Annotated in this window: 48 protein-coding genes, 3 pseudogenes and 1 riboswitch (1 of these 52 cut by a window edge); of the genes and pseudogenes, 38 read left to right on the top strand and 13 right to left on the bottom strand. The window is 51.6% G+C overall.

The features are described from left to right. Positions 1–142 precede the first annotated feature (142 nt). Complete coding sequence (locus K1V27_RS19775) at positions 143–1,507, bottom strand: ISNCY family transposase (RefSeq protein ID WP_258931785.1); 1,365 nt, start codon at positions 1,505–1,507, stop codon at positions 143–145. Between the two features lie 291 nt (positions 1,508–1,798). After that, positions 1,799–1,999, bottom strand: coding sequence for a hypothetical protein (locus tag K1V27_RS19770; protein ID WP_258930666.1), 201 nt, complete (start codon positions 1,997–1,999; stop codon positions 1,799–1,801). A gap of 3 nt (positions 2,000–2,002) precedes the next feature. On the opposite strand from K1V27_RS19770, the gene K1V27_RS19765 reads away from it, so the two are divergent. From K1V27_RS19765 to K1V27_RS19700, 14 genes and pseudogenes are all read left to right on the top strand, one after another. Then, positions 2,003–2,278: a helix-turn-helix domain-containing protein gene (locus tag K1V27_RS19765; protein ID WP_258930665.1), complete on the top strand. Its 276-nt coding sequence runs from the start codon at positions 2,003–2,005 to the stop codon at positions 2,276–2,278. Positions 2,279–2,369: 91 nt separating this feature from the next. Next, positions 2,370–3,023, top strand: coding sequence for a transposase (locus tag K1V27_RS19760; protein WP_353740584.1), 654 nt, complete (start codon positions 2,370–2,372; stop codon positions 3,021–3,023). A 53-nt stretch (positions 3,024–3,076) separates the two neighbouring features. After that, positions 3,077–3,502, top strand: a pseudogene (locus K1V27_RS22985) (UDP-N-acetylglucosamine 2-epimerase); the annotation flags it as partial. Positions 3,503–3,567: 65 nt separating this feature from the next. Further along, the gene (locus K1V27_RS19750; protein ID WP_258931784.1) at positions 3,568–4,866 is read left to right on the top strand and encodes an oligosaccharide flippase family protein; all 1,299 of its coding nucleotides are present in this window, start codon (positions 3,568–3,570) and stop codon (positions 4,864–4,866) included. Positions 4,867–4,948: 82 nt separating this feature from the next. Next, positions 4,949–5,824 carry a carbohydrate deacetylase gene (locus K1V27_RS19745; protein WP_258931783.1) on the top strand — a complete coding sequence of 292 codons (876 nt, stop codon included), beginning with the start codon at positions 4,949–4,951 and terminating at the stop codon, positions 5,822–5,824. A gap of 141 nt (positions 5,825–5,965) precedes the next feature. After that, positions 5,966–7,015: a glycosyltransferase gene (locus K1V27_RS19740; RefSeq protein ID WP_258931782.1), complete on the top strand. Its 1,050-nt coding sequence runs from the start codon at positions 5,966–5,968 to the stop codon at positions 7,013–7,015. A 4-nt stretch (positions 7,016–7,019) separates the two neighbouring features. Beyond that, positions 7,020–8,405 carry a phenylacetate--CoA ligase family protein gene (locus K1V27_RS19735; protein ID WP_258931781.1) on the top strand — a complete coding sequence of 462 codons (1,386 nt, stop codon included), beginning with the start codon at positions 7,020–7,022 and terminating at the stop codon, positions 8,403–8,405. An 87-nt stretch (positions 8,406–8,492) separates the two neighbouring features. Continuing rightward, positions 8,493–9,782 (top strand): glycosyltransferase family 4 protein, encoded by a 1,290-nt coding sequence (locus K1V27_RS19730; RefSeq protein ID WP_258931780.1) that lies wholly within the window; start codon positions 8,493–8,495, stop codon positions 9,780–9,782. A gap of 193 nt (positions 9,783–9,975) precedes the next feature. Then, positions 9,976–11,340 carry an O-antigen ligase family protein gene (locus K1V27_RS19725; protein WP_258931779.1) on the top strand — a complete coding sequence of 455 codons (1,365 nt, stop codon included), beginning with the start codon at positions 9,976–9,978 and terminating at the stop codon, positions 11,338–11,340. 27 nt (positions 11,341–11,367) lie between these two features. Beyond that, on the top strand, positions 11,368–11,577 hold the full coding sequence (locus K1V27_RS19720; protein ID WP_258931778.1) for a hypothetical protein: 210 nt from the start codon (positions 11,368–11,370) through the stop codon (positions 11,575–11,577). A 344-nt stretch (positions 11,578–11,921) separates the two neighbouring features. Next, complete coding sequence (locus tag K1V27_RS19715) at positions 11,922–12,212, top strand: hypothetical protein (protein WP_258931777.1); 291 nt, start codon at positions 11,922–11,924, stop codon at positions 12,210–12,212. A 236-nt stretch (positions 12,213–12,448) separates the two neighbouring features. Continuing rightward, positions 12,449–12,973 carry a helix-turn-helix domain-containing protein gene (locus K1V27_RS19710; protein WP_258931399.1) on the top strand — a complete coding sequence of 175 codons (525 nt, stop codon included), beginning with the start codon at positions 12,449–12,451 and terminating at the stop codon, positions 12,971–12,973. Next, a complete protein-coding gene (locus tag K1V27_RS19705; protein WP_258931400.1) occupies positions 12,970–13,536 on the top strand; it encodes an IS630 family transposase in 567 nt (188 codons plus the stop codon). The genes K1V27_RS19710 and K1V27_RS19705 overlap by 4 nt, the downstream gene beginning before the upstream one ends. A gap of 372 nt (positions 13,537–13,908) precedes the next feature. Continuing rightward, a complete protein-coding gene (locus tag K1V27_RS19700; RefSeq protein ID WP_258931776.1) occupies positions 13,909–16,086 on the top strand; it encodes a bi-domain-containing oxidoreductase in 2,178 nt (725 codons plus the stop codon). Between the two features lie 107 nt (positions 16,087–16,193). Here the strand turns inward: K1V27_RS19700 and K1V27_RS19695 are convergent, their stop codons facing one another. Further along, the gene (locus tag K1V27_RS19695; RefSeq protein ID WP_258931400.1) at positions 16,194–16,760 is read right to left on the bottom strand and encodes an IS630 family transposase; all 567 of its coding nucleotides are present in this window, start codon (positions 16,758–16,760) and stop codon (positions 16,194–16,196) included. Further along, a complete protein-coding gene (locus K1V27_RS19690; protein WP_258931399.1) occupies positions 16,757–17,281 on the bottom strand; it encodes a helix-turn-helix domain-containing protein in 525 nt (174 codons plus the stop codon). Before K1V27_RS19690 ends, K1V27_RS19695 begins: the two co-directional genes overlap by 4 nt. A gap of 206 nt (positions 17,282–17,487) precedes the next feature. On the opposite strand from K1V27_RS19690, the gene K1V27_RS19685 reads away from it, so the two are divergent. The 4 genes from K1V27_RS19685 to K1V27_RS19670 all read left to right on the top strand — a co-directional run bounded on the left by K1V27_RS19685 (position 17,488) and on the right by K1V27_RS19670 (position 21,176). After that, entirely contained in the window at positions 17,488–17,781 is a 294-nt protein-coding gene (locus K1V27_RS19685; protein ID WP_258931775.1) for a type II toxin-antitoxin system Phd/YefM family antitoxin, read from the top strand. Next, on the top strand, positions 17,741–17,995 hold the full coding sequence (locus K1V27_RS22980; RefSeq protein ID WP_435051684.1) for a Txe/YoeB family addiction module toxin: 255 nt from the start codon (positions 17,741–17,743) through the stop codon (positions 17,993–17,995). Before K1V27_RS19685 ends, K1V27_RS22980 begins: the two co-directional genes overlap by 41 nt. A gap of 92 nt (positions 17,996–18,087) precedes the next feature. Beyond that, on the top strand, positions 18,088–19,836 hold the full coding sequence (locus K1V27_RS19675) for a heparinase II/III family protein (protein WP_258931773.1): 1,749 nt from the start codon (positions 18,088–18,090) through the stop codon (positions 19,834–19,836). 104 nt (positions 19,837–19,940) lie between these two features. Next, on the top strand, positions 19,941–21,176 hold the full coding sequence (locus tag K1V27_RS19670) for a glycosyltransferase family 4 protein (protein WP_258931772.1): 1,236 nt from the start codon (positions 19,941–19,943) through the stop codon (positions 21,174–21,176). Here K1V27_RS19670 and K1V27_RS19665 read toward each other — a convergent pair. Together K1V27_RS19665 and K1V27_RS19660 are read right to left on the bottom strand one after the other, a co-directional pair. Then, positions 21,173–21,898 (bottom strand): hypothetical protein, encoded by a 726-nt coding sequence (locus K1V27_RS19665; protein ID WP_258931771.1) that lies wholly within the window; start codon positions 21,896–21,898, stop codon positions 21,173–21,175. The two genes, K1V27_RS19670 and K1V27_RS19665, sit on opposite strands and share 4 nt — an antisense overlap. Before the next feature lie 138 nt (positions 21,899–22,036). After that, positions 22,037–22,276, bottom strand: coding sequence for a CopG family ribbon-helix-helix protein (locus K1V27_RS19660; protein ID WP_258931770.1), 240 nt, complete (start codon positions 22,274–22,276; stop codon positions 22,037–22,039). 281 nt (positions 22,277–22,557) lie between these two features. On the opposite strand from K1V27_RS19660, the gene K1V27_RS19655 reads away from it, so the two are divergent. From K1V27_RS19655 to K1V27_RS19635, 6 genes and pseudogenes are all read left to right on the top strand, one after another. Further along, complete coding sequence (locus tag K1V27_RS19655; protein ID WP_258931769.1) at positions 22,558–22,803, top strand: hypothetical protein; 246 nt, start codon at positions 22,558–22,560, stop codon at positions 22,801–22,803. Continuing rightward, a complete protein-coding gene (locus K1V27_RS19650; protein WP_258931768.1) occupies positions 22,796–23,146 on the top strand; it encodes a type II toxin-antitoxin system PemK/MazF family toxin in 351 nt (116 codons plus the stop codon). The genes K1V27_RS19655 and K1V27_RS19650 overlap by 8 nt, the downstream gene beginning before the upstream one ends. Positions 23,147–23,473: 327 nt before the next feature. Further along, the gene (locus K1V27_RS19645; RefSeq protein WP_258931767.1) at positions 23,474–23,761 is read left to right on the top strand and encodes a hypothetical protein; all 288 of its coding nucleotides are present in this window, start codon (positions 23,474–23,476) and stop codon (positions 23,759–23,761) included. 45 nt (positions 23,762–23,806) lie between these two features. Next, positions 23,807–23,953, top strand: a pseudogene (locus K1V27_RS22975) (Gfo/Idh/MocA family oxidoreductase); the annotation flags it as partial. A gap of 173 nt (positions 23,954–24,126) precedes the next feature. Continuing rightward, the gene (locus K1V27_RS19640) at positions 24,127–24,417 is read left to right on the top strand and encodes a hypothetical protein (protein ID WP_258931766.1); all 291 of its coding nucleotides are present in this window, start codon (positions 24,127–24,129) and stop codon (positions 24,415–24,417) included. Between the two features lie 200 nt (positions 24,418–24,617). Further along, positions 24,618–25,838: an ISAzo13 family transposase gene (locus tag K1V27_RS19635; protein ID WP_258931765.1), complete on the top strand. Its 1,221-nt coding sequence runs from the start codon at positions 24,618–24,620 to the stop codon at positions 25,836–25,838. A 170-nt stretch (positions 25,839–26,008) separates the two neighbouring features. Here K1V27_RS19635 and K1V27_RS19630 read toward each other — a convergent pair whose 3' ends face one another. Together K1V27_RS19630 and K1V27_RS19625 are read right to left on the bottom strand one after the other, a co-directional pair. Then, complete coding sequence (locus K1V27_RS19630) at positions 26,009–26,278, bottom strand: type II toxin-antitoxin system YafQ family toxin (protein ID WP_258931764.1); 270 nt, start codon at positions 26,276–26,278, stop codon at positions 26,009–26,011. A 4-nt stretch (positions 26,279–26,282) separates the two neighbouring features. Then, positions 26,283–26,546, bottom strand: a complete 264-nt coding sequence (locus K1V27_RS19625) for a type II toxin-antitoxin system RelB/DinJ family antitoxin (protein WP_258931763.1) — start codon at positions 26,544–26,546, stop codon at positions 26,283–26,285. Between the two features lie 831 nt (positions 26,547–27,377). Between K1V27_RS19625 and K1V27_RS19620 the strand changes: the two genes are divergently transcribed. From K1V27_RS19620 to K1V27_RS19610, 3 genes are all read left to right on the top strand, one after another. Further along, positions 27,378–27,611, top strand: a complete 234-nt coding sequence (locus K1V27_RS19620) for a hypothetical protein (RefSeq protein ID WP_258931762.1) — start codon at positions 27,378–27,380, stop codon at positions 27,609–27,611. After that, positions 27,608–27,964, top strand: a complete 357-nt coding sequence (locus K1V27_RS19615) for a type II toxin-antitoxin system PemK/MazF family toxin (RefSeq protein ID WP_258931761.1) — start codon at positions 27,608–27,610, stop codon at positions 27,962–27,964. Before K1V27_RS19620 ends, K1V27_RS19615 begins: the two co-directional genes overlap by 4 nt. Before the next feature lie 339 nt (positions 27,965–28,303). After that, the gene (locus K1V27_RS19610; RefSeq protein WP_258931760.1) at positions 28,304–28,504 is read left to right on the top strand and encodes a type II toxin-antitoxin system VapB family antitoxin; all 201 of its coding nucleotides are present in this window, start codon (positions 28,304–28,306) and stop codon (positions 28,502–28,504) included. Between the two features lie 398 nt (positions 28,505–28,902). On the opposite strand, the gene K1V27_RS19605 is transcribed toward K1V27_RS19610, so the two are convergent. Genes K1V27_RS19605 through K1V27_RS19595 form a run of 3 tightly spaced genes read right to left on the bottom strand, consistent with a single transcriptional unit; the run spans position 28,903 to position 29,800 of the window. After that, positions 28,903–29,169: a PIN domain-containing protein gene (locus K1V27_RS19605; protein ID WP_258931759.1), complete on the bottom strand. Its 267-nt coding sequence runs from the start codon at positions 29,167–29,169 to the stop codon at positions 28,903–28,905. Beyond that, positions 29,170–29,322 carry a PIN domain-containing protein gene (locus K1V27_RS19600; protein WP_258931758.1) on the bottom strand — a complete coding sequence of 51 codons (153 nt, stop codon included), beginning with the start codon at positions 29,320–29,322 and terminating at the stop codon, positions 29,170–29,172. After that, the gene (locus K1V27_RS19595; protein ID WP_258931757.1) at positions 29,312–29,800 is read right to left on the bottom strand and encodes a type II toxin-antitoxin system prevent-host-death family antitoxin; all 489 of its coding nucleotides are present in this window, start codon (positions 29,798–29,800) and stop codon (positions 29,312–29,314) included. Before K1V27_RS19595 ends, K1V27_RS19600 begins: the two co-directional genes overlap by 11 nt. 318 nt (positions 29,801–30,118) lie before the next feature. Here K1V27_RS19595 and wecB point away from each other — a divergent pair, with 318 nt between their 5' ends. From wecB to K1V27_RS19570, 5 genes and pseudogenes are all read left to right on the top strand, one after another. Continuing rightward, positions 30,119–31,222: a non-hydrolyzing UDP-N-acetylglucosamine 2-epimerase gene (wecB, locus tag K1V27_RS19590; RefSeq protein ID WP_258931756.1), complete on the top strand. Its 1,104-nt coding sequence runs from the start codon at positions 30,119–30,121 to the stop codon at positions 31,220–31,222. A 115-nt stretch (positions 31,223–31,337) separates the two neighbouring features. Next, complete coding sequence (locus tag K1V27_RS19585; RefSeq protein WP_258931755.1) at positions 31,338–32,984, top strand: glycosyltransferase family 4 protein; 1,647 nt, start codon at positions 31,338–31,340, stop codon at positions 32,982–32,984. Between the two features lie 96 nt (positions 32,985–33,080). Beyond that, positions 33,081–34,643 carry a VPLPA-CTERM-specific exosortase XrtD gene (gene xrtD / locus K1V27_RS19580; RefSeq protein WP_258931754.1) on the top strand — a complete coding sequence of 521 codons (1,563 nt, stop codon included), beginning with the start codon at positions 33,081–33,083 and terminating at the stop codon, positions 34,641–34,643. 317 nt (positions 34,644–34,960) lie between these two features. Next, positions 34,961–35,149: pseudogene (locus tag K1V27_RS22970) on the top strand (GxxExxY protein); the annotation flags it as partial. Positions 35,150–35,277: 128 nt separating this feature from the next. Next, positions 35,278–35,856: a polysaccharide biosynthesis/export family protein gene (locus tag K1V27_RS19570; protein ID WP_258931752.1), complete on the top strand. Its 579-nt coding sequence runs from the start codon at positions 35,278–35,280 to the stop codon at positions 35,854–35,856. Between the two features lie 192 nt (positions 35,857–36,048). Here K1V27_RS19570 and K1V27_RS19565 read toward each other — a convergent pair whose 3' ends face one another. Both K1V27_RS19565 and K1V27_RS19560 read right to left on the bottom strand, forming a co-directional pair. Beyond that, a complete protein-coding gene (locus tag K1V27_RS19565; RefSeq protein ID WP_258931751.1) occupies positions 36,049–36,729 on the bottom strand; it encodes a hypothetical protein in 681 nt (226 codons plus the stop codon). 154 nt (positions 36,730–36,883) lie between these two features. Next, positions 36,884–37,660 (bottom strand): hypothetical protein, encoded by a 777-nt coding sequence (locus K1V27_RS19560; protein WP_258931750.1) that lies wholly within the window; start codon positions 37,658–37,660, stop codon positions 36,884–36,886. Positions 37,661–37,776: 116 nt separating this feature from the next. Beyond that, positions 37,777–37,854: riboswitch (cyclic di-GMP riboswitch) on the bottom strand. A 322-nt stretch (positions 37,855–38,176) separates the two neighbouring features. On the opposite strand from K1V27_RS19560, the gene K1V27_RS19555 reads away from it, so the two are divergent. The 6 genes from K1V27_RS19555 to K1V27_RS19530 form a co-directional block, all read left to right on the top strand. Then, positions 38,177–39,400: a porin family protein gene (locus tag K1V27_RS19555; protein WP_258931749.1), complete on the top strand. Its 1,224-nt coding sequence runs from the start codon at positions 38,177–38,179 to the stop codon at positions 39,398–39,400. Between the two features lie 131 nt (positions 39,401–39,531). Then, positions 39,532–41,277 carry a GumC family protein gene (locus K1V27_RS19550; protein ID WP_258931748.1) on the top strand — a complete coding sequence of 582 codons (1,746 nt, stop codon included), beginning with the start codon at positions 39,532–39,534 and terminating at the stop codon, positions 41,275–41,277. A gap of 120 nt (positions 41,278–41,397) precedes the next feature. After that, positions 41,398–42,225 (top strand): nucleotide-binding protein, encoded by an 828-nt coding sequence (locus tag K1V27_RS19545; protein WP_258931746.1) that lies wholly within the window; start codon positions 41,398–41,400, stop codon positions 42,223–42,225. Positions 42,226–42,419: 194 nt separating this feature from the next. Then, on the top strand, positions 42,420–42,782 hold the full coding sequence (locus tag K1V27_RS19540) for a four helix bundle protein (RefSeq protein WP_258931745.1): 363 nt from the start codon (positions 42,420–42,422) through the stop codon (positions 42,780–42,782). A 70-nt stretch (positions 42,783–42,852) separates the two neighbouring features. After that, positions 42,853–44,019, top strand: a complete 1,167-nt coding sequence (locus K1V27_RS19535) for an ExeA family protein (protein ID WP_258931744.1) — start codon at positions 42,853–42,855, stop codon at positions 44,017–44,019. Beyond that, positions 44,016–45,056: the 5' end (the start) of a tetratricopeptide repeat protein gene (locus K1V27_RS19530; RefSeq protein WP_258931743.1), read on the top strand. Its footprint extends 1,347 nt past the window's final position; the window shows 1,041 of its 2,388 coding nt (coding positions 1–1,041); its start codon is at positions 44,016–44,018; its stop codon lies off the right edge, out of view. Before K1V27_RS19535 ends, K1V27_RS19530 begins: the two co-directional genes overlap by 4 nt.

Raw genomic sequence — 45,056 nt, 5'->3', positions numbered from 1 at the left:
AGATAGCTCCATGGAAGCAACTGGAGGCCGTTTTTAGGCAATAACTGCCCATTTAGGATTTTGAACATGTTTTTCGGGTGATTTTTATGGACTCAAAACGCACCTCTCCTGTCAGGCCTCGCGGTTCCTGTTGAGCAACCCTTTACGACTGGGCCAATTTGAGCCTGGCGAGCAGACTCAGATTGTAGGAGACAATGGAGCTCCATACGTACTGTTTGAAACCGGCCCAACCCCGCCAGGTACTCCTGGTAAGACCGAAGGCTCGCTTCAATGTGGAAATATTGGCTTCAATACCAGCACGAAAGTTTTTCAACCGCTTGTAGACCCAGTTGCTTTTGACCATCTCCAGAACCGAAAGCCCCTTGCGCTTGGAAAAGGACATGTCCCGTACCCCATTTTCCTTGGCCCATTTGAGGTTGGGGCGAGAAGCGAAGCCCCCATCTGCCGCTATTTGTCCGGGAATCTTTTTGTAAATGCCCCCGAGGCGCTCCAGCAAAGAGGTGAACCGCTCCGAGTCAGCAGGATTGCCGCGCTCGATCACACAATCCATGATCAAGCCCGAAACGCCGCCCGAAAGAAACACCTTGTGTCCATAAGTCGTGTCTCTGCCGCCCTTTTGAATAATGTCGGTATGGCATTCGAAAAAGGAAACGATCTTCTCGCTTGCCGGGACTTTCTCTTTGCAAATGACTCTGCGATGGGTTTGATCAATCACCCGATTCAGGATGTATACAGCTCTCTCCAGTTGATCTGCCAACCCGCGAGCCACCAGCATATCCTTAAGGTCTGCGCTCTCAAAATCATTCAGTACTGGAATCGCTTCCAAAGCATATCCCATTACCTGTTGCGCAATCTTAAGAAGCTTCCGATAGGTCTTCTCTCGGGCTTCCTCCTTTTTGGCATTCTGAATCTTGAGCACACACTTTTTGGTAACCCTTTTATGATCAGAAAACCGATACCCGGGAACCGGGCGCAACTTCTTTCCCTGAGCGAGACAGCGACTGATGATGCGAATCTCGTCCTGCAACAGGGTAGAGTCAAGGGGATAATGGATGTCGCTTTCAACGGCCGTGGCATCCATGCGAACCTTTCTCGCCTTCTCCAGCCCTTGCTGTTTGGCATAGCGTACAATAATCTGGTTGATCCCTTCCCAGCTCTCCTCACTCAACGACTTGATGTTCTCTTGCAGAGCCGAGCCCGACGGGCACTGACCCATCCTGAGCCTGGCGAAAGCCCGGAAGGCCCGCGAGTCGCTCAGATGAAAAGCCAACTCCTCATAGGACAAACTCCGGTATTGCTTCAACACGGCGCTGCGCACCACCTGTTCGGCTGTCATCCCAACTCGGCCGTTATCCGCCCGCTTGAGACCCACCAAGTCCCTCGCGGCCAGCTCCAAGATCTCAGGGTTGTCCTCAAGTATCTCAGAGATAGCGGCCAACTCCCGGCCAATGGTAGTGTTCGGTATGATGTGCGAAAAGCTCAACTGATCGCTTCTTTTTTGGCGCATTTTGACCCCATTGAAAATTCGGTTTGTAAATTAAAATCCATGGGTTAGCTTATCACAAGATGCCATAAGAGGAGCCAAAATGCAACCAAAAACAACCATGTTTGGCAATAAATTTAATCATTTAAGGTTTCCGGATGGAAACAAACTAGTACACTGCGGCGAAAGTAAGTACCTCATGTTTACGTAATCGCTAAACTTTTGGCTGGACGAATGATCGTCCTTCATGTAGGGTCAAATTCTCGAAGACCTTAACATGGAGGATATTTGCCCGTGCCAAGACTCAAACCCGACTCAATTGTACTGACTGATCAACAGCGTGCTCTGCTTGAGAGGATAGTTCGTCGAGAAAAGAGCACGCAGCAACAGATCCGACGAACTCAAGTCATCTTGGCGGCAGCCGATCAGTCGGAGAATCGGTCCATAGCCAAACGATTCAATTTGAATGTAAAAACTGTCCGCCTTTGGCGTCGACGTTGGATCGAGGTTAGCCAAGCCATGCACACTGCTGAAAAGAATGGTGACATAAAGCAATTGGAGCAACTCATTGTCGATGCCCTCACGGATGAAAAGCGTAGCGGCAGACCGGCTCTGTTTACCCCGGAGCAGATCTGTCAGATTGTTGCCATGGGCTGCGAAAAACCTGAAGATTCGCAGCGCCCCATCAGTCACTGGACGGCAAGGGAACTGGCTGATGAGGCCATCAAACGCGGCATAGTTGAAAACATCTCGCCCCGCAGTGCAGGGCGATTTTTTAAAAGAAGCAGACCTTAAACCCCATCTGTCCCGTTATTGGTTGAATGCCAAATATGATAATCCACAAACCTTCAACGAACAGGTCGTCGGCGTATGTGATGTCTATGCTATGGCACCCACCGCTCAAGAAGACGGACTGCATGTGATCAGCACGGACGAGATGACCGGCATCCAAGCACTCGAGCGCCTCCATCCTACGAAGCCCATGGAACGGGGTAAACCTGAACGACGCGAGTTTGAATATATTCGCCGCGGAACACAGACTCTGATTGCCAATTTTGATGTGTCTACCGGCAGAATGATTACGCCCACGGTGGGGGACACACGCACTGAAGAAGATTTTGCCGAACACATCAAACGTACCATCGAAACAGATCCTCAAGCGCGGTGGATATTCGTAATGGACCAACTCAATACCCACAAATCAGAAGCTCTGGTCCGCTTGGTTGCCGACCAATGTGCACTCAAGGAGGACCTCGGGATCAAGGGCAAATCAGGTATTCTCCAATCCATGGAAACGCGGGCCGCTTTTCTGCAAGACAAGAATCATCGCATTCGTTTCGTTTATACCCCGAAGCACGCTTCCTGGCTCAACCAGGTAGAAATCTGGTTCAGCATACTAATGCGAAAGTTACTCCGTCGTGGCAGCTTCACTTCAAAAGAGAACCTGCGGGAAAGGATCTTGGCTTTTATCGACTATTTCAATTCCACCATGGCCAAGGCTTTCAAATGGACTTACGCCGGCCGCCCGCTGGCATGCTAAAATGGGCCACGCACTTTCGCCGAGCTGTACTAGCTACTCTTGCATGAGACTTTCAATCGACGGCATTTGTGTACCCGGTTCACCTCAACCCAAACGTTCAAAAGCCGGTGCTAAGTGCTTTAGGCAATATAAAGAACATCTACTTGGTTAAGCCACTCGATTATCTTCCTTTCGTGGCTATGATGAATCGTTCAACACTCATTCTTACAGAGTCAGGGGGCGTGCAAGAAGAAGCTCCAAGCCTGGGTCAGCCAGTTTCAGTGATGCGAGACACAACCGAACGCCCGGAGGCGGTCGAAATGGGAACAGTCAAGTTAGTCGGAACCGAACAAGAAGAAATCATTGATAATGTCCACAGACTCCTATCAGATAATCATGCCTACGCGGCCATGGTAAATGCAATAAATTCCTATCGTGACTGTCAAGCGACCTCCCGGATACTTTCCTCTTGTGCAACCTTTTTGAAAGTCTTGAAATAATGAGCGGCAGAACAAGAGTGCCTGCCTACTGCCCTAATTCTCTCCGCTCTATAGTCAACCGGATCATGCAATCCCAAACTTGCCATCGTTTGGCAAAAGGCATCTTCTGGTCTTTAGGTGGTGCGGTGATCTCACGCGGACTAGTGCTTTTAGCAACAGTCTTGGTCGCCCGTATATTGGGTAAAACTGTTTATGGCGAGTTAGGGATGATTCAATCTACTGTCGGAATGCTTGGCGTCTTTATCTCATTTGGTCTCGGGTTGACCGCGACCAAGCACGTAGCCGAGTTCCGCCAGAGTGATCCTGCTCGTGCCGGGCGCATCATTGGACTCTCCGGCCTTGTTGCCGTAAGCGCTGGCGGCCTAATGGCTGCAGTATTGCTTATGTCTGCACGATGGCTGGCAGAAAATACTCTTAATGCTCCACACCTAGCAGGCGCTCTTCGCATTGGTGCCCCCTTATTACTACTTAGTTCACTCAATGGAGCACAGAATGGTGCCTTGGCTGGGTTCGAAGCTTTTAAGACCATAGCCTACGTTAACTTTTGTGTGGGACTGATCTCCTTTCCAATCCTTGTATGCGGAGCATGGGTCGGGGGGCTCACTGGGGCGGTCTGGGCATTGTTGATAAATCTTGCTGTCAGCTGGCTACTGAATCACGTAGCTCTGCATAAAGAAGCGAGCCGTCATGGTGTCCATCTGACATTTGATAATTGCAGGCGTGAGTTTGCCGTGCTGTGGCAGTTCAGCCTGCCTGCCGTGTTGAGTGGCACCCTGACAGGACCCGTCAATTGGGCTTGTGGGGCAATGTTAGTAAATCAGCCTGAGGGATACGGTGAGATGGGTGTCTTTAGCGCTGCAAATCAGTGGCGTATGGCTATCCTCTTTGTTCCAGGAATGCTGGGGCAGGTGATCTTACCAATCCTGGCAAACCTCAATGCTGTCTCTACAACCGGCCATTATCGCAAGGTGATTTGGTTCAATATTGTTCTCAATGGGAGCATTGCTTTGCTTATTGTGCTTCCTCTGATTCTCACTGCACACTATATTATGCATTTTTATGGGACAGGTTACGAAATAGGTGCAAACGTACTTAGAATCTTAGCGTTGACGGCAATGCTTATGGCAGTAAACAACGTCATTGGGCAGGCTATTGCAAGTAAAGGTAAGATGTGGCTGGGATTCATTTTCAATGCGCTTTGGGCTGTTGTGCTGTTGTCATTTGCTGGATTTTTTATCAAGAAGGGCTTTGGGGCACTTGGTCTATCTTTGGCAACGTTCATTGCCTATACACTCCACACCCTTTGGCAGGGTAGCTATTTAAGAAAAACTTTGCGAGATGCAAGTAACCTTTCGGTGTTCTAAGGGGTGTAAAAGCTCTGCGTACCTCCAATTATCTGATAAGGCTCAATACTCTAGCTTCAAGACAAGGAAATTAAGGACGTAAATGACAAAGGCATCACTCATTATCAATGCGGACGATTTCGGGTGGGGTCGCAAACTCTCGGACACAATTTTGGATTGCCACCTCCACGGAATCGTTACCAGCACAACACTCATGGTAAATATGCCTGCGGCGGAGTATGCCGCCAAAAAAGCGATGGAAGCACCGGAACTCAGTGTCGGGGTACACTTGAATTTGACCGAGGGGCCTCCCCTATCTAAAAAAGAACTGGTCCCGGACCTGCTGGATGAGTCCGGTAATTTCCCTGGCTATGCTAAGATACGGCAACGCCTTTGGCGGGGTGAAAAGTACTTCACTCAAGTAATACGAGAAATCAAGGCCCAAGTTGAAAGGTGCCTTGATCTTGGCATCGTTCCAACGCACTGTGATAGCCACCATGGTGTTCACAAGTTCCCGGTAGTCAGACGTGCGATGGTTTCAGTCATGCGGGATAAAATCATTACGCGGGCGCGCACGACCCTTAGCTATCATCGCATTAGAAGAGATGTTGGGATTTTGCAGGGTGCGATTCCCTGGCTGAAGCGCAACTTGAAGCGCGCCCCTGCCATCGCTTCACATGCGTGGGGACACTACAGTCTAAAGCACAACGGAATAACAATTCCAGACTGGAAAGCCACTCGTAGTATGGGAGTTCCTTGCGGCCCTGCACCCAAAGAACAACTTCTAGCTTGTATTCTTGCTGTTCCGGAGGGCTGCTCTGAAATTCTTTTGCACCCAGGGGCCCACGGCTCTGAAGATAAACCATCAGAGTGGCATTTGCGCACTTGGGAGGAAGATACGCCTCTTTGTCTGGACCAAGAAGTGGCTTCTTTCATCCAAAAGTCGGGGGTTGAATTGGTATCTTTTCGATACCTTTAAATTTTTGCAGCTGGCAAACAGATAGTAATTGTTACAATGGCGAGAGTTCTTCTACTGCTAACGCGTACCCCGTGGCGCGATTTTCGATTGTACGACATCCAAGGGCCGGCTCTCCTAGAAGCGGGACACCAGGTGTTTTATATGTCAGGAGCTCCTCGGGCACAGGCGGAACATGTCTTTACTTGGGTCCCACTGTCCGAACAGGAGCGTTGGCTCTCTCGTAGAACCGGTGGATTGAACCTGTATCTACGCATCAAGACTCTGAATCCTGACGTGGTCCAGTTGTGCTCTTTAGAGCAGCTTCCTCTCGGTTTTGTCCTAAAAGCGCTTAATAGCTGCCGTGTAGTTTACGATTGTCGTGAGGATATGGCTTCAGCTCTTTTCGAACGACATAAGCGGTTACCAAAATGGTTGCGCCGGGGTATCTTTTCGGGAGTTAGAGTTCTGGAATCACTTGCCGCACGTCAATTTGACGGGATCATTACTGCCGATCCAGGCGTATACGAACTCTTTAGCGCCATGCCCGCCGAGCGGAGGGTTATCTGTTATAATGCGGCCCTGCTCAAGCAGTTTCCTGCCAACTACCCCCCTATCAAAGAGCGAAAATATGATGTAGCTGTATTGGGCTCAATGAGTTCTTTAAGATCTGGCACACAAGATGTATTAGATGCACTTGCAGTGCTTAGCGAAAAGGGGATGGCCATCAGGTTATTATTAATAGGCCAACCCGAAAATGAGATGGAAAAGGAGATTGACAGAAGAATCCATAAATACGGACTAGAAGGGAGAGTCTACTGTACTGGGTTGTTGTCTCATTCGGACGTTCCTGCGGTCCTCGCGCAGGCACGGGTCGGGGTTGTGCCTCTTCTTGACTATCCAAAGTTTCATCGCAACATTGCGTGCAAGGCCTTTGAGTACATGGCCTGTGGAATGCCCACGATTGCATCTGATCTGCCACCCCAACGCCTGTTTTTGACGCCTGAGATCAGCTCTATGTATCCCCCTGGTGATGTTCAAGCCCTTGCCAAGGCAATGCGTAATATGCTTTCAGACCATGATCGAATCGCGCAAATGGGTGATCTGGCTCGGGCGTCCGTGCAGGCAGAGTGGAATGGCGAGAGAGAACAAGAAAAGCTTAGGAGATTTTATGCTCAACTGTTGCAACTTCCACCACGTAGCGTGAGGCGGTAGCCAGGTGGAAAATAAAGTCAGTCGAGCTTTTTATGATTGCTCTCCTGCACTATTTCGTAACATTGCGGCAAGCGGCTTCGGGGTGGCAAAGAACTACCGGCGCTACCGAGGTATGTTCCGGGTTTGGCTTAACTTCTTTAAAGCCGCCCAAGGATGGACAGAAGAGCAACTCCATGAGTTCCAAAATCTACAACTTAGAGAGATGGTAAGAAAGGCATTCCAAGAAGTACCTTATTACCAGGATCGCTTTGCAAAATTAGGCATAACGGCCGCTGATATTCGTTCTGTGCAAGATTTGGCCAAACTCCCTTTGTTGGAGAAGTCAGACGTCATTGAAGCCGGTACTGATCTTATCAGTCGTGCGTGGCCAATAAGAAAACTCAGGTGGTATCCAACCAGCGGTTCCACAGGCACTCCACTGCAAGTGCCGCGGCCGTATTACATAGAACAGATGGAATGGGCATTTCTACACGCACGTTTCTACCCTAGCGATGTGATTAATTCCCCCTATTCGTCCTTTACAGGACTAGAGCTTATACCGCCGAATCAAAGCAAGCCACCATTTTGGGTGGACAATTGGATGAATCGCCAAAGGATGTACAGTATCTTCCACATGAGTACGCGCAATTTGCCTTACTACATAAAATCTCTTGATAGTCGATACAGTCATCTCTACATTGGTTACCCCAGCGCTATGTATACGATTGCGAAATTCATGCAGGAAAGGTCATTTTATTTGCATCGCCCTCCACACTACATTTTAACAAGTTCAGAAGAGCTACAACCGCATTACGAAGATGCACTGCTTGACGCATTCGGCAGCAACATCCGAAATCGTTATGGTCAGAATGAATTTGTTGGCTCAATCACCATGTACGACTGCGGTCATTTACACTATGACATGGATTATTCTATCCTCGAGTTTCTGCCTGTGGGACACGAGGATGGAGCAATACTGGCGGAAGTAGTCGGGACCAACATGCATGACACCGCATGGCCCTTGATAAGGTACAGGACAGGCGACTTAGTTGTTTACAACCCCGATGACCATTGCGCTGCTGGTTATCCTGGCCAGGTCATTCGGCGCATTCACGGCAGGACGGGGCGATATTTCGAGCTTCCTGACGGTAGTCGCATAACTAACATCTCGGTTATTGCGAAGAAGTGTACTAACGTTAAACTCATGCAGGTTGTTCAGCAAGAGATTGGCTCTATACTCGTTCGAGTCGTTCGAGCACCCGGCTATTCATCAAAAGACGAGATGAACATTTTCCAGCAGTTCAGACGAAAGATCGGCAATTCGACTAATATCGACCTTGAATACGTTACAGATATTGAGCGCACTACCTCCGGCAAATTTATTTCAATCATAAATGAGGTAGCAAAATAGTTGGTCCGTCAACTCCTCACAGCATTTTGCCTCAATCTTGCCTGTTATTAAACCGTTCAGTGTGAACTACAGAGCAGAGGGGAATCCGTGCATACCAATGTAAGACAAATGGATGATCTGGGAAATCTTACGTTTTATTTCTTGGTCGGTGACAGGGATGGCCTGCACAGGATGATCGAAACGGAAGATTGGACCAGCATTGCAGGAGTTCCTCTTGTACCTCTCTATTGGCAGCGTCTAACGCAGAAAGGGCACGAAGTTCATGTGATCGCTACAGGAGATTTCAGCTCTGAAAAAGATTTTGTTCTAGAAGGCATCCATTTCCATCGTCGTTGTGTTCCTGCATCGTTTACCCCTAAACTTCGTGGTACTCCCATAAGGTATTACATTAAAATTGGAATGATTATAAATACATGGAAAGCTCTGAAAGTCGTAAACCACTTCGCGAAAAGCTCGCCGCCGGACGTCATTTATTCTTATAGGAGCACGTTCGTTCCTGCTGGTTATTTTCTCGCTCGAAGGTACGCGGTTCCTCATCTCGTACATTATTGGGGAACCTGGTTGAGCCACTATCTGTTCAATGTACCTTGGTATAAACGTTTGCCAGCTTTACCAAGAATACTGGCCATGAAAATACCGGTAGACCTTCTAATAATTAGTAACGATGGTACCGAGGGTGACAGGGCTGTTGAGCGCCTTAAATTCCCTCAACATCGTTTCCGTTTTTGGCTGGATGGAACTGCTCCCGGTATTTACAAGCCGAACCTTGATGTTGCAGCGGTTAAGAATTCCATTGGGCTCAGAGCGACAGACAAGATGATCTTTCAGGCAGTCAGGCTGGACTTCTGGAAACGCGTTGATCGGGCGATAGATGCTGTGCCGAAAGTTTTGAAAGAAGTTCCTAATGCATACTTGGTGATTGCTGGAGATGGTGACTTGCGAAAGGATCTGGAAAGGCAGGCAAAAGAATTGGGGGTTGCCGATCATGTGAGGTTTCTTGGTTTCGTACCGCATGGAAAAATTCAGGAACTCCACAACGCAGCCGACCTCTTTTTGACTGTTCAGGATTTGACAAATTTGGGTAATCAGATCATGGAAGCGTTGCATAGTGGGACGTGTGTGGTGGCCTACAATATAGGCGGGACTTCGCAAGTCATGTGTGATGACGTAACAGGCAAACTCATTGAAGAAAAGGACCTGCCTCGCCTTGGTGAGATAATTGTGGAACTTCTGTGTGACGACCAAAAGCGACATGCTCTGGCATATGGGGCGCTTGAGTTTGCTAAGAAGCACATCTGGACGTGGGATCAAAGAATAGACGCTGAGCTAGAGGAAGTTCGGTGCTTGGTGAATGATTATCGGCGCTTCAAGAAGTGATTTCTTGATTATAGGCGTTCTCAAAAGAGCTCTAGCTTGCATGCCCTTCATAATAGGATGGTTTTGACCTACCAGATGTCAGTCAGAATCACCTATTTTGTGTGACGGATTGAGGTGTTACAATTTTCGACCTGCACGAGAGTGAATGAGCGCCTCCTAATCCCAATTTTTTTTGAGAGAAAGTCGGTGAGTAGTGTCTAAGACTTTTGGGTTGTTGCATAGCGCACTTCTGCTACTGATTGTTGCTGGTATTTGGATACTTATTGTCCATCCTTGGATGGCAATTGGTTTGCTTGTAATGGTTCCTATCGTCAAAGTTCCTGCGGTTAACTATGTGCCCTTTTTTGGAGCTGTTGATTTAACGGTTTTTGCAAATCTATTGGCGGCTTCTGCTGCTTTTTTGGCTTATGCCCGACGACCATCGAAAACCATGGCGCCACAAATCCCCTATCCAATGCTCGCCTCCCTTGGGGTTGTGGTTTTTGTCTCCTTATTGGGGTTGCTTTGGACCACTGCGCCCCAATATGGCCAACAAAAGCTCATACGTTTTGTGGGAATAGGCTTGCCATATTTGTTGCTACCCTCATTCTTCGTTTATACCAAAGGCGATGCTGTGCGCCTGCTCTTTTTGGTAATCGCCATAAGCGTGGTGATTGCCTTGGGACTGATAGCACTGCCGAACTCACACTTGGCGGGAGTTAGATACGGTTTTTATTACGATCGTGGTACTTTCTTGGGTTCGGACCCGAACACACCTGCTACATTAATAGTTGCGGGGCTGCTTGTATTACTCACTGGAGTTCTGACTGGATCTACTCCCAATATCCTAAAATATACAGTTTTTCTTATATTCCCAATAGGATTAGGGGGGATACTGATCAGTGGATCGCGTGCAAATTTGCTTGGGTTGTGCACCTTTCTGCCATTTGCTCCATTCATAGTTGGGCGCCAGGGTCGAGGCAAGCTAAAGTTTGTCTCACTTGTTGCAACCTCAATTATCTTTCTGACCGCATTTCTAGTGCCAATCATGAACCAAGAGATACCAGTCGAACGGTGGCTTGATTTTTCGGAACAAATCAAGCAAGGAGATTTGAGTAACACTCGCTCGCAAGCTTGGGCTTTTTGCCTGACAAACGCCTGGGACCATTTAATTCTTTTAGGCCATGGGCCCGGTAGCTACGCCATGGATTTCTTGCATAAGGATCAGCCCTTATGGCCGCATAGCATCCTCCTTGAAGCGCTGTACGAAGAGGGGCTAATAGGTATAATGGCCGTGCTTTACTTTTTTATCGTCTGTCTGCGCACGACTCTTAGGGGGCTCCACGCATGCCAGTCAAGAGAGGATGTTTTTTTGGTAGTAGGAGTCAGCGCGCTTGTCTGGTCAATGACTGTGCCGGCGTTGACGCATTGGGACTTCAATGGATCGCGGTTCCTCTACCTGTTTGCAGGATTGCTACATAGCACAGTCTATTTGGTCACCAGCAATATTGATGAGGTGGAAGCAGTCTCCGGAGCGGTTGTCACGCGTGCTGAGCTAACGAAACCGGACTCAGCGTAAAATACAAAGCGCGGTTGGATGTCTTCCATGCTGGAACGCTTTTTGTTGCAAGTGAAAATCATGAAAAGTGACTTGCGCAACCCGAGTACGATTCCGTTTGGCAATATTCGAGGAGATTTAATAAGTCGCGGCGGAAGCTGCCTACGGGAGCAAATTTTTGACGACAGGGTTGCTGGAGGGTATTTGGAAGTTTGTGGCGCTGAAGAAATACTTAGAAAAAGGGGCTACTGGGCTTGAATTTGGGCGAGCACCGGCGTTTGCGCCGATGGTGAAGAGTGCCAGGGAGGTCTGCTTGGCGTCTTGGCGCCTTGGTGGCGAACGGAAAAGCAAAAAACAATGAACCGCCAAGACGCGAAGGTGCCAAGGATTTCACAAAGGCAGGTTAGCTTGGTTTTTCTTCGTGCGTTTTTGGAGCCTTGGCGCTTTGGTGGTGAAGAAGACAGCGGAAGATGTGAAAAGCGGCGGGTCTGCACCGGAGTGGATGTGACGACAGCGAAATTCAGAAAGAATTCGTGCCCCTTATCTGCTCGGTATGATATTGTTTAGCATATGTAAGTCAAAATACCGAAGGAGGCACTAAAATGACCATAGGCCAAGACGTGACAGCAGAGAAACTCATCAGCAGGGTTCCTTTAGCCGAACTCAGGGAAGCCATCACAAACGAGTATCGCAGGCGTGTCATTCGGTATAAAATGATTGATGAAGCCATGAAGAGAAAATATCGAATGAATTTTGTTGAGTTTGAAAGTCGGAATATGGTCAGCGAAGAAGGCTATTCGTGGGAGGCTGAGTCCGATGCCATGGAATGGGAACACGCCGTGGAAGGCATTAGATATGCCCGAAATAAACTCGAAGAATTTGAAAACCTGTGAAACAGTATGTTCAGGAAGTTTTGGACGTTGCTAAGAATTACGGGCTGCAGATACTCACTCTTGATTTCACTGACGTGACCCTCCTCTGTCGGCTTGAGATTCTTCCCGAAATCTATACTCAAACAACTTTGGTTTTTCTGAGCAAAAAAATGGCCGATCTGGCAATATAAAGAAAAAACATAGAAAAATTAAAATATTACACACTCTGGACAAATTATCTTTTTGATGGTACACCCATGCTACAGACGACTAACCCTAACAACAGTGAGGTCAGCATGGATGTATCGAGTTACCAATTCAGCGAGGAAGAAGTAATTCGCTTGGAACAATACCGAGACACACAGCAAGATGCTCGTCTCAAAATGCGCTTCATTGCCCTGCTTATGCTTGCCAAAGGCATTGCGCTGAAGGATGTCGCCGCGATAACCGGAGTGGCGATGAAAACGATCGAGAATTGGCATCATCAATATCTCAGCAAAGGAATCGACTGCCTTAATTCATTCCAATACAAACCTAAGCAGCCCTATCTGAGCGACGAACAAATACAGCAGTTACTCAACTGGGTTCGGTCTACAAATCCGATTCACCTAAAACAAATCAGAGCCCACATCATCGAACAATTTGCGATCAAGTACACGACGGAGGCCATCAGGAAGCTTCTGCACAAACACGGCATAAAGCTGATTCGCCCGAAGGTGATACCCGGCAATCCTCCGAGCGAAGAAGAACAGGAAAAAAAATTGCCGAGTACTTCGACATGAAGTCCAATAGTGAGCCTGGAACGGTCTTTCTTTTTGGAGATGGGATGCATCTAGTTCACCAAAATATACCCCGGCTATGTTGGGCTGATCCCAAAGCACGGCCCATTTTTAAGACCAACACCGGGCGACAACGGCTTAATATTCTTGGAGCTTACAATCCCGACAGCCATGAATTCGATCATATAACGGGAGAACAAAACTGCGACGCGAACCGCGTGATTGAATACTTTGAGATGATCACAAGAGCATACAAGCAGGCCCCAAAAATTATCCTTTTCCTTGACAACGCTAAGTATTTCAAAGCACAAATCGTCACCGATTGGTTGAAACAGAATCTGCGGCTTCACGTTGTGTTCTTGCCTCCTTATGCTCCAAATCTAAACTTGATCGAGCGCTTCTGGGGATTTGCCAAAGAAAAGTTGGTCAAAAATACCTATGAGCCAAAATACAAGGTCTTTCGGGCAAAAGTATTCAGGTTCCTAAACAATGTGGGCCAATATATTGATGAGTTAAGAACCTTAATGGTGGAAAAGTTCCAAATCATAGCCACTAGCAAAGCATAAAATGTGCCAGGAAAAACCAAAGTTGCTCCGGTATATATACAAATTTACCGAAACCTGAAGAAAAACAAACTGAACTTGGCTTTGGTTTTTGGAAAAAGCAGAATGCTTGGTTTTGACAGCGAAGGAGGACAGTATCATTGCCATCCGATAGATCAGCCTGAAGCTCATGTTTCGATTGAGCGCAGGACGGAAATTGAAGAGTTCGTATTGCTGTGCTTTTCAACCCTACAAGAACAGGGCCTCTTGTAGTGCAAAAGTTGTTAGATTTCTTTGCGAGTCTTTGGCAGTGAAAATGGAACCGCCAAGACGCCAAGGGTTTCATAAAACGCCTTGAAACCATCCCACCTCTAACCACAATCCTTAAGACTTTCCATGAAGCAAATCATACAGTCCTATAAGACCGGAAAGATGGCTCTCGAGGAAGTGCCGCGGCCGCAGATTTTTTCCGGAGGGCTGCTGGTGGAAACCAAAGCCTCCGTGGTGTCGGCCGGCACTGAAAAGATGCTGGTGGATCTGGCCAAAAAGTCGCTGATTGGCAAAGCCAAAGCCCGCCCGGATTTGGTTAAGAAAGTGATCGCCGCCGTCAAAAAGGAAGGGATGGTCAATACCCTCGAAAAGGTCCGGAGCAAGCTCGATACGCCCATCCCCCTCGGCTACTCCTGTGCCGGGATTGTGCGCCACATGGGAGCGGATGTGGACACCTTTCAGGTGGGCGATGCGGTGGCCTGCGCCGGCGCGGGCTACGCCAACCACGCCGAATTCAACCTGGTGCCGAAGAACCTGTGCGTGAAAATTCCAGAAGCGAGGGATGGCGAGCCTTCAAATGTATTATTGAGTTTTGAAGAGGCCGCTTTTGCCACGGTCGGAGCCATTGCTCTGCAGGGAGTGAGGCAGGCGGCCTTGACACTCGGCGAAAGCGTCTGCGTCATCGGCCTGGGGCTTTTGGGGCAACTCACGGTGCAGCTCTGCAAAGCCAACGGCTGCCGGGTTCTTGGCGCGGATATCGATCTGGGCAAAATCGAGCTGGCCAAAAAACTGGGGGTGGATGAGGCGGTCCACAGCCGCGATCTCGAAAGGGAGGTTTTCAAATTCACCCGCGGCGTGGGCGCCGATGCGGTGATCATTACCGCAGCCGCTAAAGGGAGTGAGCTGGTGGCTCTGGCCGGAGAAATTTGCCGCATCAAAGGGCGGGTAGTGGTGGTCGGGCTGGTCGGCCTGGAAGTGCCCCGCGATGTCTACTACAAAAAGGAGCTGGATCTGCGGCTTTCCATGTCCTACGGTCCCGGGCGCTACGATGCGGAATACGAAGAGCGCGGCCACGACTATCCCCTGCCCTACGTGCGCTGGAGCGAAGGGCGCAACATGCAGGCCTTTGTGGAGCTGCTGGCGGCCGGGCGGGTGGATGTGCGCTCACTCATCACCCACCGCTTTCCGTTCGAGCGGGCTTTGGCGGCGTATGAGCTCATTACCCAGGGGAAAGAACCGTTTCTTGGGGTGGTGCTGGAGTACGAGCCAAGGGGAGAGCCCAAAAGAATTCCGGTCGTCAAGAGTGCGCCGGTTGCGGCAGCGGGCGGTGTCAGGCTGGGGGTCGTCGGCGCCGGGAATTTTGCTCGGAGTGTGCTGCTGCCCCGGTTTAAAAAGCAGGAAAAGGTTAGCCTGCACGGGGTGATCACGGCCAAAGGGATGAGCGCCAAAGCGGTGGCCGAGCAGTTCGGGTTTGGGTACTGCTCGGGGGATGTGGATGAGATATTCAGTGACGATGACATTAACACTGTTTTAATTGCGACCCGGCACAATCTGCACGGGCCGCTGGTGGTGCAGGCGATCGAGGCGGGCAAACATGTCTTTGTGGAAAAGCCGCTGTGTTTGGATCCGGGGGAGTTGGAACGGATTGTTGCGGCTTGCGGCAGTAGATCGGCTTCTTTGGCTCCCCTTCTAATGGTTGGGTTCAATCGCCGGTTTTCGCCCATGGTTTGGCGGGCAGCGGAGGTATTGAAGTGGCGCGGGACGCCCTTGGTGGCTTCGTATCAGGTTAACGCCGGTTTTGTGCCGAAGGAGATGTGGGTGCAGGACCCGGTGGAGGGAGGCGGGCGCATTATCGGGGAGGTCTGCCATTTTGTGGATACGCTGCGGTTTCTGGTGGGGGCGCCGGTGAGGTCGGTGCAGGCGGCCTGCATCCAAACCGATGATGTGCGGCAGGTGAATCGGGATTCGGTGGCGATTACTTTGACCTATGCGGATGGGTCGGTGGGAACCATACTTTACTATGCGGTTGGGAATGGGGATTATCCAAAGGAGAAGTTGGAGCTGGCGGCTGATGGAGTGGTGATTGCTTTGGATGATTATTGTAAAATGGATATCTGGGGAAAGAAGCGGGAGGTGGTTAAGGGGAGGCAGGATAAAGGGTTTGATGCTGAGGTCGGGGCGTTTGTGACGGCGGTGGTTGATGGGGGGGCGGCGCCGATACCGTTGGAGGAGATCGTGGAGACTACCCAGGTTACCTTTGCGGTGCATGCGGCTTTGAATAGTGGGGAGACTGTGCGATTTTGAATTGAACCACAAAGACACAAAGGCACAAAGGTTTCACAAAGATGAATTTAAAAAAATACAAAAAGAACGTGGTATACCGGAGCAACTTTGGTTTTTCCTGGCACATTTTATGCTTTGCTAGTGGCTATGATTTGGAACTTTTCCACCATTAAGGTTCTTAACTCATCAATATATTGGCCCACATTGTTTAGGAACCTGAATACTTTTGCCCGAAAGACCTTGTATTTTGGCTCATAGGTATTTTTGACCAACTTTTCTTTGGCAAATCCCCAGAAGCGCTCGATCAAGTTTAGATTTGGAGCATAAGGAGGCAAGAACACAACGTGAAGCCGCAGATTCTGTTTCAACCAATCGGTGACGATTTGTGCTTTGAAATACTTAGCGTTGTCAAGGAAAAGGATAATTTTTGGGGCCTGCTTGTATGCTCTTGTGATCATCTCAAAGTATTCAATCACGCGGTTCGCGTCGCAGTTTTGTTCTCCCGTTATATGATCGAATTCATGGCTGTCGGGATTGTAAGCTCCAAGAATATTAAGCCGTTGTCGCCCGGTGTTGGTCTTAAAAATGGGCCGTGCTTTGGGATCAGCCCAACATAGCCGGGGTATATTTTGGTGAACTAGATGCATCCCATCTCCAAAAAGAAAGACCGTTCCAGGCTCACTATTGGACTTCATGTCGAAGTACTCGGCAATTTTTTTTCCTGTTCTTCTTCGCTCGGAGGATTGCCGGGTATCACCTTCGGGCGAATCAGCTTTATGCCGTGTTTGTGCAGAAGCTTCCTGATGGCCTCCGTCGTGTACTTGATCGCAAATTGTTCGATGATGTGGGCTCTGATTTGTTTTAGGTGAATCGGATTTGTAGACCGAACCCAGTTGAGTAACTGCTGTATTTGTTCGTCGCTCAGATAGGGCTGCTTAGGTTTGTATTGGAATGAATTAAGGCAGTCGATTCCTTTGCTGAGATATTGATGATGCCAATTCTCGATCGTTTTCATCGCCACTCCGGTTATCGCGGCGACATCCTTCAGCGCAATGCCTTTGGCAAGCATAAGCAGGGCAATGAAGCGCATTTTGAGACGAGCATCTTGCTGTGTGTCTCGGTATTGTTCCAAGCGAATTACTTCTTCCTCGCTGAATTGGTAACTCGATACATCCATGCTGACCTCACTGTTGTTAGGGTTAGTCGTCTGTAGCATGGGTGTACCATCAAAAAGATAATTTGTCCAGAGTGTGTAATATTTTAATTTTTCTATGTTTTTTCTTTATATTGCCAGATCGGCCATTTTTTTGCTCAGAAAAACCAAAGTTGTTTGAGTATATTTGACTTTGTGTCTTGGTGCCTTGGCGGGGTCATAATGAGTATGTCTGGCATAATTGATTCGCTCGATAAATGAGGTAGAATATGAGAGCCGTTACCGTTGCACAGGCGAAAAAAACCCTGCACGCTCTCATCCAGGAGGTGTGTGAGAACGTCGAACCCACTATCATAGTCAACAGCGCGTCGCAAAACCAGGCGGTTTTAATCTCACTGGAGGACTATCGTAGTTTAGAGGAAACCGCATACTTGCTCCGCACACCAGCCAACCGTGCCCACTTGGAGGAATCCCTGCAGCAGGTTCGAGATGGCAAGTTGGTCAATTTACCTCCTGACGATTATAAAGATCCAGTCTACCGAAGCGGCATGGCAGGATTTTGAGTGGTTTCTCGATAATGACAAGCAGGTCGCCGTACGTATACGCAAGCTTTTACGGGATATCATTCGACATCCGAAGGAGGGGATAGGCAAGCCCGAGCGTTTGGAATTCCAATTGTCCGGCTGCTGGTCACGGAGGATCAATCAGGAGCACCGCCTCGTGTATAGAGTGGAAGGGAATAGCATTATTGTAGTGAGTTGCCGTTACCATTATTAAAGCACTCCTTTTTATAAGCCATGGGAGAATCTTCCCGTTCCTATTCTCAATGAATGAAACGTCTTTGCCCCATTTCCTGGCGATCGACGACAGTGAGCAGGATTCAAGCGATTAGCCTCTTATTTCGTACTTTGGAGCATCTTCGGCCTGTTCAGGTGCTGTATCGGGTTCGTTATGCGATCCGCAGCCGGTTGCGCCAATCCCTTCCGGACGGGGCACTGCGGCGGCATCGTTTTGCAAAGAAGGTCGGCTGGAGGCGCCTGGAATTCAGGACTGCCTTTCTCTCCTGTCCCTCGTTTGCTTCCTCGGATATCGAGCGGGGCATCTTCCGCTTTCTAAACAATCCCCATTACTTTGACACTGGAATTGACTGGCAGGTTGATGCTAAGTCACGGCTTTGGCGATACAACCTGCATTATTTTCAATATCTGTTCCCGCCGGGAGGGCTTGCGCCGCGGGTGGCTGTGCCCCTGATGCAGCACTGGGTGGCGCACAATCCGGTGGGCGCACCCGATGCCTGGGATCCCTTTCCCATTTCACTGCGGCTGGTGAACTGGATCAAGTATTTCAGTGTGACGCCTATGGAGGAGGCAGAGCTTCAGCCGCTGGTTCGGTCGGCCTATGAGCAGGCCGGGTATCTCGCACGCAGCCTGGAGTATCACCTGCTTGGAAACCACCTGTTCAAGAATGGCAAGGCGCTGATATTTGCCGGGTTGTTTCTGCGCGGCGAAGATGCCGCAAGATGGCTGGCGAAGGGGATGCAGATCGTCAGCAAAGAATTGGCTGAGCAGATCCTGCCGGATGGCGGCCATTTCGAGCGAAGCCCCATGTATCACAGCATGATCCTGGAAGACTGTCTGGATTTGCTCAATGTGTGCCGGGGAGAAAACCGGGCTGAGTGCCGGGAGTTGGTTGACCGGCTGGAGGAGGTAGTTCCGCGGATGAGCGCTTTTCTCGCGGGCATGACCCACCCCGATGGGGAGATCGCCCTGTTCAACGATGCAGCATTCGGTATCGAGGCATCACCGCAGGCTTTGGGCGATTACCTGCAAAAGATCACCGCCAAGGCGCCAAGGTGCCAAGAAAAAAATATAAAAAACTTGGCGTCTTGGCGTCTTGGCGGTGAAAAAAAATGCTCTTTTCCCGAGACGGGCTATTTCGTCATGTCCCCAAACCCCGGCGACCGCCTCATCATCGACTGCGGCCCCATCGGCCCCGACTACCAGCCCGGCCACAGCCACTGCGACACCCTGAGCTTCGAGCTCTCTTTGCAAAACCGGCGCGTAATCGTCGATTCCGGCTGCTGTCAGTACGAAGACTCGGAGATCCGCCGCTACAACCGGGGCAACGCCGGGCACAACACCATCTCCATCGATAACCAGAACCAGTCGGAGGTGTGGGGGGCTCACCGCTGTGCGCGCCGGGCCAGGGCCCTTTATGCCGGGCTGGAGCAGGGCGACGGCGGCGAGTTGGTGTTTGCTGGGGCACATGACGGGTACAGGAGGCTCAAAGGTAGCCCGGTGCATCATCGGCGGATGGTGTGGGCTGGAAGCGAACTGCGGGTTGAGGATCGCGTGGAGGGAATCGGGGTGCATGAGATTGAATCGAGGCTGCATATTCACCCCGCCCTTTCGGTGAAAGTGGATGGGGATGGTGCGGTGGTGCGAGACAACGCGGGCATTCTGGCACGCTTGGTGCCTTTGTGCTTTGAGCGGCCTGAAGTTAGCGAGGGATGGTATTGCCCGGAATTTGGGCGGAAGGAAGCGTGTGTGGTGGTGCGGGTACGGGCACGCGGTGTGAAGCTGCCCTGGTCAGGGGGATGGGTTTTCAGGTGCCCGTGAACTACAAAGACACCAAGGCACTGAGTTAAGCACAAAGAAAAACTGAAAAAGACTTTGTGAACCCCTTTGTTCCTTTGTGTCTTAGGGTTCAAAAGGAAGCACCAATGCACATACTATTTCTCACCCACTACTTCCCGCCGGAAGTGAATGCCCCCGCTTCCCGCACCTATGAAAACGCCAAAAGATGGATTAAAGGCGGCCACCGAGTCACCGTTATCACCTGTGCCCCCAATCACCCGCGAGGCATAGTTTACCCGGGATACCGCAACCGCCTCAGACAGTGGGACGAAAAGGACGGCATCCGCATCCTGCGCGTACTTACTTACCTGAGCCCCAACGAAGGCTTCCTCAAGCGCACCTGCAATTATCTCTCCTATATGCTTTCAGCTACGGCGCTTTCTCCGCTGGTCAGAGATGTGGATGTGGTCATATCCACATCGCCCCAGTTCTTCTGCGGCATGGCCGGCCTGTGGGTGTCCCTGCTGAAGCGCCGCCCCTGGGTGCTGGAGATAAGAGACCTGTGGCCCGAATCGATCATTGCGGTGGGAGCTATTAAACATCGGAGTATCATCCGGCTGCTGGAAGGGCTCGAAAACCTCCTGTACTTTCGGGCCGATCACATCGTTTCCGTGACCCGTTCATTTAAACAGCACATCATCAGCCGGGGGGTTGAGCCCGAGTGCATCTCGGTGCTGACCAACGGTGCCGACTTCGAGCAGTTCCGGCCGATGGCCAAGCGAAACGGGGTGCGGGAGGCTCTCGGGTTAAAGGACAAGTTCGTGGCCTCCTATATCGGAACTCACGGTATGGCGCATGGGCTCGATACGGTCTTGAAAGCTGCAGAGATCTTGCGCGGCAAGGATCAGATCGTATTTCTCCTAATTGGCGATGGGGCCGAGCGCGAAAGACTCCTGCGACAGAAGGAGTCGCTCCATTTGCAAAACGTTTTGATGCTCCCCCAGCAGCCGAAAGAAAAGATACCGGAATTTCTTGCGGCATCGGATGCCAGCATGGTGTTGCTGAAAAGAAACGATCTTTTCAAGACCGTGATTCCATCGAAAATCTTTGAGGCGATGGCCATGGAGCGGCCGATCATTCTGGGGGTGGAGGGAGAAAGCAGGGCCATTGTGGAACAAGGCGGCTGCGGCGTTTGGATTGAGCCGGAAAACTATAACGAACTGGCGCAAACGGTGCTCGCATTATCAGAGGAGCCGGATCGAGTCGAGAAGCTTGGCCTCAATGGCCGGCGCTTCGTGGAAGCGCACTACAGCAGGGATATTTTGGCGGAGCGCTATCTTCGGTTGGTTGAGAAGACTGCGACTTTGAAGTTAGCAATCTAGCGGCTTGGGGGCAGGCAGTTGATAACCACAGAGGAGCGCAGGGTGAAAAACTTTGAGAAGAGGCAATCCAAGACGGCTCCACGCAGGCCGCCAAAGTGCCGGATGGGGAACTGAGCGGCAAGATCTGCTTTCAATTCTTTGTGCCTTGGGGTGCCGCGAATAACTTCTGTAATGAGCCGCGGAAATTGCTTGTTGGACATATGGGTACTGAAGCCCTGATAGTTGATCCAGTGGCGACAATGATCGGCAAATTTTTTGATGTCTGGATTCGAAGTTTCCAGGCACTGCCGGCGACAGCTGAAGTTGGCTCTTTGGGAGGCAAAGTCGAAACCGTTGGGCCGGGTGAGGGCGCCGCATGGGGCATACGGCCAGCCGTTTTGATCATAGCCTCTTTGCTTTAATGCCGGGAGATTGACCTTCTCATTTCTGACGTTATAGTCGATGATGGGAATCGCTCCATGGGCTCTGGAAAATTCGTAATTGTGCAATTCATCATACTTGGCGTCGGCCAATTCAATTTTTGACGTTCTTCCCTGATACTTGGCAATCTGTTTCTTCAAGGGGATGTACTGGTTTCCCTCCCGGGAGTTTCCGGCGATGGTGATGCAGGCGACGGGAAGCTCGATGCCGAGAGTCAGCTCAACCGCAGTTGCAATGACAGCATTGAAGCCAAAGATTTTTTCCTTGCGGTTGGGATTTTTGGGGTCTCTTCGTACCCCCATGCGGGCTTCTGTATCCGAGGGTAATTTTGGACAGGTAAAGGCAAAGGAGTCAACTTCATCGGCCAGGTTTATGGTGTGGAGCAATCCTCTTTTGGCAACCAGGTCGAGTTTGGCCTCGGCGAGCTCTTCCTTGAGACCTCACACTTTCCACTCGGCAAAAAATGCCTCCACTTCCCGGTCAGTAACAAAATCCCCGGTTTCCGCCTCAGCTAAGGCTCTCTTGGTCTCTTCAATCTGCCAAGACTGGTTGTCCAGGTACTCTTGAATCGCCTTGGCAACAAGGGAGTCTTTAGTGTGTCCAGTAGAGTCAGCCAGAGCTTCGAGACGCCGTTTGTCGACGGTTGGAATTCTCACTGTTATTGATACCCTCTCATGCATGTCTTTTCCTGTCTTTTTACGGTCCATATTTTTTGTTTTTTCACCTATGTAGCCGAAAAAATCAAAAACCGAGCATAACGCCAAGTGTTGTGGGCTCGGTGGGATGCATTTTTTTCTCTCACAGAGGGCAGAGGGCAGAGGGCAAAGGGCATAGCGCAGGGGGCAGGGGCCAGGGGCCAGGGGCAGATGTGCTTTTCTTTTTTCAAGGGGTGAATTTGACATTGCATCACCGTTTGATGTATATTTTTGGTTGTAAAATCGAACAACCTTGAGGTGATGTCATGAAAAATCAAGTTGCTTTCACGCTGCGTTTCGATCCGGATTTTTACCAACGCGTCAAGAAGGCCTCGGAACATGAAGGCCGTAGTATTACCGCCTTCTTACAGGAGGCCGTAGCCGCAAAGCTGGCTGAGCAAGAGGCCGCCACGCTCTTTGCCGCCTTTGGTCTGGTTGGCGAAGATATGGAGGAAGCAAACGTCGAGTTTGCTGCAGATGCCCAAAGAGAGGTGGTATTGAAAGGTGAGTAAGGAGGTACGTCGTGGGGAGATTTGGCTGGTAGACTGGTCTCCGAGTCGGGGATCTGAGCAGGCCGGCACCAGGCCGGCAGTAGTGGTGCAAACCGATGCCGCTAATTTGAATCCACGCTATCCCAACACGATTGTGCTAACTTTAAGCACCAAAGGAAAACCTGTACCATTTCACGTATCTATTGACCCCTCCAAGCGCAATGGCCTGAAAGACAGATCCTTTGTGAAGTGTGAGCAGATACTGACCATATCCAAAGAACGGCTTGTTCGCAATCTCGGTTGCGTTGAGCCGCAGCAGTTGGAATTGATTACAAATTCTCTTCGACAAGTGCTGGCGATCTAATGTGGCTTCACGAAGGCGCTAAGGGGTTCGTTAAGGGTTGATTGGTTTTTCTTTGTGTTGACTTGGTGCCCTGGCGCCTTGGTGGTGAAAAAACAGAGGACAGAGGACTGAGGACAGAATACAAGAGCGGAAGGTAGGGAAAGCGGAAAAGGGCGAGGAAAGCAGGGGAGAGAAAAACCTACAAGGTGGGTTGGGATAAACTCTGCGGCCTTTGAGGGCTCTGTGAGATGCATTTTTTCTCGCCCTGTTTTTACAGATAAGCTCATGTTGTTCTAAAAATGATTATTGATTTAGGATGGAGCACATAGAATAGGGAGTATATCGATTATGGTGCGGGTAACCATCGAGCCACAGGCTGCAACGAATGTGAAGGTCCTCATCCAGGCGGCTGTGGATAACCAGCTCAGGATTATAGAATTCGGTATTGCCGGGACGAAAGCAAAGTTACAGGAACTGGAAAACAGATTGGGAATGGCTAGCGAAGATTTCTATCGGCAGTTCAGCGAAGGAAAGCTTGGTGATGACATGGAATATATCCGCTGGGCCGGTGAATATGAGACATTGGAGAAACTCCAGCGCGATTATGACGATCTCAGGAACACCCAATTGTGCTGATCGAAGAATATTTCCAATCTCTTGTAAGCCGGCGAACGCTTTGGCTTCGAATTCTCTACCACCAATCCCGCCGATATTTTTGCAGACGATGAGATCAACACGGTTTTCATTGCCACTCGCCATGACAGCCACTTTGAATATGTGAAAAGCACCTTGGCTGCCGGCAAACCTCTTATGCGGTGCACCGCATAAGAGGTTGGATGTGTGCAAAACAGGGAACGGGGAAGGGAAGGTCCACTGGATGCATTACGACATTGCGGCTAAAGTCTTGCTGGAGAAATGCCGAGAAGAGATCCTGTCACGTTTTCTCGGGGCTGGTTTCGACTGACCTTCCCCGTCAAATTCTTTCCCGCAGGAGGGATATTATGGTCGAGTCTGCCGCCTATGATTTGATCAAGCAAGAAGGGTTGCAAGAAGGGTTGCAGCAAGGACTGCAGCAAGGACTGCAGCAAGGACTGCAGCAAGGAAAGCTCCAAGAGGCTCGGGAAAACATTCTTGATATTCTCGAAGTCCGCTTCGAAGTCGTCCCGCAATCGATTGTCAGTGAGGTTGAAAAGATCGAGGAGTTGCAGACGCTCAAACTACTCCTTAAGAAGGGTGCCACCGTCGATTCTATGGAACAGTTCAAGGCGATCTTGGACGCGGCAGCTCGCTGACCGGACCCCACAGAAACGCCGTCCTTGAATTTGGAGCAGACTTGAGATTCTCCTCCGGTAATCAAACTCATCAAGCCACCAGAGGAGAATTCTACTCCTGGAACGTTCAAAGCTTTGCAAGTCTCACTGGTCGAACCCGTGGCTTAGTGCCTGTCACGAAATAAACTTTACACTCTTTCTTGCCATGATATACTGCTGTCATGGAGAAAGAACTGATCAAAAAACGATTTGAATTTCTGGCTCCACTGCTCAACGAGAGGCAGCTGCGACTCTACGTGGCTGCCGAGGCGCTGGTTCTTGGCCGTGGAGGCATCTCCGTGACGTCTCAAGCGACAGGGATCTCGCGGCCAACGATCACTATGGGGTGCAAAGAGCTTCTTGATGAAACGACAAAGGAGGCTTCTGCGAAGTCCTCTGCGGTGCGTGTGCGCAAGAAAGGCGGAGGACGAAAGCGTACCATCGAAGTTGACGAGACACTTCGAAGTGACTTGGAAGGACTCATTGAACCCGTCACAAGAGGAGATCCCGAATCGCCATTGCGATGGACGGCTAAGAGTGTGCGTAATCTTTCCGATGAATTGAAGAAAATGGGACATAAGACCAGTCACCGGATGGTTGCCGAGCTCCTTCACGCGATGGACTATAGTCTGCAGGCGAACCGAAAGACCGCTGAGGGAGGCACGCATCCGGACCGGAATGCCCAGTTTGAGCACATTCACGGGAAGGTCAAGGAGTTTCAGTCTTGTAACCAGCCTGTTATTTCGGTGGACACAAAAAAGAAGGAACGTGTGGGTGACTTCAAGAACGGTGGACGGGAGCTCCGACCAAAGGGCAACCCGGAAAAAGTCCGCGTCTACGATTTTGAGATCCCCGAACTTGGAAAAGTGGCCCCCTACGGGATTTACGACCAGACCCGCAATACCGGATGGGTCAATGTCGGAACCGACCATGACACTGCAACGTTTGCCGTGGAAAGCATCCGCAAGTGGTGGATTACCATGGGACGGGAAGCTTATCCGAAGGCGGCTCGCCTTCTGATTACCGCTGATGGTGGCGGCAGCAACGGGGCGAGAGTTCGACTCTGGAAGATCGAGTTGCAGAAGTTCGCCAACGAAACTGGTCTTGTCATATCGGTTTGCCATTTCCCACCGGGCACCAGCAAGTGGAACAAGATCGAGCATCGACTCTTTTCCTTCATCAGTCAGAATTGGCGGGGTAAACCTCTTGTGAGTCATGAAGTGATCGTCAACCTCATTGCTTCAACGAAGACCCGCACAGGCCTGACAGTCAAGTGCGAGCTCGATACCAATAAGTATCCCAAAGGAATTAAGGTTTCGGACAAGGAGTTGCGCCAGGTCAACATCGTCCGTGACGAATTCCATGGCGAGTGGAACTATGCTATACGCCCACAATCCGCATAAACTGTAAATGTTATTTTGTGACACGCACTTACCGATTGAGTTACTCGAATAGTTCTGCTGCCCATCCTCGCAAGTAATTAAAATTACAAGGTCCGTTATTCACTTTTTGGGGTCAAAATTGGCAACCCCGCCAACAGTGAATCTTCAATCGTCAAGCACGAGAAGTTTCCCTATCCAAACAGGTCTGAATGAGAACCCGTGCGGACCAGGCATAATTCACTTCCTTCGATACGATAGATGAGTAGCCAGTCCGCCTCGATATGGCATTCCCTGCAGTCTTTGAGGGTCCCCTTGAGTTGATGATCTCTGCTCCGCGCCGGCAACTTCCCGCCCTTCACAAGGCAATCAATGATCTCCTTCAGCTTGCCCATGTCTTTGCCGCGTTTGATCAAGAGCTTGACATCCCTCTTGAATTGGATATCACGCCTTATGGAGCGCATATGATCAAATCCCGAGATCCTTGTAAAGGTCATCTGCAGTTGTGAATCTCTTCCCCCGACCCGCCCTTGAATTTCTGATGGCCTTCATCGTTATTTCGTTAGGCACCTGAAGATCAAAAGGAAGCCCTCGTTGAGCAACAACCTGCCGGTAAAACAACTCAATTGAATTCGAGACCGACAATCCCAGTTCTTTGAGTATGCTCTCTGCCTTCTCCTTTACCTCAGGATCTATCAGTGCCCTCGCTGTCGCTGTTTTTCTGGTTCCCATAGGTTCCTCCACTCATAAGGTTCTTATAGCCTATTATATGCTATCACGGAGGGGGGTCAACTCCAAGAAGGCACAATTGTGAGAAAATGGGGGACGTTGGCAGGTTTGTCAGGCAAAGGGGGAGATGGCATGGGGCGGAAAAAGAGAACCGTAGAACAGCAGAATACTGAACAGCAGAATACTGAACAGCAGAATACTGAACAGCAGAATACTGAACAGCAGAATTTCGAATGCAGGATTGAACTACTAAGACAAAGACGGTGACCACGGAAATACCCGAACAGCTTTATCGGCGCGCCATGAAACTCGGATTTTCCACCACCACAAAAAGCACGAGTTTCTGAAAAGTACTTTAATCCAGAGGTAAAAGAGTGTCGCCCAGGGATTGCGGACGAGGACGTGATAGGAATGGCCGCAAACAATAACCGATTTCGTCGAGCAGGCAACCGAGAGGCTCGCAGGTCGTTTTGTGGTGATCCGGTCTGGCCGGATACGTGTGACTGGGCTTCCCGAACAATGATCCAAGAGCGAGAATTTCATATTGCCCGGAATCATCCCGACTTGTTACCTGCACATCGCACCCAATTGATTGAGACCCTCGCAGCACCTGATCAATTCGTCGCACTGCTCGATGTGAAGTATCTCGCTTATTTTCCAGGTGGTATGATACCATCCGAAACGGAAAGCACATTGTCGTAGTGGTCGAGCATTGAAGATGTTCAAAATGAGAATTGCTGGTTGTCAAGCGGGCAGTATTGACCGATCGCTCTTTAGGGGCTAGAATAGGGTCGCATAATTAGACCTTAAATATAGTCTGCAAGGAGGCCCACCATGGTCCAATCTAAATTCAGTATCGATGAAAAACAGGCTGACTTCCTGAACACATACAGAGCCTACGGGTTTAAAGACAAAAGTTCAATGTTGCGTGAAGCCATCGAGCATTTCAAGAAACAGCTGGAATCTGAATCCTTGAGACGATCGGCTGACTTGTATGCTGAGGTTTATGCTGAAGACCGAAACGTGAGGGAATTGACTGCAGCAGCACTTGCTGGATGGCCCGAATGACGCGCCTGGTTAGAGGCATGATTATAGATGTGAACCTGGACCCCATCCTGGGTTCGGAAACGGGCAAAATCAGACCTTGTGTCGTAGTTACCAATAACGTTTATAATGAGCGTGTACCGGTTATTCAAGTCGTGCCGATCACCGACTGGAGTGCCAAGAAGGCTCGCATCAAGACAAATATTGAAGTTCATCCGTCTGCTGAAAACGGTTTGTCCAAGAAGTCCATAGCTGACTGCCTGCAAACACGTCCTATTGATCACCGTCATCGACTGGTTAAAATCCGGGGGCAGTTGTCGCCTGAAGAACTAAAAGACATGGACGAAGCTCTAAAAATCGTCTTTGACCTGGTTTAGAAGAAAGAACGGAAGAGCAGCAAAGAAAATGAACCGCCAAGACGCGGAGACGCTGAGGGTGCAGGAAGCGGATGGGTTATGGCGCATAAAATGCGACCAATAGAAGTGGTGCAGACGCGAATTTGCTGAATAGGTCCAGCTTTCCAGCGACTTGCGGGCTAAGGGCCGGCGGCAAAAAAGCAGCAAATACCAGAGAGAAAACCCTATACTCTGTGTTCTCAGTGGTCTCTGTGAGATGGTTTTTCCTCTTTCAGAGAACTCGGTAGAATATCTCTTGGCGCCTTGGGGACTTGGCGGTTACAAAAAGAAGAATCACTGAACTGAGAGGAGGCGGAGGAAATGCCGACAAACCTTACAGTTGACGATGATCTTGCTGCAAAAGCCGTTACACTTGGAGGACATAAGTCCAAGAAAGCGGCGGTGAGGCAAGCCCTGATCGATTATATAAAGCATCTGGAGCAAACTGGAATTTTTTCCATGTTTGGCAAGGTCGAGTATGATCCTGATTATGACTACAAGGAACAGAGACGGCGGACGTGATGGTAATCGTTGACACTTGTGTTTGGTCTCCGGCGTCGCGTCGTCAGAGTCCAGATCATTGCGCGGCCGTCCAAGAGCTTAGAATTCTGATAGAGGAGCGTCGCGTCCAAATGATCGGGCCGATTCGCCAAGGGAAACAGTTCAAATTACTGAAAAGCCATCTTGACGCCTTCTCCGATCTGCCAATCAGCACGGAAGACTATGTCTCTGCCGCAAGGCTTTTTAATACTTGCCGTAGAAAGGGAATTCAAGGCTCGAACACCGATTTCTTGATTTGCGCAATTGCGTTATGGACAGAATTTTCGATTCTCACAACCGACAGAGACTTTTTGATGTTTGCACAACATATCCCTTTCACAATCCACGAATTCCAACAAGTGCACTATCCTCTTGCGCACTTAAAGAAACGGGTTTTCCACCAGCACTCCGTCGATGTTTTGGCCATGGTTCAGGTCCTCCGTTATGATCTTGTAAGCCTTCGCCCGGCAGGCCGCCGCAACAATCATCGCATCCCAAAATGACAACCGATGGCGCTCCTCAAGCTCCGAAGCCATCAGGACGGACGCGAAGTCATTGACCTCCAGATGCCACGCACTATACGGTTCAATGATACCGCGCGCCTGTGATGGGGAGAGAGGATTGGGAATCTTGTGGGTAACGTTCACCTAGAATTCCTGAAGCACCTGAGTGCTGATGGCTCCCGCTTCTTCCTTCCATAGTGCTTCCAGCAGCGCCGCAGCCACATCGTGTTTGCGTCCGGCATCCCGGTCGTGAGCATAGATCAAGACGTTGGTGTCAACGAAAATTCTACCTTTCATGCAGCTCCTCTCTGGTGGCGGTTATCTCACCACCCAGATGAAAGCCCTGTTTGAGGTTGGCAAGGGCCTTCTTTCTGGCCCATTCGTAGCGTTCTTCATCTTCCACCATTGCTCTCAGCTCTTGAGCGAGCAACCCGCTGATTGATATTTGCCTCTGGGCGGCAAGGACTCTGATCTTCCTGATCAGCTCTTTGTCCAGGCTTAAAGCAATATTCTGCTTCATTGTTTTCTCCACTCTTGGCAAATGCGCACCTCGCCCGCGCATGATTTGATCCAGCACGGTAAAGAATTCGTCGTCATCGTCCAGCCGGCCTTCAGCATCTGCCAAATGCTTATCTTCTTCCTCTACGGGAACCAGTTTTGCCAGGGGCCTGCCCCTCTTGGTGATGATGATTTGCTCGCCGCCGTAGGCGACCCGTCCGAGGATCTCAGAAAAGTGCTTTTTCGCTTCTGCTACGTTCATGGTTTGTCCGCTCATTTGCAGCTCCTTCCTGGATTTACTTAGTCAAGATGACCCTTTAGGTGCGAAACGTCAAGCCCATCTGAATAAAAGAGCAACGGGAAGGGAAGGCACAAACGTTGAGTTCTGTTTCTTTATATTGACTTGGCGGCTTGGCGGTGAAAGAAAGGGAAGAGCGGAAGGCAGGGCGGGCGGAACACAGCGAGGAAATCAGAGAAGAGAAAGACCTACAAGGTGGGTTTGTGGTAAGCTCTGTGGTCTCTGTGAGATACGTTTTTTCTCCCACAGAGGGCGCAGAGAGCTCAGAGGAGAGATGAAAGAGTTGGAAGGAGAGAGATGGAAGTACTGCTGATTGCCGGGGCGCGCCCCAATTTCATGAAGATTGCTCCCATTTATCGGGAGGCGTTGAAGCACCCGAGTGTTGTCTGCAAGCTGGTGCATACCGGGCAGCATTATGATTACGAAATGTCCCAGGCTTTTTTTGAGGACCTGGAGATTCCCGAACCGCATTTCTTTCTCAATGCTGGTTCCGGCAGCCACGCCGAGCAGACGGCGAAGATCATGGTGGCCTTCGAAAACGTCTGTGTTCAGGAAAAGCCGGACCTCATCATGGTGGTGGGCGATGTGAATTCGACTCTGGCCTGCAGCATCGTGGCCAAAAAGCTGCTCATTCAGGTGGCGCACGTGGAAGCGGGACTGCGCAGCTTCGATCTCACCATGCCGGAAGAGATCAACCGGATGGTGACCGATGCCATTACGGATTACTTCTTCGTCACTGAGCAGAGCGCCATTGAAAACCTGGAGAGGGAAGGGAAGCCCAAAGAGCGCATCCACTTTGTCGGGCATGTGATGATCGACAATCTGCTCCATCAGCTGAAAAAGCTGGAAAATGGGGCTAAGGCGGATTTTCCCACGGTGAGTTTAAAGGACGGCCTGGGAGAGTACGTTTTCCTGACCCTCCATCGCCCGGCCAACGTGGACAGCAGGGAAAGCTTTCTGGAAATTGCGGATGCCTTGAATGAGGTGGCCGCAGAGTATCCCATCATCTTTCCGGTGCACCCGCGCACCAGAAAAATGATGGAGGTGCACGGCGTCGAGCTTTCGCCAAGAATTCATCTGTTATCGCCGCTGGGATTCAAGGAGTCGCTGTATCTATGGAAAGACGCCCTCATGGTCATGACCGACAGCGGCGGCCTGCAGGAAGAGACGACGGCCCTCGGAGTGCCCTGCGTAACGTTGCGGGAAAACACCGAGCGGCCGATCACCATCCAGATGGGGACCAACATCCTGGGGGGAGTGAAACGGGATTCGATACTGAGGGCTTGCCGGGAAAGTTTGAGTGGCAGGGGAAAGAGAGGCGGCGTGCCGCCCAGGTGGGATGGCCGAGCGGCGGAAAGGATTTGGGAGGTTATCGCAGGGGGCGAGAGGACGGAAACCTGACAAACCTTTCCTCTTTGGCCTCTGTGAACTCTGCGAGATGCGTTTTTTCTCTCGCAGAGCACACAGAGAGCGCGGAGCAGGGGATTCAATTCAACCCGGCGTTATTCGATAGAACATGACGATTCTCCTCAACCTTTTTGTTTCCGTGGTGTTGACCACTGTCCTGGTGCCGCCTTTCATGAAGGTGGGGCGACGTGTGGGCATGGTTGACGTGCCCGATGCCCGCAAGGTCCATTCGGGGATCATTCCCAGGACCGGCGGGCTCGCCATATTGGTGGGCGCCTTGATCCCCCTGGTTTTCCTCCTCCCCCTATCCCGGCTGGTGTGCGGAGTATTACTGGGCGGCGGAATGCTTCTCGTTTTGGGAATTGTGGATGACAGCCGCGATTTGGATCACCGCTGGAAGTTTCTCGGGCAGGTCGTGGCGGCCGTGGCGGCTCTTGCCGTGAGCGGTCTGCGGTTTCACAGTCTGGGCGAGCTGTGGCCGGGCGTGGACTTCCGATGCGGCAGCTTTGGGTTTCCGCTGGCGGTTTTCTTTCTGGTGGCCACCACCAACCTGATCAACCTGGCCGATGGCCTCGATGGGCTCGCCGGCGGGATCTGCCTGCTCATCTTTTTCAGCAGCGGCGCCCTTGCGTTCTTTAACCGCGACCTGCAGACGCTCGTCCTGTGCGTGTGCATGACGGGCGCCATCATCGGCTTCCTGCGCTACAATGCGCATCCGGCCGTGGTTTTTCTCGGCGATACCGGCAGCATGTTTCTCGGGTTCATGGTGGGCTACACCATGCTCAGTCTGTCACAGCAGGAAACGGCTTACCATCCGGTTTTGATTCTCTACCTCATCGGCGTCCCCGTGATCGACACCATGACCGTGATGCTCCAACGGCTGGCCGAAAGGCGGCCGTTGTTCGAACCGGACAAACGCCACCTGCACCACAAGCTGCTGAAGCTGGGCTTGAAGCATCACCAGGCGGTCATCGCCATCTACGGCACGCAGCTTGCCCTGATCATTCTGGGGCTCACCCTCAGCCCGTATGAAGATTATCTTGTCGCCGCCGCGTACGTTGCAGTCATTGGCGCATGTGTGGCCTTTTTGTTCTTTTACGGGCGGATCATCCGGGAGCGGCCCGGCCCGGCGGGTGCTCCAAGTGAACATAGCGCGGGTCTGTACATCGTCGCTCTGAGGAACGGGGCGGCGCGAATCATGTCGTTTGGTTTGCTGGCGGGTTTGTGGATTTTTTATCTGGCGGCCCCCGTGTGGATCAGGCCTGTGCCCGAAGACATCGGAGTCTATTCCATAATTTTTGCCGCGGCCCTTTTGCTGGCGAGATTTGTCAAACATGGGCTGTTGGAGATCACCACGCGCGTTGCCGCCTATTTTGCCGGGGTCTACTACATTGTAACACTCGAGCTGGGGACCAATCCCATGATGTGGGCTCCCGCTCAGGGCCGCCTTCTGACCTACCTGTTTGCCGTCATCGCACTCTTTTATTGCGGTTATCTGGTTATTTCCTATGAGAAAATGCCTATAGTGACGATGGACTATCTGCTCCTCAGCGCGGTGGCTCTGGTGTTCTTTTTCCCTTCGGATTTTATACGGGAATACCACGTGCACCGCATTGCACTCATGATCATGTTGATGTTTTTGGCTTTTGAACTGGTTCTCTACAAACTGCGAAACCGGATGGACGTCCTGATAGGCGGCATGCTGACTTCGTTGGGGCTGAATTTTGCCATGGCCTTCTGGCCGTGGATCATCTGACAGGGGATGGTTTGACGGCCCCCGTTTCCAGCCGCACTTCACTGCGGTCCTGTCCGGTATGCGCAGGCTTCATGGGAGGTTGGGATCAACGTTGCGATGAACAGTAAGATTGAATCAAACTTCGATGTAAAGACCGTTTTCGGTTTGCTTCTGTTCGCTGCCTGCTGGTCGCTGCTCTACTGGGAATCGCTCGCTTCCCTCACCCGGCAGTGGAACAACGAGGACTATTCCTATTGCTACCTGGTGCCGCCCCTGGCGGCCTATCTCGCTTACCTGAACAAAGACCGGCTGCGCCGCCGGCGGGGTGGAAGCACCTGGCCCGGATACCTTTTGCTGGGCGCTGCCGCCATGTTTTTCATCATGGGACGTCTGGGATCGCTTGAAACCATCACGTTTGTTTCCATGTGGGTCTCCATCGTTGCCGTCTCCGTCCTGCTGTTCGGGATTCGATCCCTCAGGCCCCTGGCTTTTCCGCTTTTTGTCCTGGCGTTTGCCATTCCCGCTCCACCCTTCATCACCAATCTGCTCACATTCAAATTGCGCCTGCTGTCATCCTCCATTGCGGTGGATTTGCTGCACCTCATCAACTTCTCCGCTTTTCGCGAAGGAAACATCATCGACCTCGGGTTTGCCCAGCTGCAGGTGGTGGATGCCTGCAGCGGCCTGCGCTATTTGGTCTCCACCATCCTGGTGGCGCTGGTGGCCGGCTACCTGTTCAACAAAACCCTGTGGGAGCGGGTTTTGCTGGTGATTCTGGCGGTACCCGTCTCCATCGTCATCAATTCGCTGCGGATCGTGGTGGTTGCCCTGCTCATGCGCCACGTTTCGGTAAAGTTCGGCGAGGAAGGATTTTACCACGATTTTTCCGGCTGGCTTATTTTCCTTGTCTCGATCGGCTTTGTGCTGGCCTTGAGCGCCGTCCTCAAGAAGATATCTCAAAGGAAAGGGAATGCGCAGGGTTCAGACGAGCCGGCCACCGATGGCGCTGCACCGGCTCAATCCGGCAGCGCGCGCATTTCCGGCTGGAAACACCTGGTGGCGGCATCCGGCATCTTCCTCGGTTTGTTCTTCCTGCAGGGTGCGCTGGTGACCACAGCCAACGTGCCTGAGCGCAAAAGCTTCGCAGACTTCCCCATGCAGATCGGCGGGTGGCAGGGGAAGAGAAGCTACCTGGATGATGGGATCATCAATTCGCTGCACACCGATGATTATGTGACGGCGAGCTATTTCAGCGCAAACAGCGGGAACGTGTTGTACCTGCTGGTCCCCTTCTATCATTTTCAGGAAGCGCGGCGCTCCGCCCATGCGCCCACCTCGTGCCTGCTGGGAAGCGGCTGGGAGCTCAAGGAAAAGCGCGTTGCTCCGCCCGATCCGGCCTCCGGGCGCGGTTTTCCCGTGGGGCAGATGGTCTTGTTCAAGGGAGAAGAGAGGATCCTTGCAAACTTCTGGTTTCAGCAGCGGGGAAGGATCATCACCAGTGAATATTTTAATAAGTGGTATCTATTCTGGGACGGGGTGACGCGGCGCAGAACCGACGGGGCGCTGGTGCGGGTGGAGATGGTGATGCGGCCCGGGCAGACGGTGGAAGATGCGCAGGCGGTGCTGGACGGGTTCACCGTGCCGCTCATGGCCGTGCTGCGCGACTACATCCCCGAGTGATTGTTCGGCTCTCACAGAGCTTGTCATGGGAACATATCTCTCACAGGGCCCGCAGAGAACACAGAGTGACACAGGTGCAACCAAACTTGATTCAACCACGAAGGACACAAAAATCACGGAAAAATCGTATACTGAAATTTGGAAACAGCTTTGGAGCATGTGCAAAATCCTCCGTAGGTCAGGGTGTGCGCAGCACTCCCTGACAAAATCGTGACGTCAGGGAGCTCCTTCCAGTCGCACCCTGACCTACGCAAACACGAGTTTCCCAATTCCTGGCATACGAATTTCAATCATACCGATAACCTACAAAGATCGATGAACATGGCTTCCGCATGGACCTGCCGGTGGCGGGCGTGGTGGTGGTTGAGCTGAAATCGGTCGAGCAGGTCCGGCCGCTGCACAAAAAACAGCTGCTCACGTATCTTCGGCCGGCCGACAAACCGCTTGGGCTGTTGATAAATTTCAACGAAGTTCTGCTCAAAGATGGTATAACCCGCATCATAAACCTGTGGCGGATCTTTTTGCTTGAGAAGCTCTGCGCTCCCTGCGGCCTCTGTGAGAGAAAAAAGAGCAGCTCCCACAGAGCGCTTGGAGCGCACAGAGGTTTTTTTGATCGGAATAGAGGGAGGCTGTTATGAGAGAGGGTCGGTGGCTTGCGGGTTTGGCTTTGGCTTTGGTTGTCATATCCTTAAGCGGTTTTGGCTCGGCGGGCTGTCTTGCCGCCGAGGGCGATTACATCATCGCGCCGTCGGATGTTCTTGAGATTTCGGTTTACGGCGAGGAGGCGCTCACCAAGGGAGAGCTGGTGGTGAGGCCGGACGGCAAGGTATCGTTTCCCCTGATCGGTGACATCCAGGCGGCGGGCAAAACCACAACGCAGGTCAAAGAGGCGGTGGAGAAAAAAGCCAAAGTGTTCATACCGGGGGCCATTGCCAATGTTTCGGTCACGCAGCTCACCAGCCTGCAGTATTATGTGCTGGGCAAAGTCGCCAAGCCCGGCATGTTCAATGTCTCCAAGCCCATCACCGTGCTGCAGGCCCTGGCTTTGGCCGGCGGCCCCATCACCTTCGCCGACGAAGATAAAATTTCCGTGCTGCGCCAGGAGGGGGACAAAACGGTGCGCCTGCCGTTCAACTACAAGGATGTTAAAAAGGGCAGGCACCTGGAGCAAAATATTGTGCTGGAGCGAGGGGACGTGGTGGTGGTGCCGTAGGCACGAAGCTACAGGAGTGGAGATAAAGACACGGTTGGAGGCTTGAGGCTTGCCGGTGTATCCATCCGTTGTTGATAGCAGTGGTGTGAAGAAAAAGCCGGTGGAAGCGACCGCTTCTTCCACCGGCTTTTCACTTGAATCCCGCCCGTCACAGTTTATTCGAATGCTTGAAAAAGCCTCTGGTTCGCGAATCTAACCTTTTAGCTTCCTTTTCAGGGCCACCAGGCCCAGCAACCCAGAGCCGAACAGCCAGGCTGCTCCGGGGATTGGAACTGCATTTGCTGGGACCTTATCGCTGTCAGGGGTTACATTATTAAAGCCTTTGAAGCGGGCAACAAAGAACTGGTCACCCTTGCTTGAACTTGTTGTAGCGTTAATAAAATCCTGCACGTCGAGGGACAGCAAATTATTTCCGGTTAACGACAAGATGAAGGTTCCCGAAGACCCGGCAGCAATTCCTTTAGGCTTTCCACCACCCTCAAAATCGTTACCTTGAGCACTAATCAGAAAATCGAAAGTGCCAAATGGATTAGCGGAGGCTGATGTGAAAAGCTGAAAACCTGTAGGAGAACCCGTCAATGACCAACCTGTAATTTTTGTGCTATCTGGGTTGTTAAAGACAAATGCGGTCAGAAATCCACCTATGTTAATATCCGTTGTATTGTTCAAATTAAATGTTAGGGTTGCTAGGGAGTTGCTTGTTGCATCATAAGTAATCGTTCCGGTAAATCGACCGTAGCTGTTTGTATTACTGCTCTCGCTGGGATCAGCGACGATGGGTACTGAACTAGCTAAGCATGTTGAGTTGAAAATAAATAAACATAACATTAGCCCACTGACTACAGATAACTTCTTCAAATTTAAGTTGCGCATGATCTTTACCTCCTTTAAGTAATGTGGCGATTTTCAATTCATTGACCAGCTAAAGACAACTCCAAACCATCAATCTCAAAAACTGGCTCAAGCTCAATCTATCCTTCAACCAAAAATACTTGACTCTGATACTGGTATCCCCTGATTATTAGGTCTAACTCACAGATCTTTTCGTCCGGTAATTCAATCCTATCAAACCCAACAACCCCGAACCCAACAACAGAACCGATGGCGGAACGGGGACAGGCCCCGGGCTGTTCACCGCCCCTTCCACCACATCATTGCCGCATGCCATTGTCCAATGCAGACCGAACCCGTCCTGCAGATCCAGCCCGTCAATGGTGAAAATGAATTCCATGTAATATTCGGATAGATTCAGGTTCACGGTCGCCACAGATATGGGATCCCCGTAGCCTCCCGTGTGAGCCTGGCCTGTCCTGGATACGTCGGTGTACTTGATGGGATTATCGATGCCGTCGGAAAAAGTCAGAGTGTACAGCTGGCCCGTTCGCCAGTCGATCACGTAATCCCAGCCTTCATGGAAGGTGAAAATATCAGAGGCGTAGTGGGCGTGAGAATTGTCCGCCTTCCAACCCTTGGAAGCAATGTAAAGATCACCCGGATCGTAGATCGCCTCGTCCAGATCGGTTCGCCCGGTATTCAAATAGTCGGCATAAGTTTTGAAATAATCCCCGTCCAACCTCACGCTCATCTGATTTCCATCCAGGCTGATGGTCATTCCGCTCACATCATAGCCGGTACCGATGAAATCACTGTTGGGCAGATTCACAACCTGCTCGTCTCCACCCCAGTAGGTGGCCGCCCCCTGCGGCGAGTCATCGATATAAAAGCTGGCGCAGCCTTCGCGGATTTGAAACACCAGGCACAGGATGAAAGCCAATGCGATGATGTAACCAGCTTTTCTATTCATTGATTCCCTCTTCTGTTCTATGCCTTCTGAAGGGATGAACCGTTTCTTCCTTTTCAACTCCAATCCAGCTCTTGCTCTGACCAGGTTCCCCCAATAAAAAAGCCGGATTGCCTCTACCAGGCAACCCGGCTATCTTTATTTTAAGACCCGTGGTTTTCCGTCCCCACTTCACAATGGGTTTGGCCCCTTCTGGTTAGTTTGTAACTTAATTGAGGTTTTACAAGCATACAAGGGGGATTCTTAGGGGGATAATTTGGGTAGATATTTTACCTAATATATTTCCAATATTTTGATAATACAATAACTTTTTGTTATGAAGGAGGATCTGAAGGACACCAATTGCTTTCAAAAAATCGCACCGTTTGTTCGTTGACCCTCTCCGGCAAACTGAAGCCGCAAATAATTGGCTTCTATCATAAAGATATCTTTACATAAGTCGAAAAACGCTGTATCCATAATGGAGTGTCAGGGGCTGACAGATGGAATTTGGAACTCTTGAGGAGGGGGGAGTTCACATTGAAACGCCGACATGGTCAATTGCATACGGCATCGCGTGCGGTGGCCCTGCTGCTGTTGCTCAGTGCCTGGATTGAAGTGGCTTTTGCCATGGACTGGTACGCCAATCCATCCATTCGGGCCACTTCCGAGTATGACAGTAACGTGCTATTCAGCTCCGATAATGTGATCGATGATTTTATTTTGATCGCCTATCCGCAACTCAAAATATTTGCCGAGAGCGAGCAAACCAAGTTCATATTCGACAGCGTTGTGGCCGGAAAAAAGTACATCAAGAACCAGGATCTCGATGTGGTGGAAAACTACACCAGCGCCTCACTGGCGCATGCCTGGTCGGAACGGTTTACGTCCCAGTTCAACGCGCGCTTCACCAAGGACACCACGCTGGAATCGCAGGTGGAAGAGGCGGGCATCACCACTCAGCGGGTCGAGCGCTATCTTTACGAATTGGGCAGTACGCAGACCTATCAATTTTCGGAAACGCTCTCCTGCGCGGTTTCCGCCAGCGGCGGCCGGATCACTTACCAGAGCGACGCCTTTCCCGACAGCAGCTACTGGCAGGCGGCGGTGCGGCCCGCCGTGGCGCTCAGCGAGAAGGACAGCGTGGGCGTGGATACCGTTTACTCGTACCGATCGTATGCGGATTCCGCAATCATACGATATCTCCAGCAGCTCCTCTTCTGGGAACGGCAGTTCAGCGAAACCACCACGTTCACCCTGGGCGGCGGCTACCTGCTGACCTGGACGGAAAGCCCTTTTTTCGCCTTCGAAATCATCGACGGACAGCTGGAATTGGTCGAGAAAACGCGCAATACCAGCGACTTCGGCTTTTCCTTTCTCGCCAATCTGGAAAAAGAATGGAGCGAGCGGGTCAAGATGTTTCTGTCGGCCGGAAGGGACCAGTACAATACGGCGGACGCACGCACCTTCGAACGGAATTACTTGAGAACCAAATTGAGTTATGATTTCTCCGAGGTTACTTCCCTGTACTGCGACTTGAACTGGTACTACAACAGGCAGATCGGCGGCGAGGGGGTGAGTGAAGACGTCAACTATGTTCAATTTGCACCCACTCTGAGGCGCAACCTCAGCAAGGACCTCTGGCTGAGCGTGGGCGGTTCGTATGCTTATCAGCTGCGGGACCAGGGCGGAAGGGAGGCCACTGCCGACCGATTTCGAGCCTGGCTGATGCTCACTTACGAACTGCCCAGGCTGCTCGATTGAGCAGATGGCGGAGGCTGTTGGGGTGGTTCTCACAGAGTGCGCAGAGGACCTGGAGAGGAAAGAGGAAACATGTGCACAAGACGCTGTGGTCTCTTTTACCTCTGTGAGAAACATTCTATTTAGGGGGCGGCATGGAGCAGGCTCAGGACCTGAAAAGAATAAAAGAGATTATCAAGAATCGCAAATGGTGGCTCATTGTTCCATTTTTTGGCGTTGTCCTGATAGTTGGCGTCATTGCCCTGATTTTGCCCAATGTCTATCAGTCGTCGGCGACCATCCTCATTCAGGACCCGCAGATACCATCCGATCTTGTGCCTTCGACCGTCACCAGTTATGCGGATCAACGAATCCAATCCATCACCCAGGAAGTGACTTCGCGATCTAAAATTTTGAGCCTGGTGGAAAAATACGATCTGTTGCCCGACAAGCGGGAAAAGCTCACCGCCGAAGATCTGGTGGAGAAAATCAAAGAGCGCATCAAGGTCGAGCCCATCGATGCGGAAATCAAGCGGGAAAAGGACCGACCGATTCTGATGACCATTGCCTTCGAGCTCTCCTATGAGGACGAGAGTCCGAAGAAGGCTCAGATGGTGGCCAACGAAATTGCATCCTACTATATGGAAAGAAATTTGGAGGCGCGCGAGAGGCATGCGCGCGGCACTGCGCGGTTTTTGGAAGAACAGATGGAGCAGGCGAAACGGAAGATGGAATCTTTGCAGTCCGAGTTGGCGGTCTATCGCCAGAAGCACCTGGAAACACTGCCCGAGTTCACAACCCTCAATATGCAGAAGTTGGAAAAACTGAATTCCGACATCGGCAACATCAACATGCAGATCCGTTCCCTGGAAGAGCAGCGGGCGACCATTCGCAACCGGCTCGCCACGGTCGATCCCTACTCGGGCGGCAACGAGCGCGTGATGAGCCCGGAGGAGAGGCTGCAGCAGACACAGTTGGAGCGGGCGGCCCTGGTGGCGCGCTATTCGGATAAGCACCCGCAGGTTAAGGCCAAGGATCAGGAAATTGCCGAACTGTCGCGCAGCGTCAGTGATCCGCTGGGGGTGGACCGCGCGCGCCGGCGGGTTCGCGAGCTGGAGCTGAAGCTGGCCGATTTGCGATCGCGCTATACCGAGAAGCACCCGGATGTTCAAAAGACTGTCCAGGAACTGCAGTTCGCCAGGCAGGAGCAGGCATCGTTGCAGGCGGAATCCAGAGAGGGGCGCAGTGCGCCCGTGAGCAGGGCGACCAATCCGGCTTATGTGGCACTGAAAACGGACCTGGATAAGTCCGACGCCACCATCAATTCCCTGAAAGCCGAAAAGCAGAGGACCGAAGAGCAGATTGCAGAAGTTTATCAAAAACTTCGTGCAATGCCCGAGGTGGCCAAGGAATACAATGAGCTCACCACCGACTACGAAAATGCCAGGGCCCATTATACTGAACTGTACCAGAAGCTCCTCGCCGCACGGGTGGCGCAGGGGATGGAAGAAGAGCAGCTGGGCGAGAATTTCAAGGTTGTCGAGCCGGCATTCCTGCCCGAGGAGCCGGCAAGGCCGAATCGTTTGGCGATCATGCTGATCGGTGTGGTGCTGGGCATCGGGGCTGCGGTGGGCCTTGCGTCGCTGCGCGAGTTTAGCGACACCAGCGTGCGCGATGTCCGAACCCTCGAGGAACAGACGGGTATCCCGGTCTTTGCACTCATTCCCCGCATCATCACGGAACGTGATCGAATTCATACCAGAAGGAAGAGGCTGGCGTGGATTGTCGGCGCCGTGAGCGTTGTCGTGCTGGCGGTGGCCATTTTTCATTTCTTCGTAATGGATCTGTATATCTTTTATGCCAAGCTGATGCGGCTGATGCAGAGGAAGTTCCCTGTGTGAGCCGGTTTCTCACAGAGAGCGGAGCGGAGGGTGTCTCTCATAGCGCACACAGAGAGCGCAGAGGAATAGATTAGAGCATCACAACTCTGTGAGAGATTTATATGGATTGGGAGAAACCGCATGAGCCATATCAAAAAGGCCCTGGAGCGGGCTAAAGCGGAGCGCTTGAAACAGTCTTCGGGGCGGGAGCCGACCGCAGAGCAGCCGGAAGAGCCCAAGGAAGAAGCCCCGCTGCAGGAAATCGACTTATGCTCCGCCACAACCTGTATTGTAGAGGTCCCCAGGGAAACGCTGCTGAACAACCGCATTGCCGTTATCGACGAGACCAGTCTGGTGAGCGACCAGTTCAAGCTGTTGCGCACGCAAATTTTTCAGCGCACCCGGCCGAAAAAGTGGAATACCATTCAGATATCCGGGTTTGGGGACGGGGAAGGGAAGAGCCTGGTGGCTGCCAACCTGGCCATCAGCATCGCAAAGGATGCCAGGCAGACCACGCTGCTGGTCGATTTGGATTTTCGGCGGCCGAGTCTGCACCATCTGCTTGGAATCGGGTCTGATGTCCCCGGATTGAAATCGTATTTTCTTGACGGAACTCCGCTCGAAGAGTTGCTGATCAATCCCGGAATACCTAAGTTATCGGTGCTGCTGGCGGGGGGCAGAGTCAGCCGCGCCACCGAGATGCTGGGATCCCCCAAGATGGAAGCGCTCATTAAGGAATTGAAGGAGCGCTATGAAGACCGCTACGTGATACTGGACACTCCAGGCATCAGTGTCTGCCCCGATCCTGTCGTCATTTCGGACTATGTGGATTGTATTCTGCTGGTGGCCAGGCAAGAGCGCACATTGCAGGAAAATATCAAAACGGCTCTTGACCGCATCCCGCGGGAGAAGGTGTTGGGTATGGTGTTGAATGATGTGGCGCCGGACATGGTGGGGAGATACTATTAGCCAGAAGCCAGAAGCCAGAAGCCAGGAGCCAGAAGCCAGAAGCCAGAAGCCAGGAGCCAGGAGCCAGGAGCCAGAAGCCAGAAGCCAGAAGCCAGAAGCCAGAAGCCAGAAGCCAGAAGCCAGAAGCCAGGAGCCAGAAGCCAGGAGGCAGGAGCCAGGAGCCAGGAGCCAGGAGCCAGGAGCCAGAATCAAGAATGATAAAGATGCCTGCAAAGGATTTCCGTGATTTGGTCGTTTGGCAGAAGGCTCATCAATTTGTTTTGGCGATCTATCGGGGGAGTGCGCTCTTTCCAAAAGATGAACGCTACGGGCTCACCTCGCAGATCAGGAGAGCTGGTGCTTCGATCGCCGCAAACATTGCAGAAGGTTTCAAGAAAAGAACAAAACCAGACAAAATAAGGTTTTACAATATAGCGCAAGGATCCTTGGAGGAATGCCGTTACTATCTTATCTTAGCGAATGATCTTGATTATTGTGACACATCCCATTTAATGGATCAGCTGGAAGAAGTGAGCAAATTGCTGGAGGGCTACGTGTCATCCATTTTGAAAAGTTAATTGCTATTTCAGATTTCGGACCATAGGCTTCTGGCTTCTGGCTTCTGGCTTCTGGCTTCTGGATTTCAATATGTACCTTGATTTTTTTGCATTGAAAAAACGACCGTTTGTTCTCTCGCCGGACCCGGAGTTTTTGTTCCTCAGCCGCGGTCATGATCTGGCGCTGACGCATCTGGAGTACGGCCTGTTCAACAATATGGGGATCGTGGCCTTGACCGGTGAAGTGGGGGCCGGCAAGACAACGCTGCTCAAGTACCTGTTCGAACGAGTCAAACGGACTCTTGATGTCGGTATGATTTTCAATACCCACTTGGACCCCCAGGCTTTTCTTGAGGCGCTTGTCGGAGAGTTCGAGCTGGACGTTCCCGCGGCGGGCAAGAGCAACCTGATTGATGCTCTCTACAAGCATTTCCTACGGACTTATTCTCAGGGCGATCATTGTGTTATTGTGGTGGATGAGGCGCAGAATCTGCCGCTGGATACCTTTGAGGAATTGCGAATGCTCTCCAACCTCGAGGCGGGCAATGAGTCTCTTGTGCAGATCGTGCTGGTGGGCCAGCCGCAACTGCGGGAACGGCTGTTCCACCCGTCACTGTTGCAGTTGGCGCAGCGGGTCTCCGTCTATTATCACCTGGCGCCGCTGTCTGTCGAGGAAGTCGGCCAGTACATCGAGCACCGCCTGAAAGTGGCCGGCTATGAGAAGCCCGCACCCTTGTTCCGTGAGGAAGCAGTGGAACTGATTGCGCAAGCTTCCAGGGGAACGCCGAGGATCATCAATACCATCTGCGACGGCAGCCTCACGTATGCCTTCGCCGAGGAGATTGCTGTGGTTGACCGGGAAATGGTTGCCAAGGTGATCGAGGACAATGAGCTTCTTCTAGTCAGCGCGCGCGAAGCGGCACCGGTGCCGGCGGTCCCGGAACCTGCCGCGGGGTGTGCTCAGGCGTCTTTTCCTGACGATGTTCGGTGCCTGGTTGGGAACCTTTACAGCAGGCTGGAGTCTATCGAAGAGCGCCTTCGAATGCTCGAAACGGCGCGCAGCAATGGAGCGGTAAGCGTTCTCCAGGATGTTCTAACGAAGGAACGGCATGCCTCGCTGCAGTACGTTCAAAAACTGACGCTGCTGAATCAGCGCTACAAGATGCTGCAGTCACAGCTTGAAAAGATGAAGAGAGAAAAACAAGAGGCCGAATTGGCGGCGGAAACCGGCAAGAAACGGAGGCGATTTTGGTCGTGAAAAGTAGATCTTTGGTCTGGTGTGCGGCTGTGATGCTGGTGCTTGGCTTCACCTTGGCTTCCTGCAAGAGCAGGGAAGAAAAGATCGCCGGCTTCGTTGCCAAGGGGGAGCAATTGCTGGCGGCGGATGACCCGGTGAGGGCCGAGCTGGAATTCAAGAACGCACTGCAAATTGACCCCAAGAATATACCGGCCATGCTGGGTTTGGCCAGGGTGGCGTTGAGCAGGCAGGAGTTTCAGCGGGCTTTTGCGACTTTCAGCCAGATCCTCGAGATGGACCCCTCCCGCGATGAGGCAAGGGTCGAACTGGCCTGGCTTCTGGCCATGGGGAAGCAGGGACAGCAGGCGCTGCTGGAAATACAGCAAGTCAAGCAGCCCGAGAAATTTCAACCCAAGGTCGACCTGGTGAAGGCCCGGGCGCTGCTGGCATCCGATCGTTATGAGGAAGCCATGGATATCTTGCAGAAGGTCAAAGACGGCAGGCAAGACAAAGAGGCACAGATGCTGCTGGCGGTTTCGGCAAGGGAGGCGGGTAAGACGGATCTCATGCAGGAAACCGTTGCGAACTGGCGCAGCATCGATCCCAAGGATCCGTCTTCCTATCTTTTTATGGTTCAATATCTCGCCAATCAGGGAAACCGGGAGGAGGCGGCGCAAGAGTTGGACAGGATGACGGCGGCTGATCCGGAAAACAGCGAAATGGGACTGGTGCGGGCGCAGTTGTTGGAGCAGCTCGGCCTGACAGAGCAGGCCCGCAACGCCTACGCAGGGCTCCCGGATACGCCCGCAATGATCAAGGCCAGGGCCGATTTTTGGCTGAGGCAGGGAGATGCCGAGAAAGCGCGTGAGCTTTTGCAGCAATTGGTCGGCAAGTCCCCTGATGACATGGACGCGGTGTTGAAGCTCGGGCAGGTCATGATGAACCAGGGCAACAATGATGAAGCCATGGCCCTGCTGGACGAAAAGCTTGCCGGGGACTTGAAGAAACCCGACCGGGAACGATTGCTCCTGGCCAAGGCTACTCTGCAGGCGCGGGAA

It is taken from the genome of Desulfoferrobacter suflitae (assembly GCF_022603395.1).
GTDB lineage: Bacteria > Desulfobacterota > Syntrophobacteria > Syntrophobacterales > Syntrophobacteraceae > Desulfoferrobacter > Desulfoferrobacter suflitae.
This window is presented reverse-complemented; position numbering and strand designations above follow the sequence as displayed.

Bases quoted from the DNA above. Each gene is read 5' to 3' on its own strand.
- K1V27_RS19775 (WP_258931785.1), bottom strand. From the start codon at position 1,507: ATGCGCCAAAAAAGAAGCGATCAGTTGAGCTTTTCGCACATCATACCG.
- K1V27_RS19765 (WP_258930665.1), top strand. From the start codon at position 2,003: ATGCACACTGCTGAAAAGAATGGTGACATAAAGCAATTGGAGCAACTC.
- K1V27_RS19760 (WP_353740584.1), top strand. From the start codon at position 2,370: ATGGCACCCACCGCTCAAGAAGACGGACTGCATGTGATCAGCACGGAC.
- K1V27_RS19750 (WP_258931784.1), top strand. From the start codon at position 3,568: ATGCAATCCCAAACTTGCCATCGTTTGGCAAAAGGCATCTTCTGGTCT.
- K1V27_RS19745 (WP_258931783.1), top strand. From the start codon at position 4,949: ATGACAAAGGCATCACTCATTATCAATGCGGACGATTTCGGGTGGGGT.
- K1V27_RS19740 (WP_258931782.1), top strand. From the start codon at position 5,966: ATGTCAGGAGCTCCTCGGGCACAGGCGGAACATGTCTTTACTTGGGTC.
- K1V27_RS19720 (WP_258931778.1), top strand. From the start codon at position 11,368: ATGCTGGAACGCTTTTTGTTGCAAGTGAAAATCATGAAAAGTGACTTG.
- K1V27_RS19715 (WP_258931777.1), top strand. From the start codon at position 11,922: ATGACCATAGGCCAAGACGTGACAGCAGAGAAACTCATCAGCAGGGTT.
- K1V27_RS19710 (WP_258931399.1), top strand. From the start codon at position 12,449: ATGCTACAGACGACTAACCCTAACAACAGTGAGGTCAGCATGGATGTA.
- K1V27_RS19705 (WP_258931400.1), top strand. From the start codon at position 12,970: ATGAAGTCCAATAGTGAGCCTGGAACGGTCTTTCTTTTTGGAGATGGG.
- K1V27_RS19700 (WP_258931776.1), top strand. From the start codon at position 13,909: ATGAAGCAAATCATACAGTCCTATAAGACCGGAAAGATGGCTCTCGAG.
- K1V27_RS19695 (WP_258931400.1), bottom strand. From the start codon at position 16,760: ATGAAGTCCAATAGTGAGCCTGGAACGGTCTTTCTTTTTGGAGATGGG.
- K1V27_RS19690 (WP_258931399.1), bottom strand. From the start codon at position 17,281: ATGCTACAGACGACTAACCCTAACAACAGTGAGGTCAGCATGGATGTA.
- K1V27_RS19685 (WP_258931775.1), top strand. From the start codon at position 17,488: ATGAGAGCCGTTACCGTTGCACAGGCGAAAAAAACCCTGCACGCTCTC.
- K1V27_RS19670 (WP_258931772.1), top strand. From the start codon at position 19,941: ATGCACATACTATTTCTCACCCACTACTTCCCGCCGGAAGTGAATGCC.
- K1V27_RS19665 (WP_258931771.1), bottom strand. From the start codon at position 21,898: ATGGGGGTACGAAGAGACCCCAAAAATCCCAACCGCAAGGAAAAAATC.
- K1V27_RS19660 (WP_258931770.1), bottom strand. From the start codon at position 22,276: ATGCATGAGAGGGTATCAATAACAGTGAGAATTCCAACCGTCGACAAA.
- K1V27_RS19655 (WP_258931769.1), top strand. From the start codon at position 22,558: ATGAAAAATCAAGTTGCTTTCACGCTGCGTTTCGATCCGGATTTTTAC.
- K1V27_RS19645 (WP_258931767.1), top strand. From the start codon at position 23,474: ATGGTGCGGGTAACCATCGAGCCACAGGCTGCAACGAATGTGAAGGTC.
- K1V27_RS19640 (WP_258931766.1), top strand. From the start codon at position 24,127: ATGGTCGAGTCTGCCGCCTATGATTTGATCAAGCAAGAAGGGTTGCAA.
- K1V27_RS19635 (WP_258931765.1), top strand. From the start codon at position 24,618: ATGGAGAAAGAACTGATCAAAAAACGATTTGAATTTCTGGCTCCACTG.
- K1V27_RS19630 (WP_258931764.1), bottom strand. From the start codon at position 26,278: ATGCGCTCCATAAGGCGTGATATCCAATTCAAGAGGGATGTCAAGCTC.
- K1V27_RS19625 (WP_258931763.1), bottom strand. From the start codon at position 26,546: ATGGGAACCAGAAAAACAGCGACAGCGAGGGCACTGATAGATCCTGAG.
- K1V27_RS19620 (WP_258931762.1), top strand. From the start codon at position 27,378: ATGGTCCAATCTAAATTCAGTATCGATGAAAAACAGGCTGACTTCCTG.
- K1V27_RS19615 (WP_258931761.1), top strand. From the start codon at position 27,608: ATGACGCGCCTGGTTAGAGGCATGATTATAGATGTGAACCTGGACCCC.
- K1V27_RS19610 (WP_258931760.1), top strand. From the start codon at position 28,304: ATGCCGACAAACCTTACAGTTGACGATGATCTTGCTGCAAAAGCCGTT.
- K1V27_RS19600 (WP_258931758.1), bottom strand. From the start codon at position 29,322: ATGAAAGGTAGAATTTTCGTTGACACCAACGTCTTGATCTATGCTCAC.
- K1V27_RS19595 (WP_258931757.1), bottom strand. From the start codon at position 29,800: ATGAGCGGACAAACCATGAACGTAGCAGAAGCGAAAAAGCACTTTTCT.
- wecB (WP_258931756.1), top strand. From the start codon at position 30,119: ATGGAAGTACTGCTGATTGCCGGGGCGCGCCCCAATTTCATGAAGATT.
- K1V27_RS19585 (WP_258931755.1), top strand. From the start codon at position 31,338: ATGACGATTCTCCTCAACCTTTTTGTTTCCGTGGTGTTGACCACTGTC.
- xrtD (WP_258931754.1), top strand. From the start codon at position 33,081: ATGAACAGTAAGATTGAATCAAACTTCGATGTAAAGACCGTTTTCGGT.
- K1V27_RS19570 (WP_258931752.1), top strand. From the start codon at position 35,278: ATGAGAGAGGGTCGGTGGCTTGCGGGTTTGGCTTTGGCTTTGGTTGTC.
- K1V27_RS19565 (WP_258931751.1), bottom strand. From the start codon at position 36,729: ATGCGCAACTTAAATTTGAAGAAGTTATCTGTAGTCAGTGGGCTAATG.
- K1V27_RS19560 (WP_258931750.1), bottom strand. From the start codon at position 37,660: ATGAATAGAAAAGCTGGTTACATCATCGCATTGGCTTTCATCCTGTGC.
- K1V27_RS19550 (WP_258931748.1), top strand. From the start codon at position 39,532: ATGGAGCAGGCTCAGGACCTGAAAAGAATAAAAGAGATTATCAAGAAT.
- K1V27_RS19545 (WP_258931746.1), top strand. From the start codon at position 41,398: ATGAGCCATATCAAAAAGGCCCTGGAGCGGGCTAAAGCGGAGCGCTTG.
- K1V27_RS19540 (WP_258931745.1), top strand. From the start codon at position 42,420: ATGATAAAGATGCCTGCAAAGGATTTCCGTGATTTGGTCGTTTGGCAG.
- K1V27_RS19535 (WP_258931744.1), top strand. From the start codon at position 42,853: ATGTACCTTGATTTTTTTGCATTGAAAAAACGACCGTTTGTTCTCTCG.